We start from the raw sequence: 57,671 nt of genomic DNA, 5'->3' as shown, positions 1-57,671 counted from the left end.
TTAATTTAGAGGTCGTAAGTTTGTTACAAACATCATCAGGAAGAATTGTTTTTGCGAAATTTGTTGACTGAAATTTTATAGATTATCTCTGTTAGAATAAGGGTTTCATGTGAAACGTATCGTACGAATTTAGGTACTATATTTAAGTGGAATATTTCAAATTGATTTTATTTAACAAGGTTATGCATATTAAACATGTGACTTATCAAAGAGTCCTTTAAGTGCTACAATATTATTGAAATATTAGGTGGATTAGAATATTCAATATTTAATCAAGTTATTCATCAAGGTATACTTTAGGGTATCTTTATCGTTTGAATAACTTTTTTAAAATTAAACCACTTACAATAAACTACCGCATTTATTTGCATATTTTGATAGTGGTCATAGTTATCATTTTATTGATGTATAATTTGCAAAGTATTTTAATTAATATTTGGCTATTTATTATCCACACAATTAATAGTAGGAGTGAAAATAATGAGTGAACGTATCAGAGTAAGATATGCGCCAAGTCCAACAGGATATTTGCATATTGGTAATGCAAGAACAGCATTATTCAATTATTTATTTGCTAAACATTATAATGGTGATTTTGTTGTTCGCATCGAAGATACAGATAGTAAACGTAATTTAGAAGATGGTGAATCTTCACAATTCGATAATCTAAAATGGTTAGGTTTGGATTGGGATGAATCTGTCGATAAAGATAAAGGTTTTGGACCTTATCGTCAATCTGAACGTGCAGAAATCTATAATCCACTAATTCAACAGCTATTAGAGGAAGACAAAGCATATAAATGTTATATGACTGAAGAAGAGTTAGAAGCAGAGCGTGAAGCTCAAATTGCTCGTGGAGAGATGCCAAGATATGGTGGACAACATGCGCACTTAACAGAAGAACAGCGTCAACAGTACGAAGCGGAGGGGCGTAAACCATCAATTCGTTTCCGTGTGCCTAAAGATCAAACATATACTTTCAATGACATGGTTAAAGGAGAAATTTCCTTTGAATCTGACAATATCGGAGACTGGGTAATTGTAAAAAAAGATGGTGTTCCGACTTATAATTTTGCAGTTGCCGTAGATGATCATTATATGCAAATATCAGATGTTATACGTGGTGATGACCATGTTTCAAATACACCTAAGCAGTTAATGATATATGAAGCATTTGGATGGGAAGCACCTCGTTTTGGTCATATGTCACTCATTGTTAATGAAGAGCGTAAAAAATTAAGCAAGCGAGATGGTCAAATCCTACAATTTATCGAGCAATATCGTGACTTAGGATATCTTCCAGAAGCATTATTTAACTTTATTACATTGTTAGGTTGGTCACCTGAAGGTGAAGAGGAAATCTTTTCTAAAGAAGAATTTATAAAGATTTTTGATGAAAAACGCTTGTCTAAGTCTCCAGCTATGTTCGATAGACAAAAACTTGCTTGGGTTAACAATCAGTATATGAAAACAAAAGATACAGAAACAGTATTCGAACTTGCATTACCTCATTTAATCAAGGCTAATCTTATACCTGAAAACCCATCAGAAAAGGATAGAGAATGGGGACGTAAATTAATAGCGTTGTATCAAAAAGAAATGAGTTACGCTGGTGAAATTGTTCCATTATCAGAAATGTTCTTCCATGAAATGCCGGAACTTGGAAAAGATGAACAAGAGGTATTACAAGGAGAACAAGTGCCAGAACTAATGAACCATTTATATGGTAAATTAGAATCTTTAGAATCGTTTGAGGCAACTGAAATTAAGAAAATGATTAAAGAAGTTCAAAAAGAAACTGGTATTAAAGGTAAACAATTATTTATGCCTATTCGTGTTGCTGTTACTGGACAAATGCATGGTCCTGAATTACCTAACACAATTGAAGTATTAGGCAAAGATAAAGTATTGTCACGCTTAAAAAACCTTGTTTAAATAAATATTAAGTCATAAAGTGTTTACGACTTGAAATTTTACAAGTGACAACATATGATTATAAATATAAAGTGATTCAAAGGATTAGTAGTTAAATGTTTATGTGTCAGAGAGTGTGCGGTAGCTGTGAGCACATCATAAATATTAATGAATGCACCTTTGTTAATAAAAATAAATAATTGAGATGAGAATAGTAATAAATCAAATATGAGTATTGCTATTAAATGAAGAGTGGAACCGTGCGAGAGCGCCTCTAGCAACAAATGTTAGAGGTGCTCTTTTCATATTTTTAAACTTATGATACCGATGATATTCCGCATAGTGATTTAAACGTGTTGAAATTAATTTGATTAGACTGAGGGGGAGACGTTCGTGTTAAAAAGAATGAGAGACGATATAAAGATGGTGTTTGAACAGGATCCTGCAGCGCGCTCGACTTTAGAAGTAATAACTACTTACGCTGGATTACATGCAGTTTGGAGTCACTTAATTGCCCATAAATTATATAAAAATAGACGCTATGTAGCAGCCAGAATGATTTCTCAACTATCACGTTTTTTTACCGGAATTGAAATACATCCAGGTGCAAAAATCGGTAAGCGTTTATTTATCGACCATGGCATGGGTGTAGTTATTGGAGAAACATGTACAATTGGTGATAATGTTACTATTTATCAAGGAGTTACTTTAGGTGGTACAGGCAAAGAAAAAGGAAAACGCCATCCTGATATTGGTGATAATGTTTTGATAGCAGCTGGATCTAAGATATTAGGTAATATAAAAATTGAATCAAATGTGAATATTGGAGCTAATTCCGTAGTATTACAGTCTGTTCCTAGTTATACAACTGTAGTAGGTATACCAGGTCACATTGTTAAACAAGAAGGTAGACGTATTGGTAAAACATTTGATCACCGTAACTTACCTGATCCACTTTACGAACAAATTAAACACTTAGAAAGACAGCTTGAAAAAGCTAAGAATGGAGAGATTCAAGATGATTACATTATATAATACCTTAACACGTCGGAAAGAGACGTTTGAGCCCATTGAACCAGGTAAGGTCAAAATGTATGTATGTGGGCCAACAGTTTACAATTATATTCATATTGGAAATGCACGACCAGCTATTAATTATGATGTAGTCAGAAGATATTTCGAATATAAGGGATATGAAGTCATCTATGTTTCTAATTTCACAGACGTTGATGATAAACTCATTAATCGCTCTAAAGAACTTAATGAAAGTGTTCCTGAAATTGCTGAAAAGTATATTAAAGCTTTTTATGAGGACGTTGGTGCTTTGAATGTGAAAAAGGCTACATCTAATCCGCGTGTGATGCATCATATGGGTGAAATTATTGATTTTATTAAAGAATTAGTAGATGAAGGTTATGCATATGAAAGTGACGGTGATGTCTATTTTAGAACACGTCAATTTGATGGATATGGTAAATTAAGTCATCAATCATTAGATGATTTGAAAGTTGGCGCTCGTATTGAAGCTGGAGAACAAAAAGAAGATGCGCTAGATTTTACTTTATGGAAGAAAGCTAAACCAGGTGAAATTAGTTGGAATAGTCCATTTGGTAAAGGTAGACCAGGTTGGCACATTGAATGTTCAGTAATGGCTTATCATGAACTAGGGTCTACAATAGATATTCACGCAGGTGGTTCAGATTTACAATTTCCGCATCATGAAAATGAAATTGCTCAATCAGAGGCTCATAATCATGCACCTTTCGCAAATTATTGGATGCATAATGGTTTTATTAATATTGATAATGAGAAAATGAGTAAGTCTCTAGGAAATTTCATTTTAGTTCACGATATCATTAAAGAAGTCGATCCAGACGTATTACGATTCTTTATGATTAGTGTGCATTATCGTAGCCCAATAAACTACAATTTAGAATTAGTAGGTGCGGCGCGAAGTGGTCTTGAACGTATACGTAATAGCTACAAGTTAATTGAGGAAAGAGAACAAATTGCCTCAGATTTGGAAGAACAATCAGAATATATACAACAAATAGATAAAATACTAAATCAATTTGAAACGGTAATGGATGATGACTTTAATACTGCTAATGCAGTAACTGCATGGTATGACTTAGCTAAACTTGCAAATAAATATGTATTAGAAAATACAACTTCAACAAAAGTTTTAAATAGATTTAAAGAAGTGTACAGCATTTTTAGTGACGTCCTTGGTGTACCACTTAAGAGTAAAGAAACTGAAGAGTTACTAGATGAAGACATTGAACAATTGATTGAGGAGCGTAATGAAGCACGTAAAAATAAAGATTTCGCTCGAGCAGATGAAATTAGAGATATGTTAAAAGCACGTCATATCATTTTAGAAGATACCCCCCAAGGTGTAAGATTTAAACGTGGCTAAACATATGAACGTAAAACTTCTTAATCCTTTAACATTGGCATATATGGGTGATGCAGTACTTGATCAACATGTGCGTGAATATATCGTGCTAAAATTACAAAGTAAACCTCATCGTTTGCACCAAGTATCGAAAAGTTACGTTTCAGCGAAAAGTCAAGCTAAGACTTTAGAGTATTTGTTAGATATTGACTGGTTTACAGAGGAAGAGCTAAGTGTTTTAAAACGAGGACGTAACGCTAAAAGTTATACAAAAGCTAAAAATACTGACATTCAAACTTATCGTAAAAGTTCAGCGTTAGAAGCTGTTATCGGATTTTTATATTTAGACCATCAATCAGAACGATTAGAAAACTTATTAGAAACAATTGTTAGGATAGTGGATGAAAGGTAGTGTGAATGTGGAAGATATAGTGATAGTAGGTAGACACGCAGTTAAAGAAGCAATTATATCAGGTCACGCCATAAATAAGATTTTGATTCAAGACGGTATAAAAAAGCAACAAATTAACGACATTTTAAAAAATGCAAAATCACAAAAATTAATTGTACAAACGGTACCAAAATCTAAATTAGATTTTTTAGCAAATGCACCTCACCAGGGTGTGGCTGCTTTAGTAGCCCCATATGAATATGCAAACTTCGATGAATTTTTACAAAAACAAAAGAAAAAAGCCCGTTATTCAACTGTTATCATTTTAGATGGTTTAGAAGACCCGCATAATCTTGGCTCTATATTAAGAACAGCAGATGCTTCTGGTGTTGATGCGGTTATTATACCTAAAAGACGATCAGTTGCGCTAACACAGACCGTTGCAAAAGCTTCTACAGGAGCGATTCAGCATGTTCCGGTTATAAGGGTTACTAATCTTTCGAAAACTATCGACGAATTAAAAGACAACGGCTTTTGGATTGCGGGGACAGAAGCTAATAATGCAACGGATTATAGAGATTTACAAGCAGATATGTCACTAGGTATTGTAATAGGTAGTGAGGGGCAAGGTATGAGTCGTTTAGTGAGTGATAAGTGTGATTTTCATATTAAGATTCCAATGGTTGGACATGTCAATAGCTTGAACGCGTCTGTGGCTGCAAGTTTAATGATGTATGAAGTATATCGTAAACGTCATCAGTTAGAGGAAAAGTCATGAAGAAAAGATACTTAATTATAGATGGTTACAATATGATTGGCCAATCCTCAACACTTAGCACTGTTGCTAAAGAGAATTTAGAAGAAGCTAGAGAGCAATTATTAGACACAATTGCCAACTACAATGCATTAATAGCAGATGAAATTGTCTGTGTATTTGATGCCTATGAACAGTCAGGGATAGAAAGGGAATACTTCTATCATGGTGTCAAAACAATCTTTACTAAAGAAAAAGAAACTGCAGATAGTTTTATAGAACGCTACGTGTATGAATTATATAATAAACACACGACACACATTACCGTTGTAACAAGTGATATGAGTGAACAACATGCTATTTTTGGTTCAGGTGCATATCGTATTTCTTCAAGAGAAATGTGGCGTGAATTAAAAGAAAATGAGGTTGTTGTTAACAAGTCACTTGATGATTTTAGCGAAAAGAAACCAAGAATTAGAATTCCGTTATCTAATGAGATACTTGAAGAATTTGAAAAGATTAGACGTGGCAATCAGAAAAAAGACTAATTTTGCTCTGTTGTGATTTTAGATAGATTTCATATAAACTAATTTCAACTTACTCGAAAGGTTAGATATATGAATCTGAATAAACAGCAACATGAATATACAGCACTGTGTCTATCGCAAACAGAAAATAAATCTTCTGAAGAACTATTTGAGTCTTTAATAGAAGAGCTAAAGCCACTGATTTACAATAAAATAAGGTATATCTCCCATAATAAGTATGACATTGAAGACATGTATCAAGAGATTGTTATTAAATTCTACCGTGCCTTGCAAAAATTCGACTATCAACAAGGTGTACCAATAGAACACTATATTTACTTTTTAATTCGTTCGGTTAAATATGACTATCTTAGAAAAGTAAAAGCGAATTATAAACGTCAACCTCTACTTGTTAATGAATACATTGTTGAATATAACGCTACTTTGGCATTAAACGATATAGAAAGATCGATAATTAGAAAAGAATTAACATTAGCTTTTAAAAGAAGCGAAGTCAAACTCAGTCGAATGGAAAGACGTATCATTCGATTACTACTTAATGATTACAAGCCAAAGGAGATTGCTATGGTTTTAAATTTGGAATCCAAAGTTGTTTATAATGCGATTCAACGTAGTAAATGTAAACTTAAAAGAAGTTTTGAATAAGAAAATAATATGCAAATAGTATACTGTATGGTGAGGAAATTATAGCGTGGCGCATAAGTTTGACATTTAATACAATACTTATGTATAGTATATTGGTATTATAATGAGTAAAGGTGAATAATTGTGAAGAAAGTACCTTTGAATTGTGAGAATTGTGGCAATCGGAATTACAATGTTCCTAAAAAGGAAGGCTCAGCAACGAGACTTACTTTAAAAAAATACTGTCCAAGATGTAACGCGCATACAGTTCATAAAGAATCGAAATAAGATGATATCAATTAATTGAGTATGACTTTCATTAGAAAGTCATAGAGTGTGGAGGTCTTATGATGGCTAAAAAAGAAAGTTTCTTTAAAGGCGTTAAGTCAGAAATGGAAAAGACGAGTTGGCCAACTAAGGAAGAATTATTTAAATATACAATAATAGTTGTATCAACAGTGATATTCTTCTTAGTCTTTTTCTATGCCTTAGACATAGGAATTAATGCATTAAAACAATTATTTTTAGGTTAGGAGTGAAGACATGTCTGAAGAAGTAGGCGCTAAGCGTTGGTATGCTGTACATACCTATTCTGGATATGAAAATAAAGTTAAAAAGAATTTAGAAAAAAGAGTAGAATCTATGAATATGACTGAACAAATTTTCAGAGTTGTCATACCAGAAGAGGAAGAAACTCAAGTTAAGGATGGGAAAGCTAAAAAGCTTGTGAAGAAAACATTTCCTGGATATGTATTAGTTGAGTTAATCATGACAGATGAGTCGTGGTATGTAGTTAGAAATACTCCTGGAGTAACAGGATTTGTCGGATCTGCAGGTGCAGGATCAAAACCTAACCCTCTACTTCCTGAAGAAGTACGCTTCATTCTTAAGCAAATGGGTCTTAAAGAGAAAACAATAGATGTTGAACTCGATGTTGGAGAACAAGTTCGTATCCAATCAGGTCCTTTTGCTAATCAAATTGGAGAAGTACAAGAGATTGAAGCGGATAAATTCAAGCTTACTGTACTTGTTGATATGTTTGGTCGTGAAACACCTGTAGAAGTTGAATTTGACCAAATTGAAAAATTATAAAACTATTTTGTTTAAATTCGCTCAAAACACATTTGAATAGATTTAAGAAAGATATTCATTAAAAGAAAATAGAATTATAAGTTAGAAAAGTATATTCCTTTATTTATAAGTGATGGATGTACATAAACAAGCGTTATGAATGTATAAAATAAAACAAATAATAATAGCGTAGTTAGCAAAGATGAAATTTTACTATTGATTTTTTATCAATATGAGTGTTAAAATAATGTGGTCGCGCTTTTATAGCGCTCATTTCGTCACGAAATGTTTAAGAGTGGGAGGGCAAAACTAAGCCCTGTGACCACATCACGATATCAAGGAGGTGCACATCGTGGCTAAAAAAGTAGAAAAAGTAGTTAAATTGCAAATTCCTGCAGGTAAAGCGAATCCAGCACCACCAGTTGGTCCAGCATTAGGTCAAGCAGGTGTGAACATTATGGGATTCTGTAAAGAATTCAATGCTCGTACGCAAGAACAAGCAGGTTTAATCATTCCGGTAGAAATCAGTGTTTATGAAGACCGTTCATTTACATTCATTACAAAAACTCCGCCGGCTCCAGTACTACTTAAAAAAGCAGCTGGTGTTGAAAAAGGTTCTGGTGAACCTAATAAAACTAAAGTTGCAACAGTAACTAAAGATCAAGTACGCGAAATTGCTCAAACAAAAATGCAAGACTTAAATGCTGCAGACGAAGAAGCGGCAATGCGTATTATTGAAGGTACTGCACGTAGCATGGGTATCACTGTACAATAATAAAGAGAAACTTTTTAAATTAATTTGAAATAAACTTAATTTAGACGATGAAAAGCAGGTAACAGATAGGGTATACAATGAATATTGTCTATTGGTTTGTTAACATTGCAAAGCAGTGATGTTAACGTTCATCTGTTATCTGCTCTTAACTTGCAAGGCGCAAGTGAATGTGGGAGGAAATTCCGCTAAAACCACTAAAGGAGGAACTATAAATGGCTAAAAAAGGTAAAAAGTATCAAGAAGCAGCTAGTAAAGTTGACCGCACTCAATACTATAGTGTTGAAGAAGCAATCAAATTAGCTAAAGAAACTAGCGTTGCTAATTTCGACGCTTCTGTTGAAGTTGCATTCCGTTTAGGAATTGATACACGTAAAAATGACCAACAAATCCGTGGTGCAGTAGTATTACCACACGGTACTGGTAAATCACAACGTGTACTCGTTTTCGCTAAAGGCGATAAAATCACTGAAGCTGAAGAAGCAGGTGCAGATTATGTAGGTGAAGCAGATTACGTACAAAAAATCCAACAAGGTTGGTTTGATTTCGACGTAGTTGTAGCTACACCTGATATGATGGGTGAAGTTGGTAAACTTGGTCGAGTATTAGGACCTAAAGGTTTAATGCCTAACCCTAAAACTGGCACTGTAACAATGGATGTTAAAAAAGCAGTTGAAGAAATCAAAGCTGGTAAGGTAGAATACCGTGCTGAAAAAGCAGGTATTGTACATGCGTCAATTGGTAAAGTGTCATTCGATGAAGAAAAATTAGTTGATAACTTCAGAACTTTACAAGATGTATTAGCGAAAGCTAAACCAGCTTCTGCTAAGGGTACTTACTTCAAATCTGTTGCTGTTACAACAACAATGGGTCCTGGAGTAAAAGTTGATACTTCATCTTTCAAACTATAAATTTTAAATAGAAAACAAATTACAGACTAACTATTGATTTTAGTCTGTAATTTTTTGTTGACTTTTTATACTAAAGCAGTTATATTAATACTTGTGATTATTTTACCTAAGACAGTAGGAGTTATTAATAACTTAAAACAGTATCCTACCGAGGCTAAAATTGACTTGAACGTGATGATTAATGATCTTTCAAGCACTTTTTGCCGTGGGTAGAAAGTGCTTTTTTTATTGTGATTAAAAAAAGCACCCAATAAATTTAAATGGAGGTGTCTGAATGTCTGCTATCATTGAAGCAAAAAAACAACAAGTCGATACTATCGCTGAACAACTTAAAAATTCAGTTTCAACAGTTATCGTTGACTACCGTGGTTTAACTGTAGCAGAAGTTACTGAATTACGTTCACAATTACGTGAAGCAGGTGTTGAGTATAAAGTATACAAAAACACTATGGTTCGTCGTGCTGCTGAACAAGCAGGTATCGAAGGCTTGGATGAATTCTTAACAGGTCCTACAGCAATCGCAACTTCTACTGAAGATGTTGTTGCACCAGCAAAAGTTATTGCAGGATTTGCAAAAGAACATGAAGCTTTAGAAGTTAAAACAGGCGTTATGGAAGGTAACGTTATCTCTGCTGAAGAAGTTAAAACAGTTGGTTCATTACCTTCACACGATGGTCTTGTATCTATGCTTTTATCTGTATTACAAGCACCTGTACGCAACTTCGCTTATGCAGTTAAAGCTGTTGGAGAACAAAAAGAAGAAAGCGCTGAATAATTGCGCATAAAAATTAAATTAATGGAGGAAATATAAAATGGCTAATCAAGAACAAATCATTGAAGCAATTAAAGAAATGTCAGTATTAGAATTAAACGATTTAGTAAAAGCAATTGAAGAAGAATTTGGTGTAACTGCAGCAGCTCCAGTAGCAGCAGCAGGTGCAGCTGGTGGCGGAGATGCTGCAGCTGAAAAAACTGAATTTGATGTTGAATTAACTTCAGCTGGATCTTCAAAAATTAAAGTTGTTAAAGCAGTTAAAGAAGCAACTGGTTTAGGATTAAAAGATGCTAAAGAATTAGTAGATGGAGCTCCTAAAGTAATTAAAGAAGCTATGCCTAAAGAAGATGCTGAAAAACTTAAAGAACAATTAGAAGAAGTTGGAGCTAGCGTAGAATTAAAATAGTTTCTACTTTCTAATTAAATAGTTAGGTTGAAAATGTATGTTTAACCTATTTAATATAGATTTCAATGCAAATACAACCTGAATTCTTTGAGAAGTTAAAACCCCGTTATTCTGATAACGGGGTTTTTCAATTAATTAATACAAGCATACTAAATGCTTTTGGATTGAATGATAAAATTAGAGGTGAAGAAATGAGTCATTATTATGATGAACAACCTGATGTTAAAAGTAACCCAAAAAGAATTAGTTATCAAATTAAAAATGTGCAACTAGAACTTACTACTGATGCTGGAGTTTTTTCAAAAGATAATGTGGATTTTGGATCAGACTTACTAATTAAAACTTTTTTGAAAGAACATCCTCCAGGCCCAAGTAAAACCATCGCGGATGTAGGATGTGGATATGGTCCTATCGGTTTAGCAATAGGAAAAGCATCTCCACACCATCAAATTACAATGTTGGATATTAACAATAGAGCTTTGGCGTTGGCAGAAATGAATAAGACAAAAAATCAAGTGGATAATGTAACGATTATGGAAAGCGATTGTTTGTCTGCTGTCAATCATCAGTGCTTTGATTACATTTTAACTAATCCCCCTATTAGAGCTGGTAAGGACATTGTTCATCGAATCTTTGAACAAGCGTATGACAGACTCAAAACTACGGGTGAACTTTATGTCGTCATTCAAAAAAAGCAAGGTATGCCTTCAGCTAAAAAGAAAATAGAAGAACTATTTGGCAATGTAGAAATTATAGCTAAGAGTAAAGGATATTATATTTTGAAAAGTATAAAAGGTTGATTTCGAAATGGTATTCTGATATAGTTATAAAATGTAAAAATTTATGTTCAATAAGTGTGTACTTTTACGTAAAATGGATAAATTAATTAAGTGTAAATAGAAATCGAAAATGGTGTCATCATATGTGTTGCCGTTTTCTTTTTGTCTTTTATATTATTTATTATATTCAATTGAAAAGTAAGGGTGAACACACAATTTTTGAGGGGTGAATCTGTTTGGCAGGTCAAGTTGTCCAATATGGAAGACATCGTAAACGTAGAAATTACGCGAGAATTTCAGAAGTATTAGAATTACCAAACTTAATAGAAATTCAAACAAAATCTTATGATTGGTTCCTTAAAGAAGGTTTATTAGAAATGTTCAGAGATATTTCTCCAATTGAAGATTTCACTGGCAACCTATCTTTAGAATTTGTAGATTACAGATTAGGTGAACCTAAATATGATTTAGAAGAATCAAAAAACCGTGACGCTACTTATGCTGCACCTCTTCGTGTGAAAGTGCGTCTTATTATTAAAGAAACTGGTGAAGTTAAAGAACAAGAAGTCTTCATGGGTGATTTTCCACTGATGACAGATACAGGTACGTTCGTAATTAATGGTGCTGAACGTGTTATCGTATCTCAATTAGTTCGCTCACCATCCGTGTATTTTAACGAGAAAATCGATAAAAATGGACGTGAAAACTATGATGCAACAATCATTCCTAACCGTGGTGCTTGGTTAGAGTATGAGACAGATGCTAAAGATGTTGTATATGTTCGTATCGATAGAACACGTAAATTACCATTGACTGTATTACTACGTGCGCTAGGTTTCTCAACTGATCAAGAAATTGTTGACTTATTAGGAGACAGCGAATATTTACGTAATACATTAGAAAAAGATGGAACAGAAAATACAGAACAGGCTTTATTAGAGATTTATGAACGTTTACGTCCTGGCGAACCACCAACAGTAGAAAATGCTAAAAGTTTATTATATTCTCGTTTCTTCGACCCTAAACGCTATGATTTAGCCAGTGTAGGTCGTTATAAAGCGAACAAAAAATTACACCTAAAACATCGTTTGTTCAATCAAAAATTAGCAGAACCAATTGTTAACAGTGAAACTGGTGAAATTGTTGTTGACGAAGGAACAGTGTTAGATCGTCGTAAACTTGACGAAATCATGGACGTATTAGAAACAAACGCTAATAGCGAAGTATTTGAACTTGAAGGTAGTGTAATTGACGAACCTGTAGAAATCCAATCTATTAAAGTGTATGTGCCTAACGATGAAGAAGGTCGTACGACTACTGTCATTGGTAATGCATTACCTGATTCTGAAGTTAAATGTATTACTCCAGCAGATATTGTTGCCTCAATGAGTTATTTCTTCAACTTATTGAATGGTATTGGTTATACAGATGATATTGATCATCTAGGTAATCGTCGTTTACGTTCTGTCGGTGAGCTATTACAAAATCAATTCCGTATCGGTTTATCCAGAATGGAACGTGTTGTTCGTGAAAGAATGTCAATACAAGATACAGATTCTATTACGCCACAACAACTCATTAATATCAGACCAGTTATTGCATCAATCAAAGAATTCTTTGGTAGTTCACAATTATCTCAATTTATGGACCAAGCTAACCCGTTAGCAGAGTTAACGCACAAACGTCGTTTATCTGCTCTAGGGCCTGGTGGATTAACACGTGAACGTGCTCAAATGGAAGTGCGTGACGTTCACTACTCTCACTATGGGCGTATGTGTCCAATTGAAACACCTGAGGGTCCTAATATTGGTTTAATAAACTCATTGTCAAGTTATGCTAGAGTGAATGAATTTGGTTTTATTGAAACGCCATATCGTAAAGTGGATTTAGATACAAACTCAATCACTGATCAAATAGATTATTTGACAGCTGATGAAGAGGATAGCTACGTTGTTGCACAGGCTAATTCTAGACTTGATGAAAATGGTCGTTTCTTAGATGATGAAGTTGTTTGTCGTTTCCGTGGTAATAACACTGTTATGGCTAAAGAAAAAATGGATTACATGGACGTATCACCAAAACAAGTTGTTTCAGCAGCAACAGCATGTATTCCATTCTTAGAAAATGACGACTCTAACCGTGCGTTAATGGGAGCAAACATGCAACGTCAAGCGGTGCCTTTAATGAATCCTGAAGCTCCATTTGTGGGTACAGGTATGGAACACGTAGCCGCAAGAGACTCTGGTGCTGCAATTACTGCTAAGCATAGAGGACGCGTTGAGCATGTTGAATCTAATGAAATTTTAGTTCGTCGTTTAGTCGAAGAAAATGGAACTGAACATGAAGGTGAATTAGATCGTTATCCTTTAGCGAAGTTCAAGCGTTCAAACTCTGGTACTTGTTATAACCAACGTCCGATTGTATCAATTGGTGATGTTGTTGAATATAATGAGATTTTAGCGGACGGTCCTTCAATGGAATTAGGAGAAATGGCATTAGGACGAAATGTAGTTGTCGGTTTCATGACATGGGACGGTTACAACTATGAGGATGCTGTAATTATGAGTGAACGACTAGTTAAAGATGATGTATATACATCTATTCATATTGAAGAGTATGAGTCAGAAGCTCGTGATACGAAATTAGGACCTGAGGAAATCACACGTGATATTCCAAACGTATCTGAAAGTGCACTTAAGAACTTAGATGATCGTGGTATCGTTTATGTTGGTGCAGAAGTTAAAGATGGTGACATCTTAGTAGGTAAAGTAACGCCTAAAGGTGTAACTGAATTAACAGCTGAAGAGAGATTATTACACGCTATCTTTGGTGAAAAAGCACGTGAAGTTCGTGATACATCATTACGTGTACCTCATGGTGCTGGCGGTATCGTTTTAGATGTTAAAGTCTTTAATCGTGAAGAAGGAGACGACACTCTATCTCCTGGAGTTAACCAATTAGTACGTGTATATATTGTCCAAAAACGTAAAATACATGTTGGGGACAAAATGTGTGGTCGTCACGGTAACAAAGGTGTTATTTCTAAGATTGTTCCAGAAGAAGATATGCCTTATTTACCAGATGGTCGACCAATCGATATTATGTTAAACCCATTAGGTGTACCATCACGTATGAACATTGGACAAGTATTAGAATTACATTTAGGTATGGCAGCTAAAAACTTAGGAATTCACGTTGCTTCCCCAGTGTTTGATGGTGCCAACGATGATGACGTTTGGTCAACTATCGAAGAAGCTGGAATGGCGCGTGACGGTAAAACTGTCCTATACGATGGACGAACTGGTGAACCATTCGACAATCGTATTTCAGTTGGTGTTATGTACATGCTTAAACTTGCACACATGGTAGATGATAAGTTACATGCACGTTCTACTGGACCATACTCACTTGTTACACAACAACCATTAGGTGGTAAAGCACAATTCGGTGGTCAACGTTTCGGTGAGATGGAGGTATGGGCACTTGAAGCTTATGGTGCTGCTTATACTTTACAAGAAATCTTAACTTATAAATCTGATGATACTGTAGGTCGTGTTAAAACTTACGAGTCTATAGTTAAAGGTGAGAACATTTCTAGACCTAGTGTTCCAGAATCATTCCGAGTATTGATGAAAGAACTACAAAGTTTAGGTTTAGATGTTAAAGTGATGGATGAGCATGATAATGAAATCGAAATGGCTGATGTTGATGACGAAGATGCAGCAGAACGCAAAGTAGATTTACAACAAAAGAGTGCTCCAGAATCACAAAAAGAAACTACTGATTAATAAGCACTTAAGATAACTAAAACCTTAGAGGTATGGAATGCTAGTCATTTCAACCTCTTTAAGGTATTTAATTTCAATGAATGTAATCAATCAAATAGCACAGCTAATCTAAATTGAAGGAGGTAGGCTCCTTGATTGATGTAAATAATTTCCATTATATGAAAATAGGATTAGCTTCACCTGAAAAAATTCGCTCTTGGTCTTATGGTGAAGTTAAGAAACCTGAAACAATAAATTACCGTACACTTAAGCCTGAAAAAGATGGTCTATTCTGTGAAAGAATTTTCGGACCTACTAAAGATTGGGAATGTAGTTGTGGTAAGTACAAACGTGTACGCTACAAAGGTATGGTATGTGATAGATGTGGCGTTGAAGTAACGAAATCAAAAGTGCGTCGTGAAAGAATGGGTCATATTGAATTAGCAGCACCCGTATCTCACATTTGGTATTTCAAAGGAATTCCAAGTCGTATGGGGCTATTATTAGATATGTCTCCTAGAGCATTAGAAGAAGTAATATACTTCGCTTCATATGTTGTAGTTGATCCAGGACCAACTGGACTTGAAAAGAAAACATTATTATCTGAAGCTGAATTCAGAGAATATTATGACAAGTACCCAAATCAATTTGTTGCCAAAATGGGTGCAGAAGGTATTAAAGACCTATTAGAAGAAATTGATTTAGATGAAGAATTAAAAGAGTTACGTGATGAGCTTGAATCTGCAACAGGTCAAAGATTAACACGTGCGATTAAACGTTTAGAGGTAGTTGAGTCATTTAGAAATTCTGGGAATAATCCTTCTTGGATGATTTTAGATGTATTACCTATTATACCACCTGAAATTCGTCCGATGGTTCAATTAGACGGTGGACGTTTCGCTACAAGTGATTTAAATGACTTGTATCGTCGTGTTATCAACCGTAACAACCGTTTGAAACGTTTATTAGACCTTGGAGCACCAGGTATCATCGTTCAAAATGAAAAACGTATGTTACAAGAAGCAGTCGATGCTTTAATTGACAATGGTCGTCGTGGTCGCCCTGTAACAGGACCAGGTAACCGTCCATTGAAATCTCTTTCACATATGCTTAAAGGTAAGCAAGGACGTTTCCGTCAAAACTTACTAGGTAAACGTGTTGACTATTCAGGACGTTCAGTTATCGCAGTTGGACCAAGCTTGAAAATGTATCAATGTGGTTTACCAAAAGAAATGGCGCTTGAATTATTTAAACCATTCGTTATGAAAGAGTTAGTTCAACGTGAAATTGCTACAAACATTAAAAATGCTAAAAGTAAAATTGAACGTATGGACGATGAAGTTTGGGATGTGCTTGAAGATGTTATAACTGAGCATCCAGTACTATTAAACCGTGCTCCAACATTACACAGATTAGGTATTCAGGCATTTGAACCTACTCTAGTAGAAGGTCGTGCAATTCGCCTTCACCCTCTTGTTACAACTGCTTATAATGCAGACTTTGATGGTGACCAAATGGCTGTTCACGTTCCATTATCAAAAGAAGCTCAAGCTGAAGCACGTATGCTTATGCTTGCAGCACAAAACATCCTAAACCCTAAAGATGGTAAGCCGGTTGTAACACCATCACAAGATATGGTTTTAGGTAACTATTACCTAACATTAGAGCGAAAAGATGCCGTGAATACTGGTGCAATCTTTAACGATACTAATGAGGTTTTAAAAGCTTATGCAAATGGTTATGTACATCTACACACTCGTATTGGTGTTCATGCTAATTCATTCAATAATCCAACGTTTACTGATGAGCAAAATAGCAAAATTTTAGCTACATCAGTAGGTAAAATTATTTTCAATGAAATTATTCCTGATTCATTTGCATACATCAATGAACCAAGTCAAGCTAACCTAGAAAGAACGACACCTGATAAATACTTTGTTGATCCTACGCAATTAGGTGAAGGTGGACTAAAAGAATACTTTGATAATGCAGAACTTATTGAACCTTTCAACAAAAAGTTCTTAGGAAATATCATCGCAGAAGTATTCAATAGATTTAGCATTACTGATACTTCAATGATGCTTGATAGAATGAAAGATTTAGGATTCAAATTCTCATCTAAAGCTGGTATTACTGTTGGTGTTTCTGACATTGTTGTACTTCCAGATAAACAAGACATTTTAGATGAACATGAAAAATTAGTTGAACGTGTGACTAAACAATATAATCGTGGTTTAATCACTGAAGACGAGCGTTACAATGCGGTTGTAGAAATTTGGACTGACGCAAAAGACCAAATTCAAGGCGAATTAATGCAGTCTCTTGAGAAAACTAACCCAATATTCATGATGAGTGATTCTGGTGCCCGTGGTAATGCATCAAACTTCACTCAATTAGCTGGTATGCGTGGTTTAATGGCAGCACCATCTGGTAAGATTATAGAATTACCAATCACATCTTCATTCCGTGAAGGTTTAACGGTATTAGAATACTTTATTTCTACACACGGTGCGCGTAAAGGTCTTGCCGATACAGCACTTAAAACAGCTGACTCTGGTTACCTTACTCGTCGTCTTGTTGATGTAGCACAAGATGTTATCGTTCGTGAAGAAGATTGTGGTACAGACCGTGGTTTATTAGTTTCTGATATAAAAGAAGGAACTGAAATGATTGAACCATTTATCGAACGTATCGAAGGTCGTTATTCTAAAGAAACAATTCGCCATCCTGAAACAGACGAAGTAATTATTCGTCCAGACGAATTAATAACACCAGATATTGCAAAACAAATCACTGATGCAGGTATTGAGCAAATGTATATACGCTCAGCATTTACATGTAACACACGTCATGGTGTATGTGAAAAATGTTATGGTAAAAACCTTGCTACTGGTGAAAAAGTTGAAGTGGGTGAAGCAGTTGGTACAATTGCCGCTCAATCTATCGGTGAACCAGGTACCCAACTTACAATGCGTACATTCCACACTGGTGGGGTAGCAGGAAGTGACATCACTCAAGGTCTTCCTCGTATCCAAGAAATCTTTGAGGCACGTAATCCAAAAGGTCAAGCTGTGATTACTGAAATCGAAGGTGTAGTTGATGATATTAAATTAGCAAAAGATCGCCAACAAGAAATAATTGTTAAAGGTGCTAATGAAACTAGATCTTATCTAGCATCAGGTACTTCAAGACTTAAAGTTGAAATAGGTCAATCTGTTGAACGTGGTGAAGTTCTAACAGAAGGATCAATTGAACCTAAAAACTATTTATCTGTAGCAGGCCTAAATGCAACTGAAAGTTACCTATTAAAAGAAGTACAAAAAGTTTACCGTATGCAAGGTGTTGAAATTGACGACAAACACGTTGAAGTTATGGTAAGACAAATGTTACGTAAAGTTCGCATCATTGAGGCTGGTGACACTAAATTATTACCAGGTTCATTAGTTGATATTCATAACTTTACTGACGCTAACAGAGATGCATTCAAACATCGTAAACGTCCAGCTACAGCTAAACCAGTATTACTTGGTATTACTAAAGCTTCTCTGGAAACTGAAAGCTTCTTATCAGCAGCTTCATTCCAAGAAACAACACGTGTGCTTACTGATGCAGCTATTAAAGGTAAACGTGATGATTTACTTGGTCTTAAAGAGAATGTTATTATTGGTAAGTTAATTCCTGCTGGTACTGGTATGAGACGTTACAGTGATATTCAATACGATAAAGCTACTGCACCAGTAACAGAAACAAGTGAAGAAGTTGAAACGATAGAATAACGAGTCTAATTAGATTTCGATTTATGACATTGTCACAAATCAATTATTAGGCGAAAATTATGAGCCATAAAATTCTAGTACAGAAATTTTCAGACGAAAATATTTGTGCCAGAGTTATCATTCAAGAGTGGGACGATGCGTTTAGTTTAATTTATGTCCCACTCTTTTCTTTTTTGCTACAAATTATAGATATTGTAATAATTACTATGAAATTTTGAAGTGCTTTGTATTTTATTTATAAATGCAAATATAAGTTGTTGACTACTAGTAACAAATAATGTTAATATATTAAAGGTTGATGCAAGCAGAACTTTGGAGGATATTTAGATGTCTAATGAAAAAGTTGCACGCTTTAACAAACAACAATATGTAGTTGGTCTTAAAGAAACGCTTAAAGCGTTAAAGAAAGGTCAAGTTACATCATTGATTATTGCTCAAGACGTTGAAGTTCATTTGCTAACTCGCGTGTTAAGCTATATCAATCATAAAAATATACCAGTATCATTTTTTTCTAGCCAACGTGCGTTAGGAAAATATGTAGGTATTAATGTTAATGCGACAATAGTTGCATTAATAAGTGAGAATTAGTAAGTGTTTTACTTACTAAATTTTATTTAACCTTAAAATGAACCACCTGGATGTGTGGGATTAAAAAATGAAGAGAGGAGGACATATTCAATGCCAACTATTAACCAATTAGTACGTAAACCAAGAAAAAGCAAAACGAAACAATCAGATTCACCAGCTTTAAACAGAGGTTTCAATAGTAAAAAGAAACAATTTACTAACTTAAACTCACCTCAAAAACGTGGTGTATGTACTCGTGTAGGTACAATGACACCTAAAAAACCTAACTCTGCGTTACGTAAATATGCACGTGTGCGTTTATCAAATAACATTGAAGTTAACGCATACATTCCTGGTATCGGACACAACTTACAAGAACACAGTGTTGTACTTGTTCGTGGTGGACGAGTGAAAGACTTACCTGGTGTGCGTTACCATATCGTACGTGGTGCACTTGATACTTCAGGTGTTGATGGACGTAGACAAGGACGTTCATTATACGGAACTAAAAAACCAAAAAATTAAGTTTAAGATTACGTAAATTTTAAATATATTTTTAAATAATATACTATAATAGGAAGGGAGGATTTAGATTATGCCTCGTAAAGGATCAGTACCTAAAAGAGATGTATTACCAGATCCAATTCATAACTCTAAGTTAGTTACTAAATTAATTAACAAAATTATGTTAGACGGTAAACGTGGAACAGCTCAAAGAATTCTTTATTCTGCATTTGATCTTGTTGAACAACGTAGTGGTCGTGATGCATTAGAAGTGTTCGAAGAAGCAATTAATAATATCATGCCAGTATTAGAAGTTAAAGCTCGTCGTGTAGGTGGTTCTAACTACCAAGTACCAGTTGAGGTGCGCCCAGAACGTCGTACTACTCTTGGATTACGTTGGTTAGTTAACTATGCGCGTCTTCGTGGTGAAAAAACTATGGAAGACCGTTTAGCTAACGAAATCTTAGATGCTGCAAATAATACAGGTGGTGCAGTCAAAAAACGTGAAGACACTCACAAAATGGCTGAAGCGAACAAAGCATTTGCTCACTACCGTTGGTAAGATTAAAGCAATTACCCTGAGTGTGTTCCGTTATATGGTTTACCAATAAATGGCTCATGCTTAGGGCATCGCCATATCTATAGTACTTATTCAGTAAATACTGGAAGGAGAAAAAATACATGGCAAGAGACTTTTCTTTGAAAAATACTCGTAATATCGGTATCATGGCTCACATTGATGCTGGTAAGACAACTACGACTGAACGTATTCTTTACTACACAGGTCGTATCCATAAAATTGGTGAAACACATGAAGGTGCTTCACAAATGGACTGGATGGAACAAGAGCAAGACCGTGGTATTACTATCACATCTGCTGCTACAACTGCACAATGGCAAGGTCACCGTGTAAACATCATTGATACTCCTGGACACGTAGACTTCACAGTTGAAGTTGAACGTTCATTACGTGTACTTGATGGTGCCGTTACTGTACTTGATGCACAATCAGGTGTAGAACCTCAAACTGAAACAGTTTGGCGTCAAGCAACAACTTATGGTGTACCTCGTATTGTTTTTGTAAACAAAATGGACAAATTAGGTGCGAACTTTGAATATTCAGTAAGCACTTTACATGATCGTTTACAAGCAAATGCAGCACCTATTCAATTACCTATTGGTGCAGAAGATGAATTTGAAGCAATCATTGACTTAGTAGAAATGAAATGCTTTAAATATACAAACGACCTAGGTACAGAAATCGATGAAATCGAAATTCCAGAAGACCATAAAGAAAGAGCTGAAGAAGCTCGCGCTCAATTAATTGAAGCTGTTGCTGAAAACAACGACGATTTAATGGAGAAATATCTTGGGGATGAAGAGATTTCAGTTGATGAATTAAAAGATGCTATCCGCCAAGCTACTACTGACGTAGAATTCTACCCAGTACTTTGTGGTACAGCGTTCAAAAACAAAGGTGTTCAATTAATGCTTAATGCAGTAATTGATTATTTACCTTCACCATTAGATGTTAAACCAATTATTGGTCATCGTGCGAACAACCCTGATGAAGAAGTTGTTGCTAAACCAGATGATTCAGCAGAATTTGCTGCTTTGGCATTTAAAGTTATGACTGACCCTTATGTTGGTAAATTAACATTCTTCCGTGTATACTCTGGAACATTATCTTCAGGTTCATATGTGAAGAACTCTTCTAAAGATAAACGTGAACGTGTTGGACGTTTATTACAAATGCACGCGAACTCACGTCAAGAAATTGACACTGTTTATTCAGGTGAAATTGCAGCTGCAGTAGGCCTTAAAGAAACAGGTACTGGTGATACTTTATGTGGAGAGAAAAATGACATTATCTTGGAATCAATGGAATTCCCAGAACCAGTTATCCACTTATCAGTTGAACCAAAATCTAAAGCTGACCAAGATAAAATGACTCAAGCTTTAGTTAAATTACAAGAAGAAGACCCAACATTCCATGCACACACAGATGAAGAAACTGGACAAGTTATCATCGGTGGTATGGGTGAATTACACTTAGATATTTTAGTTGACCGTATGAAGAAAGAATTCAACGTTGAATGTAACGTAGGTGCTCCAATGGTTTCTTATCGTGAAACATTTAAACAACCTGCACAAGTTCAAGGTAAATTCTCACGTCAATCTGGTGGTCGTGGTCAATATGGTGATGTTCATATTGAATTCACTCCTAACGAAACAGGTGGCGGTTTCGAATTCGAAAACGCTATTGTTGGTGGTGTAGTTCCTCGTGAATACATTCCATCAGTTGAACAAGGTCTTAAAGATGCTATGGAAAATGGTGTCTTAGCTGGTTATCCATTAATTGATGTTAAAGCTAAATTATTTGATGGTTCTTATCATGATGTCGATTCATCTGAAATGGCCTTCAAAATTGCTGCATCATTAGCGCTTAAAGAAGCTGCTAAAAAATGTGATCCAGTTATCTTAGAACCAATGATGAAAGTTACTATCGAAATGCCTGAAGAATATATGGGTGATATCATGGGTGACGTGACTGCTCGTCGTGGACGTGTAGACGGTATGGAACCACGTGGTAATGCTCAAGTTGTTAACGCATATGTACCACTTTCAGAAATGTTTGGTTATGCAACTTCATTACGTTCTAACACGCAAGGTCGCGGTACTTACACAATGTACTTTGACCACTATGCAGAAGTTCCTAAATCAATTGCTGAAGAAATCATCAAGAAAAATAAAGGTGAATAATATAACTTGTTAAGACTAGCTATGCTAGGTTAAAATACAGGTTGAGCTTATTTATAAGCTGACATTTTTATGATTTGATTTTTAGGGGTAAATGCATTATAAAAGAATTATAAATTCTTTTATGCTACACTCAATCAATTTTCTTCTCATGATGGTGAGAAACTATCATGAGAGATAAATTTGAAATAACTTTTATTAAGAATAGGAGAGATTTAATAATGGCAAAAGAAAAATTTGATCGCTCAAAAGAACATGCCAATATTGGTACTATCGGTCACGTTGACCATGGTAAAACAACTTTAACAGCTGCTATCGCAACTGTATTAGCTAAAAATGGTGACACTGTTGCACAATCATACGATATGATTGACAACGCTCCAGAAGAAAAAGAACGTGGTATTACAATCAATACTGCACATATCGAATACCAAACTGACAAACGTCACTATGCTCACGTTGACTGCCCAGGACACGCTGACTATGTTAAAAACATGATCACTGGTGCAGCTCAAATGGACGGCGGTATCTTAGTTGTATCTGCTGCTGACGGTCCAATGCCACAAACTCGTGAACACATCTTATTATCACGTAACGTTGGTGTACCAGCATTAGTTGTATTCTTAAACAAAGTTGACATGGTAGACGACGAAGAATTATTAGAATTAGTTGAAATGGAAGTTCGTGACTTATTAAGCGAATATGACTTCCCAGGTGACGATGTACCTGTAATCGCTGGTTCTGCATTAAAAGCATTAGAAGGCGATGCTGAATACGAACAAAAAATCTTAGACTTAATGCAAGCAGTTGATGATTACATTCCAACTCCAGAACGTGATTCTGACAAACCATTCATGATGCCAGTTGAGGACGTATTCTCAATCACTGGTCGTGGTACTGTTGCTACAGGCCGTGTTGAACGTGGTCAAATCAAAGTTGGTGAAGAAGTTGAAATCATCGGTATGCACGAAACTTCTAAAACAACTGTTACTGGTGTAGAAATGTTCCGTAAATTATTAGACTACGCTGAAGCTGGTGACAACATCGGTGCTTTATTACGTGGTGTTGCACGTGAAGACGTACAACGTGGTCAAGTATTAGCTGCTCCTGGTTCTATTACACCACACACAAAATTCAAAGCTGAAGTATACGTATTATCTAAAGATGAAGGTGGACGTCACACTCCATTCTTCACTAACTATCGCCCACAATTCTATTTCCGTACTACTGACGTAACTGGTGTTGTAAACTTACCAGAAGGTACAGAAATGGTTATGCCTGGCGACAACGTTGAAATGACAGTTGAATTAATCGCTCCAATCGCTATCGAAGACGGAACTCGTTTCTCAATTCGTGAAGGTGGACGTACTGTTGGATCAGGCGTTGTAACTGAAATCTTTGAATAATATATTATTCATCAAAAAAGACTCCCATTTGGGAGTCTTTTTTTGTTATATCTCTGAATATAACTCATTCAATGTTCATTATGCTATTTTATTTAAATGATTTAATACACTTAGTTATCCTCTTGTTAAAAAACATTTTCAATTTCTAATATTTTTAAAAATTCACTAGCTGCATATTTTAATGAAGATTCATCAATGTCAAAATGAGGATTATGATGAGGTGCAGTAATGCCTTTGTCTTTATTACCACAACCAGTTAAGAAGAATGCACCAGGTCGTACTTTAAGGTAATGTGAAAAGTCCTCACCAATCATCATTAAGTCTGACTCATTAAATCTTAAATGTAAATCATTAGCTGCTTGTTTGACTACATCATATGATTGTTGATGATTGTGTACTGGTAAATAACCTTTAATATATTCCAATTCATATGTAATATCGTTTGATAAAGATAAACCTTGTAAGAGCTTATCCATTTTATTTTGAACATGACTTTGTAATTTTGTGTCAAAAGTACGTACAGTACCTTTACAAAAAGCTGTATCTGGAATAACACTATCTGTTGATCCTGCTTGAATCATTCCGAAAGTAAGAACAGCTTCCTTTACTGGATCAATTGTTCGAGAAATTATTTTTTGGGCACTTAAAATAAACTCAGCCATAATGACAATAGGGTCTATTGTTTCGTGTGGTTTTGCACCGTGACCACCTTTTCCATATATAGTCACACTAAATTCATCTGGTGAAGCCATTATTGCTCCAGGTCTAGAATAGATTGTCCCAGATGGATAACCACTCCATAAGTGTGTGCCATATATTTTATCGACATTCTGTAGACAGCCATCATCAATCATCTCTTGAGAACCACCTGGCATAATTTCCTCACCATATTGGAATATAAAAACAACATTACCTTTCAATAAATGACGATGCTCATGAACAATTTCAGCTACTCCAAGCAAAATAGCTGTATGTCCGTCATGTCCACAAGCATGCATGCACCCTTTATTTTTTGAACGATAGGGTACATCATTTAATTCTTGAACAGGTAGTGCATCGAAATCTGCTCGTAATGCAATCGTTGGTCCATTTGAATCAGATCCTTTAAAAGTTGCTTTTATACCATTACGTCCAACTGGTGTTTCTATGGTGCATGCTAATTGGCTCAATTGATTTACAATAAAATCATGCGTACGTTTTTCCTCAAAAGAAAGTTCTGGGTATTGATGCAAATATCGTCGTAATTGCACCATTCTCTTTTCTTTATTACTTGCTAATTGAAACCAATCAAACACATGTATCACTTCTTCCATCTTAATTATTGATATTAGTATATCATTATTGTTTTAGCTTAAATAGACTTTGTTTTGTTATTAAGATATCACACGTTTTTTACACTATCTATTAAGATTTGGAAACATTAAAATGATTAAATATAAATGAATAGCCCCATAAAAATACAACACAAATCATAATACCTCACTTAAAATTAATAAGAAAAAATCGTCCATAAAATTTTTGTTATTAACTGTTATTATAGAAGATAAAGTTTATGTAAAAGTATTCAAAAATATGTAGAATACTAAAATACTAGGTAGTGATGTGAATTAGGCGTATTTCTAAGAATTTAATTGGTATACGACATTTTAATATTATATGAAGTTCTGGCTAAAGGAATATTAGAATTAGTAATTATAGTTTATTAGAAGTGGAAAAAATTAAAAAGTAAGAAAATTATTATAAAATAATACCTTAACTTATATGTAGAAATATAAAATTATTATGATATAGTTTGTTATAATTTTTGATGTTCACAGTTAATCACATTAAAATAGAGTTATCAATAATATAAGTTATGGGGTATTTAAGTGGAGGAAATAAGACCAATAACCTATCAAGATAAAGAGGCATACTATTATTATATTCAAGAGTGGTATGAAAATGAGGAAAAAGTGGTACCAGGGAATACAGATATTGCCAATTATAGTTCATTTAACAATATGGTTGATCGGCTTAATTGTAGTGAAGTTGATGAGGGTTTTGTACCGACTACAACACTATTTTATTTTAAAGATTCAATTATTATAGGTGCTGTTGATATCAGACATCAATTAAATGATAAACTATCTAATATTGGTGGTCATGTGGGATACGGTGTAGCTAAATCTTATAGAGGGAAAGGTTACGCTACTATCCTTCTAGAAAAGGCTTTAGATGAACTTAAGACATTAAATGTAGAGGTCGTACTTATGACTTGTAATCCACTTAATTTTGCTTCTCAAACAGTGATGAAGAAATGTGGTGGATATCAAATTGAATCCTATATTAAAAAAAATGGTAAACCTGTTCATCGATATCATATACCTAATACAAAATAATCATGATTATTAAGAATATATTGTGATAAAGCAAATATATGATTTTTATTTTTAAAATGATTAGAAGAAAAGAGCTTTTTAAAGTCAATATTATTTGAGATAGGAGCTTAGACTTTTAAGTTTATTTAAGCAAAAGAATTTTAATGGAGACTTACGATTTAACACATCTTGTTATATTAAACTTTGTGAAAAACTTAACCATCTAAATAATCCTATATAATACATTAAACGCGTGGGGGGGATTCATAATAATGAAATATATAGATGAGCAAACACAAGCTCAATTATTAGACATGAATGAAGTCATTTTAGAAGTAGAAAAAGCTTTGCAAGCTTTTTCAGAGAATAAGACGATAACGCCATTAAGATATGTTTTGCCATTTAATGAGCAAAATCGTTATTTAGTGATGCCAGCATTATCAGATGAATTAAATATCGTTGGACTTAAAACAGTCTCATTTGCACCTGAAAATTCAAAAAAAGGGAAAGCGACTATTACTGGATCAGTTATTTTAAGTGACTATGAAACAGGAGAAACATTGTCTATATTAGATGGTGGTTTTCTTACTAAAGTAAGAACTGGTGCAATTTCAGGTGTAGCTACTAAATATCTAGCAAAAGAAAACGCTAAAACACTTAGTGTAATAGGGGCAGGTGTACAAGCTGAAGGTTTAATTGAAGCGATACTTGCTGTTAGAGATATTGAAAAAATTCACATCGCAAGTAGAACGTTCGAAAAAGCAGAAAAATTTGCTCAAAATATACGAAATCGATTTAATATTAAAGTGAGTGTATTTAGATCGGCAGATGAAGCGATAGACAGTGCAGATATTGTAGTTACAGCAACAAATGCAAATCAGCCCGTTTATACTCATTCTTTACATCCAGGCGTGCATTTAAATGCAGTCGGATCCTTTAAACCAGATATGCAAGAAATACCTTCAGAAACAATGCTTGTTGCTAATAAAATTGTTGTTGAATCTATGGAAGCAGCTTTAGAAGAAACAGGTGATTTAAAAATTCCTCAAGCAGAAGGAATATTAACTAAAAATATGCTACATAGTGAATTAGGCGACATTATTTCTGGTGAAAAAGTTGGCCGCGAAACTGAAGAAGAAGTGACAGTCTTTAAATCGGTCGGTCTAGCAATTGTAGATATCATTGTGGCACAATATTTTTATAAAAAATTAATACAATCTTAGGTTAAATCAATGTTAGGAAAAATAGAGCAGGTAGACCCGTAACTGCTCTATTTATTTTTTATCTGACGATAGGGAAATTACTTTTAACTAAGATTGATGTTTATAATTAGTTATACATTTGAACAATGCAACTACAAATAGCATGATAAAAATAATTAAACTGATACTTGATAATAGCACAGGCACAACTTGATGTTTATTAATAAGTACATTGATATCTACAATTAAAAAAATAACGAAAATAATCATAGATATAATTAAATTTGATTGACGACGTAGGTATGAACTTCGTTTCATCTACAATACAAATCCCCTTTAAAATTCAATACTTTTAGTATATATTTTATCGTATTTTACTAACAAAGAGCAAACCTACCTTTTTAGTCGTCAGTCACTGTGCCTTCAGACAAACGTTAGACTAACGTACGCGTGACTTTACAAATAAAGAACATATTTTATAAAGAAATTACCATCATATTATTATATTTTTTAAGTAAGAGGATTGTTCATTCTACAAAAGTTGCGTTTTATATTTAAATATAAGGAGATTAGTTTATGAAAAAAATAATAATCACTGGAGCACTTGGTCAAATTGGTACTGAATTAGTTATTAAGTGTAGAGAAAGATATGGAACTGAAAATGTATTAGCTACTGATATAAGAAAGCCAGAACCACACTCTCCAGTTAAAAACGGTCCTTTTGAAATCTTAGATGTTACAGATAGAAATCGTTTATTTGAAACAGTGAGATATTTCAATGCTGATACACTTATGCATATGGCTGCACTGCTTTCTGCTACAGCGGAAAAGAAACCACTAGTTGCCTGGGATTTGAATATGGGGGGACTTATAAATACACTCGAAGCAGCAAGAAGGTATCAATTAAAATATTTTACGCCAAGTTCAATAGGAGCTTTTGGTATTTCGACACCTAAAGTAAATACACCTCAATTAACAATACAACAACCAACGACTATGTATGGTATAAACAAAGTAACTGGGGAATTATTATGTCAGTATTATTATGTCAAATTTGGAGTAGATACACGTAGCGTTAGATTTCCTGGTTTAATTTCACATGTTAAAGAACCTGGCGGTGGCATAACAGATTATGCAGTTGATATGTATTTTAAGGCAGTTAGAAAAGGACATTATACAAGTTATATTAATCGTTACACTTATATGGATATGATGTACATGGAAGATGCTATTGATGCGATTATCAAATTAATGGAAGAAGACAGTGTTAAATTAAAAACAAGAAATGGCTATAACTTAAGTGCGATGAGTATTGAACCTGAAATGCTAAAACAAGCTATACAAGTATACTATCCAGATTTCACCTTAGATTATGACATTGATTTAGAGCGTCAAGATATTGCATTAAGTTGGCCAGATAGTATAGATACGAGCTGTGCTCAGGAAGAGTGGGGATTTGATCCTAAATATGATTTACCAACTATGACTAAAGTGATGTTAGAGGCAATTGAGAAAAAACAAAAAGAATGCTGAGCCCATACCGATTTTTTAAAGTATATAGCTATCTTTTAAAACTTTAATAAAAGATACTGCATCAAAAAATTGGATGACAAGTGAAGTTAGAAGCAGTTTTTCGCGTAACTACATTACACAAATTGTCTGATTTATATATCATCTCATACAGATGTTTTTTGGCTCATATGGTCAAATTGAATGATAATATATAGGGTAAAGAAAAGTCTATTTTAGTTCCAAGTCTACTTTTAAAGAAGCTAATTTTCGATGAGAACACAAATTTAATTACGGAAAAAATAGGTGATGATAATAACATAACTTGTAACTTAATAAAGGTAGTGTTTTACTTATACTGTATACATAATAAAATTAATATCTATTTTGAATATTTAGAAAATTCATTGAATAGTAGAATCACGATTGATATAATTTAGTGTATCTATTTAATTGGAATTATATTAGGAGGCAACAGTCATGTCAGAAAAAGTAAAATTCGAAAAAAGAGAGTCTTTAAAAGAAAAACCTGATACAGCAAACTTAGGATTTGGACAATATTTCACAGACTATATGTTAAGTGTTGATTATGACGCTGATCAAGGATGGCATGATATGAAGATTGTGCCGTACGCACCATTTGAAATTTCACCAGCAGCGCAAGGGTTACATTATGGTCAGGCAGTTTTTGAAGGCCTTAAAGCCTATAAACATAATGGAGAAGTTGTATTATTCCGCCCAGATCAAAACTTCAAACGTATTAATAATTCTTTAGCACGTTTAGAAATGCCAGAAGTTGATGAAGAAGCATTATTAGAAGGGTTGAAGCAGCTTATCGACGTTGAACGAGATTGGGTACCTGAAGGCGAAGGTCAATCGTTATATATTCGTCCTTTTGTATTTGCTACTGAAGGTGTTTTGGGTGTACGTTCTTCACATCAATATAAATTACTAATTATTTTATCTCCGTCAGGCGCTTATTATGGTGGTGACACATTAAAGTCAACTAAAATTTATGTCGAAGATGAATATGTACGTGCAGTACGTGGAGGTGTAGGTTTCGCTAAAGTTGCAGGTAACTATGCTGCCAGCTTACTCGCACAAACAAACGCTAATAAATTAGGTTATGACCAAGTATTGTGGCTTGATGGTGTTGAACAAAAATATGTTGAAGAAGTTGGTAGTATGAATATTTTCTTCGTAGAAAATGGAAAAGTAGTTACGCCAGCATTAAACGGTAGTATCTTGCCTGGTATCACTAGAAAGTCAATTATTCAATTAGCTGAAGATTTAGGTTATGAAGTTGAAGAGAGAAGAGTTTCTATAGAAGAGCTGTTTAACGCATATGATAAAGGTGAACTTACAGAAGTATTTGGTTCAGGTACAGCAGCTGTTATCTCTCCTGTAGGTACACTTCGCTATGAAGATAGAGAAATTGTTATTAATAACAATGAACCTGGTAAAATCACTCAAAAATTATATGACACATATACTGGTATTCAAAGTGGCAAATTAGAAGATAAATACGGATGGAGAGTAGAAGTTCCTAAGTATTAAAAATAGAGTTTTCAATTATTTGTTAACTATCATCTATAGTATATTTATTATTTGGCAGATTGATTTTTAAATTTCAATCTGCTTTTTAAAATCCTTTTATATAAAAATATTTTTTAATTAATTATTCATTTCATATTTTTGTTGTGTGTGGTAAAATACAATTGATATAAAATGAATATAAATTAATTAGATTTAGACAGAGAAACTTTTTTAACGTATGTTTTTTCTGTCTTTTTTTATTTACACAACTAAGAATAAGGAGAGATAAAATGATTTATGCGGGTATATTAGCAGGTGGTATTGGTTCTAGAATGGGAAATGTTCCATTACCCAAACAATTTTTATCATTACAAGGAAAACCTATTATTATTCATACAGTAGAAAAATTTTTAATGTATAAGGACTTTGATGAAATCATCATTGCCACGCCTCAAAAGTGGATCAATTATATGCTCGATTTGCTAAACAATTATCAATTAGACGATAAGAAAATAAAAGTAATACAAGGCGGAGACGACCGAAATCACTCTATAATGAATATTATAGAAAGCATTGAGCAACATAAAAAATTAAATGATGAAGATATAATCGTTACCCATGATGCAGTTAGGCCATTTCTAACAAATCGAATTATTAGAGAGAATGTGGAATATGCCAGTCAATATGGTGCAGTAGATACGGTTGTTAATGCTGTTGATACTATCATTTCTTCAAATGATGCACAATTTATTTCTGGGATTCCAATAAGAAGTGAGATGTATCAAGGACAGACGCCTCAAACTTTTAAAATAAAAGAGTTAAAGGATAGCTATTTATCGTTAACTCAATCTCAAAAGGAAATATTAACTGACGCGTGTAAAATACTCGTAGAATTGGGTAAGCCAGTAAAATTAGTCAAAGGAGAGTTATTTAACATAAAAATAACAACACCATATGATTTAAAAGTTGCGAATTCAATTATTACTGGAGCTGTTGATAATGATTAATCAAGTATATCAATTAGTAAGTCCACGACAATTTGAAGCAACATTTAAAACTATTGATTTACATAATCATAATAGCAAAGTTATTGTTCGACCCTTATATTTGTCAATTTGTGCAGCCGACTTGAGATATTATTGTGGAAATAGAGATAGCAAAATTTTATCTAAGAAATTACCTATGTCATTGATTCATGAAAGTGTAGGTGAAATTGTATACGACTCTGAACATCGACTGAAAAATGGAACTAAGGTTGTTATGATTCCCAATACACCGTCTAAATCGCATAATATTATTGCAGAAAATTATTTAACTTCTAGTCATTTTAAGTCAAGTGGTTATGATGGTTTTATGCAAGATTATATAGTAATGAAACCTGATAGAGTAGTCACTTTACCACAAGAAATTGATTTGAGTGTAGCGTCGTATACTGAATTAGTTACAGTTAGTGTTCATGCAATAGATCGTTTTCAATCAAAAGCAATACCACAATTTGAATCATTGGGGATATGGGGAGACGGTAATTTAGGGTATATCACTGCAGTTTTACTAAAAAAACTATATCCTACTACAAAAATAATAGTTTTTGGAAAAACATTATATAAATTAAGCCGTTTTTCATTTGTAGATGAAATTATTCAAATTGACAATATTCCTCAACATATCAAAATTGATCATGCATTTGAATGCGTGGGTGGTAAAGGAAGTCAGCAGGCTATTGAACAAATTATTAATATTATTAATCCTGAAGGGAGTATCGCTTTATTAGGAGTGAGCGAACTGCCTATACAAGTGAATACAAGAATGGTTTTAGAAAAAGGTTTAACTATAATTGGTAGTAGCAGAAGTGGTTTAAAGGATTTTGAAAAAACTATTGAATTGTATCGTAAATATCCTGAAGTTCTTAATCAATTAGCATTACTTAAAGGTAAAGAATTTGAAATAAATACCATAGAAGATCTCATTACAGCGTTCGAATATGATATTTCTAACGCATGGGGAAAAACAGTTTTAAAATGGAATATTTAAAGAAAAGGAAACAACTATGACAAAGCAAAATATATTTATAGATGACATTTATTGGGAACGTGTCCAACTCTTCGTCAAAGGACATTTTGAAGGAGTAAAACCTACAAGAAATTTCCTTCTTAGAAATCTAACAGAAACAAAACTATTAAATGCCAATCATGTTAATATTCAAGGGTCAACTTTTGAGGCAAGATTTAATATTGCTATTTTAGAAAAAGGTAATTTTTTAGGTACAGGCAATTATATATTAATCAACCGACAAGAAGATGAATATGTCTGCCAAATTAACCCCAAATTTTTGAATGATAAAAAAAATCAGATGACTTTAGAGGAGTTAAGAGATTACAACTCACTTGAGACCCAATCGTTACAAAAAAGTTATTTATTAAAAAAGTATGGTAAAAGTTTCCAAAGATATAATAACAAAGAGATTAAATCTTACGTCATTGTTCCGGCAATATCCCAAGAAATTAATGAGTTTATTTTTAAAGTTCAATATAAATCTGAAATAAAGAAAATAAGTAAACTTAAGCAATTATCATACATATTACATAAAGCTTTGAGGAAAATTAGCTTCAATGTGAGAGATAAAATATATTTGTCGGTATTTAACATTTCCAAAACAGTATATAAGAATAATAAAAATCATGTTTTGTTTACATCAGATTCTAGAGCAAATATGTCAGGAAATTTTAAATTTATATACGAAGAAATGCTTAAACAACAATTGGACAAAAAACTTGTCATTCATTCTATTTTTAAACCTAATATAGCAAATAGGAGATCGTTTATTGATAAATTAAAATTTCCATATTTTTTAGGAAAATCTAAATATATCTTGGTTGATGATTATCATCCGATGATATATAAACTTCAATTTAGAGAAAACCAAGAAATAGTTCAAGTATGGCATGCTGTGGGTGCTTTTAAGACTGTAGGATTTAGTAGAACTGGGAAAAAAGGAGGACCTTTCATAGACTCTATTGGACATAGGAATTATAGTAAAGCTTATGTTTCGTCAAATAATGATATTCTTTACTATGCTGAAGCTTTTGGAATTGAAGAACATAGGGTTATTCCAACAGGTGTTCCACGTACGGATGTTTTGTTCGATGAATCTTATAAAACACGCATTAAACAAAGTTTAGAAACAAAATTACCAATTATAAAAAATAAAAAAGTCATTCTTTTTGCACCTACATTTAGAGGAAATGGACATCGCACAGCACACTATCCTTTCTTTAAAATTAATTTTGCAAGATTAGCTAGTTATTGTGAAGAACATCAAGCTACTGTTCTGTTTAAAATGCATCCTTTTGTTAGAAATAAATTAAATATCCCAGCAATTTATAGTAAATATTTTTTAGATATTTCAAATTACCGCGAAGTAAATGATGTATTGTTCATTACGGATATTTTAATCTCTGATTATTCTTCTTTAATCTATGAATTTTCAGTTTTTAAAAAACCAATGCTTTTTTATGCTTTTGATTTGGAAGATTATATTTACACGAGAGATTTTTATGAACCTTATGAAACCTTTGTTCCTGGTAAAATAGTGAAAACTTTTGATGAGCTTATTTTAGCTTTAGAAAATAATGATTTTGAATTAGAAAAGGTGAAGCCGTTTTTAAATAAAAATTTTAAATATAAAGATGGTAAATCAAGTGAACGATTAGTTAAAGATTTATTTAACAAATTTTTTCAGTAAAAGAATTTAAATTTTCTAATTTATGATAATTGTAACAATGGGTAAATAATAAGTTAAAAAATTTATATCATAGTGAAACAACTCTAAATCTAGTCATGTCTAGTAAATTTTCAAAGTATAGTTAAGTCATTTTGTTTTTAGCAAGTTCTAGATTAGTGATGTACAAAACGTATTATGAATAGAGTCTTTTAAAGTATGTATTAATTAATAAAAGTACCTAAAGAAAATAGCCATTTTTAATTTTGAACCCAATTTTAGTTTTTATACTTAAATAAAGTTCAGTTTCCTATAATTGTCATGTAATCTATAATACAATAGTTTATGTAACTATAATTAATATAAAAATCATTTTCAGGAGAGAATTAAAATTGGAATGGATATTATTTGATAAAGATGGTACATTGATTGAGTTTGACAGTAGTTGGGAAAAAATTGGCGTACGTCTCGTTGATCAACTTTTAGAAACCTTTCCAGTACATGATAAGGAAGCGGCACATCGCCAATTAGGCATTATCGATAAAAAAATTAAGCCAGATTCTGTTATGGGATCGGGTTCATTAGGTGAAATTATAGAGTCTTTTAATGGTGTAACAGGTAAAGAAACATCAGATTGGACAAAGGATACGAGTCAGGAACTCATTGATTCAAGAGTGCCTGAAAACAATTGGATTGATGGTGTACAAGAAACTATTCAAGCTCTTAGAAATGAAGGATATCACATAGGTATAGTAACAAGTGATACTAAAAAAGGAGTCGATCAATTTCTGGAGGAAACGCAAACTAGAAATCTCTTTGATTTAGTAATTTCTACAGAAACACACGCAGAAGAAAAGCCACATCCTAAAGTTTTAGATCCACTATTTAATGCTTTTGATGTTAAACCAGAAAAGGTAGCAATAGTAGGAGATACGGCCAACGATATGAAAACCGCGATTAATGCTCATTTAGGATTAGCTATCGGTGTGCTAACAGGCGTGGCTAAAAAAGAGGAACTCTACGACGCAGATGTCATCATTAATAGTGCAAAAGATGTTAAACAAGTTATAGAGCAATACGGAAAATAAAGTTTTTAAATTGAGTAAGACGTAGATGTGTGAGTCGATTCGCACGTCTACGTCCTTTTTCTTTTAATAATACATAAAAAACATCGGTTTTATGAGTCGAGATTTAATAATGTACGTAGTGTAGATTGATTATAAGAATTTTTAAATAAAGCACGACGTTGTAGTTCTGGTATAATGTATTTTAAAAAATCTTCAAGGCTATGGGGTAATGAAGGTGGCATCAGATTAAAGCCGTCTGCAACGCCTTCATTAAACCACTGCTCCATCTCATCCACTATCTCCTCAGGTGTACCTATAAGAGTAAGATGACCACCACCGGCACTTAAGTAACCTAATAATTCTCTTACAGTCGGTTGTTTATCTTTTATAATGGCTAAAACTGTTTCATATCGACCAATCGGACCTTTGAAATTTTTAGCAGGAGGTAAGGGAGGAACTGGTTCATCTAATTCCCAATCTGAACAATCTTGTTGAACAAAAAAACTGAGTTGCTTTAAAGCATCTTCAATGGGTAATTTTTGATCAAGTTCTGCTTTTTTTGATAATGCTTTTTCATGGGTTTCACCTACATAAGTTACTAAACCAGGGAAAATTTTAATTTTTCTATCTGGATGTTGAGTTTTAGAAATAGCATCAGACAATTTCTTTTTATAACTACGTGCTTGCTTGATATCCCATGAAACAGAGTAAACAGCATCAGCATATTTTGCTGCTAATGCAATACCTTCTTTTGACGCACCGGCTTGCATAGATACTGGTTTACCTTGAGGACTTTGTGGTGTTGTATGTGGTCCTCGTACTTGAAAATAGTCTCCCTCATGATAAAAAGGTTTAATATCTTTAGACTCAATAATTTTGTTGTTGTTTTTATCTGGTACATAAGATGCAGTTGACCAAGAAGTGAATAGCTGATTCATTACCGATGCAAATTCATCTGCTTTTTTGTAGCGCTCATGTCTTTCTGGTAAGTATTGAAGACTGTGATTTTGGGCTTCAATATCTGTCATGGATGTGACTAAATTCCAACCCACACGGCCATGAGATAAGTAGTCTAGACTTAATAATTGACGAGAAGCGGTGAATGGATTTGAAAATGTACTCGATATTGTTGGCACTAATCCTATATGTGATGTAACTTGTGCAATAGCTGATAAGTTAATTATAGGATCAAACCAAAAAGCGGGCATAGTAGTATTATCACTTGCATTAAAGGCTTGATTATCTGCAAAAAAGACGATATCCAAAAGACCTTTTTCAGCTATTTGAGCTAAATGCTGATAATAAGATATGTTGCCGATATCCTCAATATTAGAATCTTTCATACGCCATGCCGCTTGATGATGACCACATCCATACAGTAACACACCTATGTTAAGAAAGTGATTATTTGTCATATGAACACCTCATTAATTATTATCTTTTTGTAAAAAATACACAAACAATTAGTTCATTGTTAAACCACCGTCAACGGTAATATTTTGACCTGTTACGCCACGTGCTTCATCTGAAGCGAGATATACGACCATATTGGCTACATCTTGAGGTGATGTTACTTTTCTAAGAGGTGTAGTTTGAGCAATTAAATCAAATACTTCAGGTGTAGTGACTGCACTTGCATCAGTCGTTTTGAGTAATCCTCCAGAAACAACATTTGCTGTAATACCATATTGTCCAAGTTCTGCAGCAATATTACGAGTAAAGCCAATGAGACCTGCCTTTGCTGTTGTATACTCATGATAAGGTACGACTGGATTTTGATACAAATTGGTTCCAATACTAACAATGCATCCACTTTGTTGTTCTATAAATTGTGGTATGACGCTTTGAGTCACATTAAATGCTCCTTTTAAAGTACCATTAAGTTGTTGTTGATAATCTTCCCAAGTTAAATCTTTAAACGATTTTTGCTGATTTGGATCAAATTTAAAACCAACAAGTGCATTATTAATGACTATATCTATTTTTCCAAAATGTTGTGTGGCAGTTTGAATCATTCGATTCACATCGTTTCTGTCTGTCACATCAGCTTGAATAGCTATAGCCCTACTTTGATTATAATTTCTAATTAATTTTTCAGCTTTATCCTTATTTTGTTTGTAATTAACAACAACATTGTAGCCTTTTTCTAGTAAAGTTATTGCAATTTTAGCGCCTAATCCACGACTACTTCCCGTGATAATTGCAGTTTTTTTCATCTTTATGCCCCCAATAATTTTTATTTGTATAAGAAAAAATGCACAACCTTCATGAGAAAAGTTGTGCATCCAAATCAATATATAAAGACAGAATGATAATTAGATGAGATTCAACACTTTCCTCCGCTAGTATAAGCTAGTTCAGGTTCAAAGGGTTTGGATGATATCCATCTCAGTTAAAAAACACCCCTAGTGCATATAATTCAGTTATAGTATAAACATAGAATTTTTATAAAATATTGTCAACATTCTTAATAATAGCTATATCTGTTATTTTAATATTTGAGTAAAAGGTATATGAAATAACTTGTGAAAGTATATAAATATAAGCTCTAATTTTCTACAATTAGATATATTATCTTGTATCCACTTGTCGGTATGCTTTAATAACTTGAGCAATTTTATCAATGACTGAATCAAGGGAGTCTACGTCTTCGTGTATGTCATATTCATTAATATTAAGTCGAACAACAGGACATGCATTAAAATTGTTAATCCAATTTTCATACCGTTTAAATAGTTTTTTCCAATATTCTGGATCTGTATTGATTTCCATGTCACGTCCCCGCTGTTGAATACGATCAATTACTTCATCATAATCACATTCTAGATAAATCAGAACATCAGGCTTTGGAAAATAAGGTGTCATAACCATTGCATTAAATAATTCGTAATACGTGTGGTAGTCGTCAGCACTCATTGTTCCTTGTTCTTCGTGCATTTTTGCAAAAATATCCACATCTTCATAAATTGAACGATCTTGAACGAATCCGCCACCATACTCAAACATGCGTTTTTGTTCCTTAAAACGTTCAGCAAGAAAGTAAATTTGAAGATGAAAGCTCCAACGTTCAAAATTATGATAAAATTTATCTAAATAAGGATTATGGTCTACATTCTCAAAGGAAGTTTTAAAATTTAACTTGTCAGCAAGTGCTTGTGTTAACGTAGATTTACCAACCCCTACAGTGCCAGCAATGGTTATTACTGCATTTTGAGGAATACCATAATTATTCATCTTTATTTTCTCCAATCATAGGTTTTACTAAATTTAAAATATTTTGGTAATCGTAATCATTTTTAACGAAATCTTGTTGAGATGTATCAATTCGAATGACATTTGCACCGTCATTCTTTAATGATTCATAATAAGCAAGATAATCTTTTTTTAAAGTAAGTAAATAGTCATCTTCTATTTGAGATTCAAAGCTACGATTACGTTGTGCAATTCTAGATTTTAATACATCTAAATCAGCATCTAAAAAGATAATTGTATTTGGCATTTCGATATCTTCAGTTAAAATATCAAAAATACGACTGAATTTATCAAATTCTTTAGCATCTAAAGTATTTTTAGCAAAAATTTTATTTTTATGAATATGATAATCGCTAACTATACCTTGATTTAGCGACTCAATATCTCTAATCTGTTTATATCTGTTACATAAAAAGAACATTTCAGTTTGAAAACTCCACTTTTCTATATCATCATAAAAATCAGATAGAAATGGATTTTCATCAACAATTTCTTTCTCTTCATAAAAACCAAACGTCTTGCTTAATCGGTGAGCAAGAGAGGATTTACCAACACCTATAGGTCCTTCGATTGCAATAAATGGTTTATTCATAATCACTTCTCCAAATGTTAAGATAGACAATGAGTATTGTACCATAAGTGAGGTATTCCAACACATATGAAAAAAAATCATGATTACATGCGCTTAGCAATTAATGAAGCACACAAAGCCAAAGCATTAGGAGAAGTTCCAATCGGAGCAGTTATTGTTAAAGAGGATCAAGTCATTGCACGTGCACATAATTTAAGGGAAACATTGCAGCAACCTACTGCCCATGCAGAGCACATAGCGATAGAACGGGCGTCAGAAGTTGTCGGCAGTTGGAGATTAGAAGAATGTACGTTGTATGTTACATTAGAGCCCTGTGTCATGTGTGCGGGCACTATTATTATGAGCCGTATTCCAAAGGTTGTGTATGGTGCTACTGATCCCAAAGGAGGATGTTCAGGAAGTCTTATGAATTTATTAGAACAACCGCAGTTTAATCATAGGGCAATCGTAGAAAAAGGAATTTTAGAAGAAGAGTGTGCAGAACTATTGAGAAGTTTTTTTAAGGAAATACGTGAAAAGAAAAAAGCAGAAAAACAGGGGAAGATACAAAAGGATATAAATTTGTTAAAATGATGTCGTACATAAATAAACGTATTTTTGAAGTCCAGTAAATCGTTAAAGATTGTGTGATAACATATAACAATGATGAAGTTAAGACACATGCTACACACATTAATTTTAAATCAATTAAAAAAATTCATATAGCATCACTTTAAAATAAGTGGAAACGAGGTCAACTAATGATAAAGCTAATAGCAACTGATATGGATGGAACATTACTTAACGCTGGTCATGAAATCACCACTATGAATCAAGAAGCGATAAAATTTGCGCAAGCGAACGGCATTACAGTAGTTATTGCAACTGGTAGAGCATTTTATGAGGCACAAACACCTGTTGCTGAAACAGACTTAAAAGTACCTTACATATGTTTGAATGGTGCAGAAGTTCGTGATGAATCATTTAATATAATGAGTACATCGCATCTTAATCATGATTTAGTACACAAAATTACTACAGCACTTAAAAATAATCATATTTATTATCAAATTTACACAAACCGTGGCATATATACAGAAGATCCTAAACGTGATTTAGCAATCTATATAGATATTGCAGAACGTGCGGGTCAAAAAGCAGATGTAGACAAGATACGAAATAATATACAAAAACGCATAGATAACGGTACTTTAAAAGTTGTAGATAATTATGATTCAATTGAAGATATTCCTGGAGAACTTATTATGAAGGTGTTAGCTTTTGATGCAGATTTAAGTAAAATCGACCAAGTAGGTCAAGCGTTAGCATCATCACCAAATTTAGCAGTATCTTCATCATCAAGAGGTAATCTAGAAATCACTCATTCAAACGCTCAAAAAGGCATTGCCTTATCAGCTATTGCTCATCAATTGGGTATAGATTTAACAGATGTGATAGCAATAGGAGATAATTTAAATGATATTTCAATGCTAGAACGTGTAGGTTATCCAGTAGCAATGAATAATGCTACAGACGAAGTTAAACATATTGCTAAATATGTCACAGACACCAATGAAAATAGTGGAGTTGGAAAAGCAATCATGAAAATATTAAAAGAAGAAAATAATTTAGAGGTGTAAAATAATGAAAGGTTTAATTATTATAGGGAGTGCTCAAGTAGGGTCTCATACGAACGCTTTATCAAAATATTTAAAAGGTCAACTCGGCGAACATGATGTTGAGGTGGAAATCTTTGACCTAGCTGAGAAACCCATTCATCAATTGGATTTTGCTGGTACAACACAAGCAGTTGATGAAATTAAAAACAATGTCAAATCTTTACAGAGTAAAGCAATGGAAGCAGATTTCTTAATTTTAGGAACGCCAAATTATCATGGATCGTTTTCAGGTATTCTTAAAAATGCACTTGACCACCTTAATATGGACCATTTCAAAATGAAACCCGTGGGACTCATTTGCAATAGTGGAGGAATAGTAAGTTCTGAGCCATTATCACACTTAAGAGTCATCGTACGTAGTTTACTTGGTATTGCTGTACCAACGCAAATTGCTACACATGACTCTGATTATGCTAAATTAGAAGATGGTACCTTATACTTAGAAGATAATGAATTTCAACTACGTGCAAAATTGTTTGTTGATCAAATTGTATCCTTCGTAACAAATAGTCCATATGAACACTTAAAATAATCATATTTTATGATTTGTTTTTATCAAGCAATATCATTAAATTAGCTCCCTTTGATGTTTTTAGTAAACATTAAAGGGAGTCTTTATATTTATTGCCTTAATAAAACATATACATGATTTTTGAGATTTAACTTTAAAATATTCCATAAAACACTGTGACAGAGATGTGCATAATACTAATATGAAACACCGCGGTTATTTATATTTTTATCATTCGAAATAGTTTGGTGACAATTTTTTTGATGAATATAGTAATAATTTCAACTATTTATGTTATTAGAATTTTAAGAAATGTAGAGCGAATTAATTAACTGTTTATTAAATGTTTGTTAACATATTTAAAAAATATTGCAAAAAAGACTTATATACTATATTGTATTTTACTCTAGAAACGATTTTTACTTGAAAATTACATTGAAATAGTCAAAGATAAGGAGTTTTTATGATTAAAAAAAAATAATTTACTAACTAAAAAGAAACCTATAGCAAATAAATCCAATAAATATGCAATTAGAAAATTCACAGTAGGTACAGCGTCTATTGTAATAGGTGCAACATTATTGTTTGGTTTAGGTCATAATGAGGCCAAAGCTGAGGAGAATACAGTACAAGACGTTAAAGATTCGAATATGGATGATGAATTATCAGATAGCAATGATCAGTCCAGTAATGAAGAAAAGAATGATGTAATCAATAATAGTCAGTCAATAAACACCGATGATGATAACCAAATAAAAAAAGAAGAAACGAATAGCAACGATGCCATAGAAAATCGCTCTAAAGATATAACACAGTCAACAACAAATGTAGATGAAAACGAAGCAACATTTTTACAAAAGACCCCTCAAGATAATACTCAGCTTAAAGAAGAAGTGGTAAAAGAACCCTCATCAGTCGAATCCTCAAATTCATCAATGGATACTGCCCAACAACCATCTCATACAACAATAAATAGTGAAGCATCTATTCAAACAAGTGATAATGAAGAAAATTCCCGCGTATCAGATTTTGCTAACTCTAAAATAATAGAGAGTAACACTGAATCCAATAAAGAAGAGAATACTATAGAGCAACCTAACAAAGTAAGAGAAGATTCAATAACAAGTCAACCGTCTAGCTATAAAAATATAGATGAAAAAATTTCAAATCAAGATGAGTTATTAAATTTACCAATAAATGAATATGAAAATAAGGTTAGACCGTTATCTACAACATCTGCCCAACCATCGAGTAAGCGTGTAACCGTAAATCAATTAGCGGCAGAACAAGGTTCGAATGTTAATCATTTAATTAAAGTTACTGATCAAAGTATTACTGAAGGATATGATGATAGTGATGGTATTATTAAAGCACATGATGCTGAAAACTTAATCTATGATGTAACTTTTGAAGTAGATGATAAGGTGAAATCTGGTGATACGATGACAGTGAATATAGATAAGAATACAGTTCCATCAGATTTAACCGATAGTTTTGCAATACCAAAAATAAAAGATAATTCTGGAGAAATCATCGCTACAGGTACTTATGACAACACAAATAAACAAATTACCTACACTTTTACAGATTATGTAGATAAATATGAAAATATTAAAGCGCACCTTAAATTAACATCATACATTGATAAATCAAAGGTTCCAAATAATAACACTAAGTTAGATGTAGAATATAAGACGGCCCTTTCATCAGTAAATAAAACAATTACGGTTGAATATCAAAAACCTAACGAAAATCGGACTGCTAACCTTCAAAGTATGTTCACAAACATAGATACGAAAAACCATACAGTTGAGCAAACGATTTATATTAACCCTCTTCGTTATTCAGCCAAGGAAACAAATGTAAATATTTCAGGGAATGGTGATGAAGGTTCAACAATTATAGACGATAGCACAATAATTAAAGTTTATAAGGTTGGAGATAATCAAAATTTACCAGATAGTAACAGAATTTATGATTACAGTGAATATGAAGATGTCACAAATGATGATTATGCCCAATTAGGAAATAATAATGATGTGAATATTAATTTTGGTAATATAGATTCACCATATATTATTAAAGTTATTAGTAAATATGACCCTAATAAGGATGATTACACGACTATACAGCAAACTGTGACAATGCAGACGACTATAAATGAGTATACTGGTGAGTTTAGAACAGCATCCTATGATAATACAATTGCTTTCTCTACAAGTTCAGGTCAAGGACAAGGTGACTTGCCTCCTGAAAAAACTTATAAAATCGGAGATTACGTATGGGAAGATGTAGATAAAGATGGTATTCAAAATACAAATGATAATGAAAAACCGCTTAGTAATGTATTGGTAACTTTGACGTATCCTGATGGAACTTCAAAATCAGTCAGAACAGATGAAGATGGGAAATATCAATTTGATGGATTGAAAAACGGATTGACTTATAAAATTACATTCGAAACACCTGAAGGATATACGCCGACGCTTAAACATTCAGGAACAAATCCTGCACTAGACTCAGAAGGTAATTCTGTATGGGTAACTATTAATGGACAAGACGATATGACGATTGATAGTGGATTTTATCAAACACCTAAATACAGCTTAGGGAACTATGTATGGTATGACACTAATAAAGATGGTATTCAAGGTGATGATGAAAAAGGAATCTCTGGAGTTAAAGTGACGTTAAAAGATGAAAACGGAAATATCATTAGTACAACTACAACCGATGAAAATGGAAAGTATCAATTTGATAATTTAAATAGTGGTAATTATATTGTTCATTTTGATAAACCTTCAGGTATGACTCAAACAACAACAGATTCTGGTGATGATGACGAACAGGATGCTGATGGGGAAGAAGTTCATGTAACAATTACTGATCATGATGACTTTAGTATAGATAACGGATACTATGATGACGAATCGGATTCCGATAGTGACTCAGACAGCGACTCAGATTCCGATAGTGATTCAGACTCCGATAGCGACTCGGATTCAGACAGCGACTCAGATTCAGACAGCGACTCGGATTCTGATAGCGACTCGGATTCAGACAGCGACTCAGACTCAGACAGTGATTCAGATTCAGACAGCGACTCAGATTCCGATAGTGATTCAGACTCAGACAGCGACTCAGATTCTGATAGTGATTCAGACTCAGACAGTGATTCAGATTCCGATAGTGATTCAGACTCCGATAGCGACTCAGACTCGGATAGTGACTCAGATTCTGATAGTGATTCAGACTCAGACAGTGATTCGGATTCCGATAGTGATTCAGACTCAGACAGTGATTCAGACTCAGACAACGACTCAGATTTAGGCAATAGCTCAGATAAGAGTACAAAAGATAAATTACCTGATACAGGAGCTAATGAAGATTATGGCTCTAAAGGCACGTTACTTGGAACTCTGTTTGCAGGTTTAGGAGCGTTATTATTAGGGAAACGTCGCAAAAATAGAAAAAATAAAAATTAAAATGTTCAAATGAAATTTGTAGAAAGAAGCAGATATGAGATTTGAATAGAAAGTAGATTTAGTCCAACAAATGTAAGATGTTGATTAAAACTATAATATAACTTTCACGTTTATCATATCTTGTGAAAAAGATGATGCAAACAAGGTCATTTCTATTAAAAATGACTTAAATGTATGATTTTTAGAGAAACATATACAACTCACAATCTGACAATGATTTAATAGAGGAACCGTGAATTTTAAATGAATTCATGGTTCCTTTTTATTGAATTAATAAAAATTCTTTTATTTAATACAAAAAAATACTATGAAACCATTTAATGATAAATGACTTCATAGCAAAATTTGACGACTTATATTTTTATGCTTTAGTTAAAATGTTGAAGTAAATTTTTCCACAGTAACATGATTTGTGTTCGAGAATACTTTTGTGCAGTTTCAATACAATGGTGAGAAAAAGACTGTTGAAGTTGAGGGTTGTTGAGCAATAATTTTACTTTTTCAAATAGCATGTGTTGATTATTCTTTTCTACTAAATATCCATTCTTACCATCCTGTATCAATTCACCTGGACCATATTGAATATCATAACTGATAGAAGGTACACCATGTGACTCACATTCTAATAATGCTAAGGAAAAGCCTTCCATATTACTTGTTATTAAATTTAGATATGCATCTTGATATTCATCAGTTAAATCTTTTAAAAAACCTCTTAATATTACGTGCTTTTCTAATCCTAATTCTTGAATTCGTTCTTTTAAATGTTGTTCTTCTTTACCAAAACCATACATATGTAGTTCGATATTTGGAAATGAATCTTTAAGCTTATTAATAAGTTCGATTTGTTGTATCAATTGCTTTTCAGGTGAGTATCTTGCGACAGAAATAATTTTCTTAGGTGAAACATATTTATTTTCATTAGAGTAATCTTTCATATCGATAGATGAATAGCCAACTGGAATAGCATATACTGGAATAACTCCACTGATTCTCTCAATTACGTCAGCTTTTTGTTGTTGGGTTGAAACAATGATGGCTTTATACCTTTGTAAATGTTCAAAAACCCCTTTATAAACATTTTTGATTGGTGAATGCGCTAAATCAGTAACGTCTTTAACATGAGTGCTATGTAACACTGCAATAACAGGGATGTAAGATGCAACTATGTTAAATATATGTGATGTAACAAGGTTACGATCGCTAAAGAATAAGTCACTATTTTGATATATTGTTTCAATAAAAAAAGCACCTAGCTCAGTTTCATTGTTTAAAAAGTGCGTGTTACCTAAATGATTTAATATAATCTTTTTTGCCTCATAGGGATGATTTGAATTAATATCATAATACTTTTCAATTTTCACGTTTCCTTGAGGAGAAAGATAGTACTCCGCTTGTATTTTTTGGTCCGTTGATAAGACTCTAACACAACTTAAAAATCCGCGTGTATCGTATAACTCTCTTTTTATTTTTCTTCTAGATGTGTCAAAGTAATTAATGTAATCAATTTTTTGATAAGCTTCATCAGCAAAATGCGCATACATTATAAATTGTTGTTGATCATATATCCGAACGTCATTTGTCTCAGAAACCGGTTTTATAGTATAACCACATTCATCTCTCCAGTAATGAAGCCAATTTTTACTGAACACTGATGTTACGTTACTTGCTTCTTGAAAATAATCATACATGTTTACATAATCTTCGCTATTAATATATTGCGATGCTGTTTGAGTTAAATAGCGATTCCATGCTAGTAATAAAATTTTAGCTTGATAATGATATGCTTTAAATAGGTTTAACCGATTAATCATTGCTTTTTCTATACCAGCAGTTTTATGACCGATGTTATTACCTACAAAATAGTACATAATTTACCTCATATAATTAAGTTTATTTTACAAACATTGTAACATAATAAAAACTTATAATATTAATAGAACTAATAAACATTTAAAAATAATTCACACGAAAATACATACTACTAACAATATTTACCTTTTTATAATCAAAAAATTTAAAATAACGAGTCACTTACAAACGAGCTTATAATAAACTTTATTGTTTATGAATACAACTATTGTGATAGTACCCACGATAAACGGTTTTTAAATTGTTTGTCATGGTTACTCCACTTAGTATATTTCTGTTCTTGTAGTTTCACTCATCAGTATTATAGCCAAGTATGTTGTTAAATTTGTTGAAAAGTATAATAATAACGAATTTTAAGTTTTGAGTTAAATTACTCTCTATGAGCAAATGTTTCTATCGTTGTTTTAATCTCATCTCTTACACGTTGAAATTCTGACCAATCTTTACCAGCAGGATCATCAAATCCCCAATGTTCTTTAGTGACGTTTTTAGGTAAAACTGGACAGTTTGCATCTGCATCACTACACAATGTGACAACTATATCAGACTCTATTAAAATGTCATTGTTTATTAGGGGATGAACTCACTCACTAAGTAACCTATAAGTAATAAAGCTAAAATAATCCATGAAATTTTAAATAATCGTGTGTCTCGTATAGCATTTTTAGGTTCAAAAATACTTGATATATCAAATGTTTTAGGGATGGATTTTCTAAAGTAAAACCATAATATTAAGATACTAGCTAATAGAGAAAATAAATTAGGTATAAACATACGCTTTAAATATTCAACAAATTTAATACCAAAGTAATCTGCTGATACAATGTTAACCAAATTACTTACAACAAGTGGTAATGATGTGGAATATACGATAAACCCACAAGCTATAATAAAAGGAAACACTAGCTTTTTATTGAAACCTAAATTTCTTATCATCGCTAAAGCGATAGGCGTCAAAATTAAGGTTGCTCCATCATTAGCAAAAAATGCTGCAATAATTGCACCTAATATCATGATAAACACAAACATTTTTAATCCATGTCCTTGTGATGCTTTAACCATATGTATGGCAGACCACTCAAAAAATCCTATTTCATCAAGGATTAATGAAATAAGGATAACTGCGACAAAGGTAAGTGTGGCATTTTAAACTATACTTGTCACTTCTAATATATCTGAGACACTCACTACTCCAGTAACGATAGCTAAAAGCGCGCCGATGACTGCAGAAATCCCTATATCTAATCCTTTTGGTTGCCAAATTATTAAAGTTACTGTAATAAAAAATATAGTAATGACTAATACAGTAATCATGAATTTCACCTTTCTTCATAGCATGACACATTCTTGGTTCACTAGTCGAATGTATTAAATGTAAATAGTTTGTCAATAGCTCAGGTAACCTATAATTGAATTGATGCATTTGTTTGAAGTTCATTTGTTAGTAAACACGTATGTGTGATTAATAAATACTTTAATCTGATGACTTAAAGTTGGTTGTAAACGTTATAATATGTATGTAAATTACAAGTGCATAAATACACTACAATAAATTAAATCTAGAATTTCTGATTTATTTAGATTCGTAACGACCTTTAATAAATTCAACATTGAATGTTTAGCATGGGGTGAGTTTCTTTTGTGTTACATTATGTATCATCGATATTGATGATGCTAAAAAATTGCCAGTTGCATCTTATAAACTAAAAATACAACTGGCATTGTAGTTGAAATTCAATGTTTTATTTGCGATATTTCAGACGTGCGAAAGCATCATGCTGGTGGATAGACTCTTCATTACGACATTCAATATCGAACCCTTCAATCCAGTCAAATTCAACTAAGTCAGCTGCAATTAGTCGAATTAAATCTTCAACAAATCGTGGATTTTCATAAGCGCGTTCTGTTACTCGTTTTTCATCAGGACGTTTTAAGATTGGATATAAGATAGAACTAGCGTTGGCTTCCATAGCGTCTAAAATTTTATCTTTATAATCATCGATGACATCATTATTTTTATCTAAATATGCTTTAACTGTAACGATACCACGTTGATTATGTGCGGAATATTCACTAATTTCTTTTGAGCAAGGACATAGTGTTGTTACTTTGGCTTGAATAGTTAATTCTTTGCGTGTAACGGTATGATTTTCAATAGCCAAACCATAAGTAACATCTGCGTGGCCTACAGCTTTAATATTAGTCACAGGACTATAACGATCAAAGAACCATTTACCTGACACATCAACACCTGCAGCATTTTGATTCATTTTATCTTGTAGAGTACGCAACAATTGATGTAGTGTGTTAAATTCAAGTTCAATGCCATTATCATAATGTTTTTCAACGCTTTCTAATATGCGACTCATATTAATGCCTTTTTCATTTTTATTTAAACTCGTTGAAAAACTAAATAAACCAGCTGTTTGGTACTGATCAATTAAAACTGGATAAGTTAAATTTTTAATGCCTACTTCCTCTATTTCAAATAAGAAATTTTTATGAGTACTTTGTAAATCGGTCATTTCATTTTTAGTAGTTGGTTTCGTACCTTTGACAGGGTCAACAGAACCGAAATGTTTCCAACGACCCTCTCTAGTGGATAAGTCAAATTCTGTCATGTTTTACCTCCATTTAAGATTCAAAGTGATATGTCCAAAATGGCTCTATTTTTAAGAAACTTTGTGCTTGACCATCTATTTCGGGACTAGCAAGTTGTTTTAAAAATGGTCCTGTTTGTGAAGCATGTGCTTCAAAAGCTTTAAGTTTTATATCACTATATTGAGATATGTCATTTTGAATATCAGGTTCTCCAAGAATTTCTGATGCATCATTGCTAAACGCTACAAGTGTAAGACGGGGTCGATCTGATTCATGCATGCGTCCAACTGTACGTACTACAGCTTCTGCAGTTGCCTCGTGATCAGGGTGAACTGCAAATTTAGGATAGAACGAAATAATTAATGATGGATTTGTTTCGTCAATAAGTGATTGAATCATTTGATCCATTTGATCGTAAGGTTCAAATTCAACAGTTTTATCTCTTAACCCCATTTTCCTTAAATCTGTAATCCCAATTGCTTTGCATGCTTCTTCTAACTCACGTTCACGTATAAATGGTAAAGATTCTCTTGTTGCAAAAGGAGGGTTACCTAGATTACGTCCCATTTGTCCTAGGGTAAGACATGCATATGTGACGGGAATACCTTTTTCAATATAACTTGCGATAGTTCCAGCAGACGAAAAAGTTTCATCATCAGGATGGGGGAAAATCACAAGTACGTGTCTTTCATCAGTCATGATTGGCAACCTCCTTTATATAGTAAATGGCTGTTTACTTATTTCTATTGTAGCAGCCAATTGTCCTTCATAATTAAAACCTGCAATTAAAAATTCGTTATTCTCATTAACTTCATAGTGCGTAAGTCCTTGCACGTAAACCCAGCCACCATCTTTTAATTTAAGACCTACACGATATGGATCTTTGTCGCCGCCTTTAAGTTGTGCATGTTCAAAAGTCACGACAATATTTCTTAAAAATGTTCCAGCGTTAAATACGCGTTGATCGAAATGATTTGCATAAGCACCATTTGTTGTTTCAACGTGTAGGTAAACAGGCTGATTTGAGTAAGAAGTTAATAAATCTAGCACTTCTTGTTCTTTAATTGGTTCCAACACGTTCACTCCCTTAAACTAAACAATATGTCAGTGACGGACTACCGATAAACATATTATTTACCAGCAAACTCGTTTATCTATCTATTTTACTAGAAAGCTATGTATATTTGTACACGAATGCTCGATTTAATTAGGAAAAATTCAAGAAATAACGTTGAATATTACATATAGAGCGTTAATATGTTTAAAATCTTAATCATTTGTTACAGTATAATTTAAGAGATATAAAAGAGTAAGGCGTTAGTCATCAATCATTGTGATATTGAAATTAGAGGTGTTTGATATTGAAAATTATTAATTTAGATTCAAAAAATCTTGCGTCATTTTATGTAGCATGCGAGTTGTTTAAACAAATACAGCAGCACCCTCATGCCAAACTCGGTTTAGCAACTGGTGGAACTATGACTGACGTATATCATTACTTAGTAAATTTATTAATCAAAAATAAAGTTGATGTGTCGCAGGTTGAAACATTTAATTTAGATGAATATGTAGGTTTAAAAGCAAGTCATCAACAAAGTTACCATACCTACATGAATAAAGTGCTATTTGAGCAATATCCTCATTTTGTTAAAAATCACATTCATATTCCTGATGGCTTATCAGAAAATCTAGAAGCAGAAGCGGAACGATATAACAATTTATTAGATGAAAGAGGGCCAATCGATATTCAAATTTTAGGAATTGGAGAAAATGGTCACATTGGTTTTAATGAACCAGGGACTGACTTCAATAGTGAAACACATGTGGTGAACTTAACAGAAAGCACCATAAAAGCAAATAGTCGATTTTTTGACAATGAAAAGGATGTTCCTAGACAAGCAGTTTCAATGGGGGTAAAAAGTATTTTAAAAGCAAAAAGGATTATCCTACTCGCATTTGGTCCAAAGAAAAAAGAGGCTATAAGTAAACTGTTAAATGAACAGGTTACCGAAGATGTACCTGCGACCATTTTACACACACACCCTAATGTTGAAGTTTATGTAGACGATGAAGCAGCGCCAGATTGTTTATAATTATATAGTTGTTTTATATACAAAATATTTTATATGTTTAATAAGTTTAGCGAAGGGTATACAACTATAAGCAAAAGAGAATTTCCCAAAACGAAAGGATGAATTTCATTGGAACTACAATTAGCCATTGATTTATTAAATAAAGAAGAAGCAGCAAAATTAGCTCAAAAAGTTGAAGAATATGTAGATATTGTTGAAATTGGTACGCCAATTGTAATTAATGAAGGGTTACCTGCAGTTCAACATTTAAATGAAAATATTAATAATGCTAAAGTATTAGCTGACTTGAAAATTATGGATGCAGCAGATTACGAAGTGAGCCAAGCAGTAAAATATGGTGCAGATATTGTTACAATTTTAGGTGTTGCTGAAGATGCTTCAATTAAAGCAGCAGTTGAAGAAGCGCATAAACATGGAAAAGCATTGCTTGTTGATATGATAGCAGTGCAAAACTTAGAACAACGTGCTAAAGAACTAGATGAGATGGGTGCAGACTATATCGCAGTTCATACAGGTTACGACTTACAAGCTGAAGGAAAATCTCCATTAGACAGCTTGCGTACAGTTAAATCTGTTATCAAAAACTCTAAGGTTGCAGTAGCAGGTGGTATTAAACCAGATACTATCAAAGATATTGTTGCTGAAGATCCAGATTTAGTTATTGTTGGTGGCGGTATTGCGAATGCTGACGATCCTGTAGAAGCAGCAAAACAATGTAGAGCAGCTATTGAAGGTAAATAAGATGAGTGAATTTAATAATTATCGTCTTATTCTTGAAGAGTTAGATTCTACTTTATCTCAAGTAGATAATACAGAGTATGAACGTTTTGCTAATGATGTTATAGGTGCAGATCGCATATTTACAGCTGGTAAAGGTCGTTCAGGTTTTGTTGCTAATAGTTTTGCAATGCGCTTAAATCAATTAGGTAAAAATGCCTACGTTGTAGGTGAGTCAACAACACCTTCAATTAAAGAACATGATTTGTTTATTATTATTTCAGGTTCAGGTTCTACAGAACATTTAAGATTATTAGCTGAAAAAGCACAATCTGAGGGTGCAAAAATTGTCTTATTAACTACAAATGCGGAATCGCCAATCGGTAATCTTGCAGAGACGGTTGTTGAATTGCCTGCAGGTACTAAACATGATGTTGAGGGTTCGAAACAACCACTTGGTAGTTTATTTGAACAGGCTTCACTTATATTCTTAGATAGTGTTGTATTACCTTTAATGGATGCATTTCACATTAGTGAAAAAACAATGCAAGAGAATCATGCTAATTTAGAATAACTAGAATGAGAGATGAGCACTTTTGTCTATGATTAGACAAAGGTGCTTTTTTAATAAATGGTGCAACATTACTCCTTTAAGTGTATATTTATAATATAACTTTAACTATGAGGTGAACATCATGAATTTTGATAGTTATATTTTTGATTTTGATGGAACGCTAATTGATACAACAACATGTCACGTCAAAGCTACGCAAAGCGCTTTTAAAAGATTAAATTTAGATGAACCTACAGAACAAGCTATTTTACATACATATCATTTAAATTTATATAACAATTTTAAAGCGCTAGCTTCACATGAACTGTCTTTTTATCAAATAGAAAAATTAATAGATGAATACAATCATTGTTTTAGCAACGATGAAATACATCAATCAAAAGAATATACCGGAATAAGTGAAGCATTAAAATTTTTACATAACCAAAAGAAAAAAATATTTGTAGTGTCTAATAAAGAAATACTAACAACTCAAAAGTATTTAGATTATCTCGGATTAAGCCGTTTTATAACTGATTCATTAGGTGTCTGTATTAAAAATGAAGACAAACTTCTTTGTGAAACGATTCAAAATTTGATACAGAAACATCATTTAATGATAGGTAAAACCGTGTATATAGGGGACACAGCACAGAATATCAAGAGTGCGAATCAAGCTCATGTGCAAACATGCGCTGTCACATGGGGAGCACAATCTGCACACGAATTGTTGCATGAAAATCCTCATTATATTGTTAATGATCCAGAAGAATTTTTAACAATTTTATAATATTTTCAATGGTAGGATGATAATTCATGAGGAATTTTATCCTACTCTTTTTTTAAAACTATGAAGCAAGTATAATGTAAACATAATTATATAAAGTGTTTACAAATGGTGATGAAGATGAAAAAAATAATGGAATATTTACAGCATTATATTAATCAATACCCGCATCGATTAGCTTTAGTGTTTGAAGATCGACATCTAACGTATGGAGAATTAAGTAAAGAAATTTATCAGGCTAGTATGCGCTATAAAGAAGTAAAATTAAACAAAAAAGTAGGTCTAATGGATGAACATCCTGTAAATAATATTATTAACTATTTTGCGGTACATCAAAGAGGTGGAATTCCTTGCATTTTTAATCATCAATGGAGTAATGAAAGGATACATCAACTTGTAAAAAGTTATGACATACAATGGTTAATTAAAGATAATCATCTTACCTCAAATCATGATAACTCAATTTATAATGATGAGGTTATCCCACGTAATGTTATACATATAGGTTTCACGTCAGGAACTACAGGTTTACCCAAAGCGTTTTATAGAAATGAACATTCTTGGATAGTTTCTTTTAAGGAAAATGAGAAATTACTCCAGCATTGTGAAGAAACCATTGTAGCACCGGGTCCTTTATCACATTCACTTTCATTGTACGCATGTATTTATGCATTAAGTACTGGAAAAACATTTATAGGTCAAAAAAATTTTAATCCACTATCTCTTATGCGTCTTATTAATCAATTGAACAAAACGACAGCAATATTTGTAGTGCCAACGATGGTACAACAACTTATTTCAACTCAACGACATTGTTCATCGATTAAAAGTATTTTGAGTAGTGGTGCTAAACTTACATTGCAACAGTTTCAACAAATCAGAAATTTATATCCACAAGCAAATTTAATAGAATTTTTTGGGACATCTGAAGCAAGTTTTATAAGCTACAATTTTAACCAATCATCTCCTGCTAATTCTGTTGGTAAACTTTTCCCTCATGTCGAGACACGATTATTAAATCAAGATGATGATGCAGTAGGATTATTAGCCGTTAGAAGTGAAATGGTGTTTAGTGGTTATGTTGGACAAAGCAATCAAGAGGGGGCATGGATTAAAACAGGCGACTTCGCTTATATTAAAAATCAACATTTGTTTTTAGTAGGTAGAGAGAGTGATCGTATTATAGTTGGGGGGATTAATGTATATCCAACAGCTATTGAAAGCTTAATTATGGATATTGAAGGCATTGATGAGGCCCTTGTCATTGGTATACCACATGCTAAATTTGGAGAAATAGCGATATTGCTTTATTCAGGTAAAGTACAATTGAATTACCGACAAATTAAATCTTTTTTAATGAAACATCTTTCAAGACAAGAAGTTCCATCAAAATTAAAGAAAATTGACCATATGATTTATACAGAATCAGGAAAGATTGCTAGAAAAGAGATGAAAAATAAATTTATTAATGGAGAGTTATAAAAATGAAACAACCTGTTATTATTGCAGCAAAACGTATAGCTTTCGGTAAGTATGGTGGCCGATTGAGGCATTTAGAACCTGAATCATTACTAGAACCTTTATTTAATCATTTTACAGATCAGTATCCAAAAGTAATGTCTCTTTTGGATGACGCCATTTTAGGTAATACGGTAGGTAATGGGGGGAATTTAGCTAGAAAATCATTACTTGAAGCGGGATTAGATTTTAAAATACCTGGTATAACAATTGATCGTCAATGTGGCTCAGGTCTTGAAGCCGTTATACAAGCCTGTAGGATGGTACAAAGTGGTGCTGGAACAATATATATTGCAGGTGGTGTTGAGAGTACCAGTAGAGCACCTTGGAAAATCAAACGTCCGCAGTCAGTTTATGAATCTGAGTTTCCACAATTTTTTGAACGGGCGCCTTTTGCAAGAGAAGGAGAAGACCCTTCAATGATTGAAGCAGCCGAAAATGTAGCGAAGAAATATCATATCAGTAGAAATGAACAAGATGACTTTGCGTATCGCAGTCATCAGTTGGCATCAAAAAATATGAATAACGGTAATATTTCCCAAGAAATTTTACCGTTCAAAGTGAAAGGTGAATATTTTAATCAAGATGAAAGTATTAAACCTCAACTTACTCTCAGAACACTTGGCAGACTTAAACCACTTTTAAATGAAGGAACAGTCACAGTAGGAAATAGTTGTAAGAAAAATGATGGTGCAGTATTACTGATTGTTATGGAAGAAAATCGGGCACGTCAATTAGGATTCACAGAAGGGATTAAGTTTGTGAATAGTGCAACTGTAGGTGTTCAACCACAGTATTTAGGAGTAGGTCCAGTGCCAGCAGTAAATCAATTATTAGCTCAAGAACGATTAACTATAAATGATATAAATGCAGTAGAATTAAATGAAGCATTTAGCTCTCAAGTTATTGCGAGCCAACAACAGCTTAACATTCCTTTGAATAAGTTGAATTGTTGGGGAGGAGCAATTGCTACAGGGCATCCATATGGTGCAAGTGGAGCAGCGTTAGTCACACGTTTATTTTATATGAAACATCAATTTAGAACTATAGCAACTATGGGAATAGGTGGAGGGATAGGAAATGCAGCTTTATTTGAAAGATGGTATGGAAATTAGAGAAGTTCAATTTACAAATGAAGAAGTTCAAAATTATTGCGAATTGCTTAATATAAAGTATGACCATTATGTTCCTACTCTTATGTGTGCCAAGTTATGGCCACAATTTGAGTTATTTCAATCTTTTTCAAAGAAGCCTATCATATTAAAAGAGACACACATTAAGACACAACATCAACTTCAAGTCGATTGTACGTATGAAGCGACATTGCATAAGGTTTCACAAAAATTAATTAAAAATATCATTAAATATACATATGGACTCGAAATCAATAAAGATAAAAAACATTGTATGTATATAAAACAAATATTTATCGAGGTAAGATAAATTATGAAATTTACAATAGAAATGGTGAATGAATATTTAACTATAGTTAATGATGAGAATCCAATCCATCGTTCCATTGTACCAGGACAACTCATATGTGAAAAAGTATTTTCTGAACTTAATGTGAATTGGATGAATTACAAAATTAAGTACTTAAAACCTATAAATATAGATGAAGAAGTACAATTTTTAATAAAAGAAAATGATGAAATTGTAGTTTTTAAAACATATGATGATACCAAACTAACAATTACTAGAAGTTGAGAATGATAAAAATAATAATCTTTTTTTAAATTAAATAATTAAAAACGCCAATGTTAGCAATGCTCAAAGGTTCTCTCCGAGCTACAAAAGGGGACAAGTTTTGGCTAACATTAGCGTTTCTCACTTGTTAAGGTGAGTGTTAATTTAGGGATGATAGAATGTCTTTAAACCTAAACGTATTAAGGGACTAAATGCTTTAAAACTCATTTTATTTGGGACTGGAAAGACAAAAGTGCTAAATCTCAATTAGGTTTGATGCAATGTCTAGTTGTCTAGAATAACGTTAACGATATGAGTAACTTGTCGGCATGTTGTCAACGTCATTCTCTAGTAGAGAGAGCAATTGATAGATTTCATACTTATTAAAAGTTTCATCACACTTTATAGTAATTGTCTTGAAAGTTTTAGTTATGATTTCATAAATGGGTGTTCCATTTTCTATATTTCTTCTGTAGATAATCATGTTGTTTATACCTCCCTTGCCTCTCTACACTTTAAATAATAAAAGATAAATCATAAGAAATCATGGGTCTGTAGTATCAAATTTACATACGACGATAAACTGATTACTTTCTAAGACTTTATATGTATACAATATTTATTATGGATTGAAAGGAAAGAGAAGAGACGCTGAGACATAATTCCTAGCAAAATAGCCAGTAAATGGATTTTCATAAATTCATTTATTGGCATCTTTATTTAAAATAATTCGTATTGTTGGCTCGCTTTCTTAGGTGACAGCTTCAGCCTGTAGTCTTCAGCTTGTCCTGTTCCCTCAAGAGTCTCGCCAAAATACTTTGTGTTTATATGTAA

54 protein-coding genes, 2 pseudogenes, 1 riboswitch and 1 other annotated feature (1 of these 58 running past the window's edge) are annotated in these 57,671 nt (G+C 33.1%); of the genes and pseudogenes, 43 read left to right on the top strand and 13 right to left on the bottom strand.

Features of this window, described 5'->3' with window-relative positions; genetic code table 11:
* The 23 genes from AC1Q7N_RS09525 to tuf form a co-directional block, all read left to right on the top strand.
* Positions 1 to 71, top strand: the end of a protein-coding gene (locus AC1Q7N_RS09525) for a PIN/TRAM domain-containing protein (protein ID WP_002489368.1). The gene continues 988 nt to the left of window position 1, outside the view; the window shows 71 of its 1,059 coding nt (coding positions 989-1,059); its start codon lies off the left edge, out of view; its stop codon occupies positions 69 to 71.
* Positions 72 to 480: 409 nt separating this feature from the next.
* Complete coding sequence (gene gltX / locus AC1Q7N_RS09520) at positions 481 to 1,935, top strand: glutamate--tRNA ligase (protein WP_002438667.1); 1,455 nt, start codon at positions 481 to 483, stop codon at positions 1,933 to 1,935.
* A gap of 384 nt (positions 1,936 to 2,319) precedes the next feature.
* Complete coding sequence (cysE, locus tag AC1Q7N_RS09515; protein WP_002438669.1) at positions 2,320 to 2,949, top strand: serine O-acetyltransferase; 630 nt, start codon at positions 2,320 to 2,322, stop codon at positions 2,947 to 2,949.
* Positions 2,933 to 4,333, top strand: coding sequence for a cysteine--tRNA ligase (gene cysS / locus AC1Q7N_RS09510; RefSeq protein ID WP_002445731.1), 1,401 nt, complete (start codon positions 2,933 to 2,935; stop codon positions 4,331 to 4,333). Before cysE ends, cysS begins: the two co-directional genes overlap by 17 nt.
* 4 nt (positions 4,334 to 4,337) lie before the next feature.
* A complete protein-coding gene (locus AC1Q7N_RS09505) occupies positions 4,338 to 4,724 on the top strand; it encodes a Mini-ribonuclease 3 (protein WP_002469321.1) in 387 nt (128 codons plus the stop codon).
* 7 nt (positions 4,725 to 4,731) lie between these two features.
* Complete coding sequence (gene rlmB, locus AC1Q7N_RS09500; protein ID WP_002494715.1) at positions 4,732 to 5,481, top strand: 23S rRNA (guanosine(2251)-2'-O)-methyltransferase RlmB; 750 nt, start codon at positions 4,732 to 4,734, stop codon at positions 5,479 to 5,481.
* Entirely contained in the window at positions 5,478 to 6,005 is a 528-nt protein-coding gene (locus AC1Q7N_RS09495) for an NYN domain-containing protein (protein ID WP_001832317.1), read from the top strand. Before rlmB ends, AC1Q7N_RS09495 begins: the two co-directional genes overlap by 4 nt.
* Positions 6,006 to 6,074: 69 nt before the next feature.
* Positions 6,075 to 6,650: a sigma-70 family RNA polymerase sigma factor gene (locus AC1Q7N_RS09490; RefSeq protein ID WP_002445734.1), complete on the top strand. Its 576-nt coding sequence runs from the start codon at positions 6,075 to 6,077 to the stop codon at positions 6,648 to 6,650.
* Between the two features lie 123 nt (positions 6,651 to 6,773).
* Positions 6,774 to 6,917, top strand: coding sequence for a 50S ribosomal protein L33 (rpmG, locus tag AC1Q7N_RS09485; RefSeq protein WP_001832285.1), 144 nt, complete (start codon positions 6,774 to 6,776; stop codon positions 6,915 to 6,917).
* A 62-nt stretch (positions 6,918 to 6,979) separates the two neighbouring features.
* A complete protein-coding gene (gene secE, locus AC1Q7N_RS09480; protein ID WP_002438679.1) occupies positions 6,980 to 7,162 on the top strand; it encodes a preprotein translocase subunit SecE in 183 nt (60 codons plus the stop codon).
* A 10-nt stretch (positions 7,163 to 7,172) separates the two neighbouring features.
* Positions 7,173 to 7,721 (top strand): transcription termination/antitermination protein NusG, encoded by a 549-nt coding sequence (gene nusG / locus AC1Q7N_RS09475; protein ID WP_001832303.1) that lies wholly within the window; start codon positions 7,173 to 7,175, stop codon positions 7,719 to 7,721.
* 331 nt (positions 7,722 to 8,052) lie between these two features.
* Complete coding sequence (rplK, locus tag AC1Q7N_RS09470) at positions 8,053 to 8,475, top strand: 50S ribosomal protein L11 (RefSeq protein ID WP_001832298.1); 423 nt, start codon at positions 8,053 to 8,055, stop codon at positions 8,473 to 8,475.
* Between the two features lie 212 nt (positions 8,476 to 8,687).
* Complete coding sequence (gene rplA / locus AC1Q7N_RS09465) at positions 8,688 to 9,383, top strand: 50S ribosomal protein L1 (RefSeq protein ID WP_001832314.1); 696 nt, start codon at positions 8,688 to 8,690, stop codon at positions 9,381 to 9,383.
* A gap of 87 nt (positions 9,384 to 9,470) precedes the next feature.
* Positions 9,471 to 9,618: a sequence feature (ribosomal protein L10 leader region), on the top strand.
* A gap of 39 nt (positions 9,619 to 9,657) precedes the next feature.
* Positions 9,658 to 10,158, top strand: coding sequence for a 50S ribosomal protein L10 (gene rplJ, locus AC1Q7N_RS09460; protein WP_001832306.1), 501 nt, complete (start codon positions 9,658 to 9,660; stop codon positions 10,156 to 10,158).
* Between the two features lie 37 nt (positions 10,159 to 10,195).
* Positions 10,196 to 10,564 (top strand): 50S ribosomal protein L7/L12, encoded by a 369-nt coding sequence (gene rplL, locus AC1Q7N_RS09455; protein WP_001832283.1) that lies wholly within the window; start codon positions 10,196 to 10,198, stop codon positions 10,562 to 10,564.
* A 191-nt stretch (positions 10,565 to 10,755) separates the two neighbouring features.
* Positions 10,756 to 11,364, top strand: a complete 609-nt coding sequence (locus AC1Q7N_RS09450; protein ID WP_145376434.1) for a class I SAM-dependent methyltransferase — start codon at positions 10,756 to 10,758, stop codon at positions 11,362 to 11,364.
* A 215-nt stretch (positions 11,365 to 11,579) separates the two neighbouring features.
* Positions 11,580 to 15,131, top strand: a complete 3,552-nt coding sequence (gene rpoB / locus AC1Q7N_RS09445; protein ID WP_001833083.1) for a DNA-directed RNA polymerase subunit beta — start codon at positions 11,580 to 11,582, stop codon at positions 15,129 to 15,131.
* 158 nt (positions 15,132 to 15,289) lie between these two features.
* Positions 15,290 to 18,886, top strand: coding sequence for a DNA-directed RNA polymerase subunit beta' (gene rpoC, locus AC1Q7N_RS09440; protein WP_002438689.1), 3,597 nt, complete (start codon positions 15,290 to 15,292; stop codon positions 18,884 to 18,886).
* 327 nt (positions 18,887 to 19,213) lie between these two features.
* A complete protein-coding gene (locus AC1Q7N_RS09435) occupies positions 19,214 to 19,474 on the top strand; it encodes a ribosomal L7Ae/L30e/S12e/Gadd45 family protein (protein WP_001832275.1) in 261 nt (86 codons plus the stop codon).
* 90 nt (positions 19,475 to 19,564) lie between these two features.
* Entirely contained in the window at positions 19,565 to 19,978 is a 414-nt protein-coding gene (gene rpsL, locus AC1Q7N_RS09430) for a 30S ribosomal protein S12 (protein ID WP_001833079.1), read from the top strand.
* Positions 19,979 to 20,048: 70 nt separating this feature from the next.
* On the top strand, positions 20,049 to 20,519 hold the full coding sequence (gene rpsG, locus AC1Q7N_RS09425; RefSeq protein ID WP_001137495.1) for a 30S ribosomal protein S7: 471 nt from the start codon (positions 20,049 to 20,051) through the stop codon (positions 20,517 to 20,519).
* A 119-nt stretch (positions 20,520 to 20,638) separates the two neighbouring features.
* The gene (gene fusA, locus AC1Q7N_RS09420; protein ID WP_001832287.1) at positions 20,639 to 22,720 is read left to right on the top strand and encodes an elongation factor G; all 2,082 of its coding nucleotides are present in this window, start codon (positions 20,639 to 20,641) and stop codon (positions 22,718 to 22,720) included.
* A gap of 218 nt (positions 22,721 to 22,938) precedes the next feature.
* On the top strand, positions 22,939 to 24,123 hold the full coding sequence (gene tuf / locus AC1Q7N_RS09415; RefSeq protein WP_001832289.1) for an elongation factor Tu: 1,185 nt from the start codon (positions 22,939 to 22,941) through the stop codon (positions 24,121 to 24,123).
* A 125-nt stretch (positions 24,124 to 24,248) separates the two neighbouring features.
* Here tuf and AC1Q7N_RS09410 read toward each other — a convergent pair whose 3' ends face one another.
* Positions 24,249 to 25,418, bottom strand: coding sequence for a M20 family metallopeptidase (locus AC1Q7N_RS09410; protein WP_002494717.1), 1,170 nt, complete (start codon positions 25,416 to 25,418; stop codon positions 24,249 to 24,251).
* A gap of 573 nt (positions 25,419 to 25,991) precedes the next feature.
* Between AC1Q7N_RS09410 and AC1Q7N_RS09405 the strand changes: the two genes are divergently transcribed.
* Together AC1Q7N_RS09405 and AC1Q7N_RS09400 are read left to right on the top strand one after the other, a co-directional pair.
* Positions 25,992 to 26,501, top strand: a complete 510-nt coding sequence (locus AC1Q7N_RS09405; protein WP_001832276.1) for a GNAT family N-acetyltransferase — start codon at positions 25,992 to 25,994, stop codon at positions 26,499 to 26,501.
* Positions 26,502 to 26,752: 251 nt separating this feature from the next.
* Positions 26,753 to 27,703: an ornithine cyclodeaminase family protein gene (locus tag AC1Q7N_RS09400; protein WP_002438698.1), complete on the top strand. Its 951-nt coding sequence runs from the start codon at positions 26,753 to 26,755 to the stop codon at positions 27,701 to 27,703.
* An 87-nt stretch (positions 27,704 to 27,790) separates the two neighbouring features.
* On the opposite strand, the gene AC1Q7N_RS09395 is transcribed toward AC1Q7N_RS09400, so the two are convergent.
* Complete coding sequence (locus AC1Q7N_RS09395) at positions 27,791 to 28,000, bottom strand: hypothetical protein (protein WP_002469109.1); 210 nt, start codon at positions 27,998 to 28,000, stop codon at positions 27,791 to 27,793.
* Positions 28,001 to 28,258: 258 nt separating this feature from the next.
* Here AC1Q7N_RS09395 and AC1Q7N_RS09390 point away from each other — a divergent pair, with 258 nt between their 5' ends.
* The 6 genes from AC1Q7N_RS09390 to AC1Q7N_RS09365 all read left to right on the top strand — a co-directional run bounded on the left by AC1Q7N_RS09390 (position 28,259) and on the right by AC1Q7N_RS09365 (position 35,533).
* Positions 28,259 to 29,215, top strand: coding sequence for an NAD-dependent epimerase/dehydratase family protein (locus AC1Q7N_RS09390; protein ID WP_001832307.1), 957 nt, complete (start codon positions 28,259 to 28,261; stop codon positions 29,213 to 29,215).
* Between the two features lie 456 nt (positions 29,216 to 29,671).
* Positions 29,672 to 30,748, top strand: coding sequence for a branched-chain amino acid aminotransferase (locus tag AC1Q7N_RS09385; protein WP_001832304.1), 1,077 nt, complete (start codon positions 29,672 to 29,674; stop codon positions 30,746 to 30,748).
* Between the two features lie 269 nt (positions 30,749 to 31,017).
* Positions 31,018 to 31,734 (top strand): IspD/TarI family cytidylyltransferase, encoded by a 717-nt coding sequence (locus tag AC1Q7N_RS09380; RefSeq protein WP_001832311.1) that lies wholly within the window; start codon positions 31,018 to 31,020, stop codon positions 31,732 to 31,734.
* Positions 31,727 to 32,758: an alcohol dehydrogenase catalytic domain-containing protein gene (locus AC1Q7N_RS09375; RefSeq protein WP_001832309.1), complete on the top strand. Its 1,032-nt coding sequence runs from the start codon at positions 31,727 to 31,729 to the stop codon at positions 32,756 to 32,758. The genes AC1Q7N_RS09380 and AC1Q7N_RS09375 overlap by 8 nt, the downstream gene beginning before the upstream one ends.
* 16 nt (positions 32,759 to 32,774) lie before the next feature.
* Positions 32,775 to 34,469, top strand: a complete 1,695-nt coding sequence (locus AC1Q7N_RS09370; protein WP_001832305.1) for a CDP-glycerol--poly(glycerophosphate) glycerophosphotransferase — start codon at positions 32,775 to 32,777, stop codon at positions 34,467 to 34,469.
* 368 nt (positions 34,470 to 34,837) lie between these two features.
* Positions 34,838 to 35,533: an HAD family hydrolase gene (locus tag AC1Q7N_RS09365; RefSeq protein WP_002438704.1), complete on the top strand. Its 696-nt coding sequence runs from the start codon at positions 34,838 to 34,840 to the stop codon at positions 35,531 to 35,533.
* Between the two features lie 89 nt (positions 35,534 to 35,622).
* On the opposite strand, the gene AC1Q7N_RS09360 is transcribed toward AC1Q7N_RS09365, so the two are convergent.
* The 4 genes from AC1Q7N_RS09360 to AC1Q7N_RS09345 form a co-directional block, all read right to left on the bottom strand.
* Entirely contained in the window at positions 35,623 to 36,927 is a 1,305-nt protein-coding gene (locus AC1Q7N_RS09360; RefSeq protein WP_002438706.1) for an NtaA/DmoA family FMN-dependent monooxygenase, read from the bottom strand.
* A gap of 48 nt (positions 36,928 to 36,975) precedes the next feature.
* Positions 36,976 to 37,728, bottom strand: coding sequence for a 3-oxoacyl-ACP reductase (locus tag AC1Q7N_RS09355; RefSeq protein ID WP_002456017.1), 753 nt, complete (start codon positions 37,726 to 37,728; stop codon positions 36,976 to 36,978).
* Between the two features lie 101 nt (positions 37,729 to 37,829).
* Positions 37,830 to 37,929: riboswitch (TPP riboswitch) on the bottom strand.
* Between the two features lie 154 nt (positions 37,930 to 38,083).
* Positions 38,084 to 38,746, bottom strand: coding sequence for a deoxynucleoside kinase (locus tag AC1Q7N_RS09350; RefSeq protein WP_002438709.1), 663 nt, complete (start codon positions 38,744 to 38,746; stop codon positions 38,084 to 38,086).
* Positions 38,739 to 39,356, bottom strand: coding sequence for a deoxynucleoside kinase (locus tag AC1Q7N_RS09345; RefSeq protein ID WP_002456016.1), 618 nt, complete (start codon positions 39,354 to 39,356; stop codon positions 38,739 to 38,741). Before AC1Q7N_RS09345 ends, AC1Q7N_RS09350 begins: the two co-directional genes overlap by 8 nt.
* A 66-nt stretch (positions 39,357 to 39,422) precedes the next feature.
* Between AC1Q7N_RS09345 and tadA the strand changes: the two genes are divergently transcribed.
* The 4 genes from tadA to sdrG all read left to right on the top strand — a co-directional run bounded on the left by tadA (position 39,423) and on the right by sdrG (position 45,010).
* Complete coding sequence (tadA, locus tag AC1Q7N_RS09340; RefSeq protein WP_002438711.1) at positions 39,423 to 39,929, top strand: tRNA adenosine(34) deaminase TadA; 507 nt, start codon at positions 39,423 to 39,425, stop codon at positions 39,927 to 39,929.
* 167 nt (positions 39,930 to 40,096) lie between these two features.
* The gene (locus AC1Q7N_RS09335; protein WP_002438712.1) at positions 40,097 to 40,975 is read left to right on the top strand and encodes a Cof-type HAD-IIB family hydrolase; all 879 of its coding nucleotides are present in this window, start codon (positions 40,097 to 40,099) and stop codon (positions 40,973 to 40,975) included.
* Positions 40,976 to 40,979: 4 nt separating this feature from the next.
* Positions 40,980 to 41,546 carry an NADPH-dependent FMN reductase gene (locus AC1Q7N_RS09330; protein ID WP_002438713.1) on the top strand — a complete coding sequence of 189 codons (567 nt, stop codon included), beginning with the start codon at positions 40,980 to 40,982 and terminating at the stop codon, positions 41,544 to 41,546.
* A gap of 482 nt (positions 41,547 to 42,028) precedes the next feature.
* The gene (gene sdrG / locus AC1Q7N_RS09325; protein ID WP_233655063.1) at positions 42,029 to 45,010 is read left to right on the top strand and encodes an MSCRAMM family adhesin SdrG; all 2,982 of its coding nucleotides are present in this window, start codon (positions 42,029 to 42,031) and stop codon (positions 45,008 to 45,010) included.
* A gap of 368 nt (positions 45,011 to 45,378) precedes the next feature.
* Here the strand turns inward: sdrG and AC1Q7N_RS09320 are convergent, their stop codons facing one another.
* The 6 genes and pseudogenes from AC1Q7N_RS09320 to AC1Q7N_RS09295 all read right to left on the bottom strand — a co-directional run bounded on the left by AC1Q7N_RS09320 (position 45,379) and on the right by AC1Q7N_RS09295 (position 50,560).
* On the bottom strand, positions 45,379 to 46,881 hold the full coding sequence (locus tag AC1Q7N_RS09320) for a glycosyltransferase (RefSeq protein ID WP_002468925.1): 1,503 nt from the start codon (positions 46,879 to 46,881) through the stop codon (positions 45,379 to 45,381).
* A 371-nt stretch (positions 46,882 to 47,252) separates the two neighbouring features.
* Positions 47,253 to 47,456, bottom strand: a pseudogene (locus tag AC1Q7N_RS09315) (arsenate reductase/protein-tyrosine-phosphatase family protein); the annotation flags it as partial.
* 2 nt (positions 47,457 to 47,458) lie between these two features.
* Positions 47,459 to 48,193: pseudogene (locus tag AC1Q7N_RS09310) on the bottom strand (ArsB/NhaD family transporter); the annotation flags it as partial.
* A 431-nt stretch (positions 48,194 to 48,624) separates the two neighbouring features.
* Positions 48,625 to 49,503: a GTP cyclohydrolase FolE2 gene (gene folE2, locus AC1Q7N_RS09305; protein ID WP_001832035.1), complete on the bottom strand. Its 879-nt coding sequence runs from the start codon at positions 49,501 to 49,503 to the stop codon at positions 48,625 to 48,627.
* Positions 49,504 to 49,516: 13 nt separating this feature from the next.
* Positions 49,517 to 50,182, bottom strand: a complete 666-nt coding sequence (gene bshB2 / locus AC1Q7N_RS09300) for a bacillithiol biosynthesis deacetylase BshB2 (protein ID WP_002456851.1) — start codon at positions 50,180 to 50,182, stop codon at positions 49,517 to 49,519.
* A 15-nt stretch (positions 50,183 to 50,197) separates the two neighbouring features.
* Positions 50,198 to 50,560 carry a YojF family protein gene (locus tag AC1Q7N_RS09295; RefSeq protein WP_002438722.1) on the bottom strand — a complete coding sequence of 121 codons (363 nt, stop codon included), beginning with the start codon at positions 50,558 to 50,560 and terminating at the stop codon, positions 50,198 to 50,200.
* A gap of 284 nt (positions 50,561 to 50,844) precedes the next feature.
* On the opposite strand from AC1Q7N_RS09295, the gene nagB reads away from it, so the two are divergent.
* From nagB to AC1Q7N_RS09255, 8 genes are all read left to right on the top strand, one after another.
* Positions 50,845 to 51,576: a glucosamine-6-phosphate deaminase gene (gene nagB, locus AC1Q7N_RS09290; protein ID WP_001832077.1), complete on the top strand. Its 732-nt coding sequence runs from the start codon at positions 50,845 to 50,847 to the stop codon at positions 51,574 to 51,576.
* 108 nt (positions 51,577 to 51,684) lie between these two features.
* The gene (hxlA, locus tag AC1Q7N_RS09285) at positions 51,685 to 52,317 is read left to right on the top strand and encodes a 3-hexulose-6-phosphate synthase (protein WP_001832167.1); all 633 of its coding nucleotides are present in this window, start codon (positions 51,685 to 51,687) and stop codon (positions 52,315 to 52,317) included.
* Between the two features lies 1 nt (position 52,318).
* Positions 52,319 to 52,867: a 6-phospho-3-hexuloisomerase gene (hxlB, locus tag AC1Q7N_RS09280; protein WP_002456012.1), complete on the top strand. Its 549-nt coding sequence runs from the start codon at positions 52,319 to 52,321 to the stop codon at positions 52,865 to 52,867.
* Between the two features lie 121 nt (positions 52,868 to 52,988).
* On the top strand, positions 52,989 to 53,636 hold the full coding sequence (locus AC1Q7N_RS09275; RefSeq protein ID WP_002438724.1) for an HAD family hydrolase: 648 nt from the start codon (positions 52,989 to 52,991) through the stop codon (positions 53,634 to 53,636).
* A 105-nt stretch (positions 53,637 to 53,741) separates the two neighbouring features.
* Positions 53,742 to 55,115 carry a long-chain fatty acid--CoA ligase gene (locus AC1Q7N_RS09270; protein ID WP_002438725.1) on the top strand — a complete coding sequence of 458 codons (1,374 nt, stop codon included), beginning with the start codon at positions 53,742 to 53,744 and terminating at the stop codon, positions 55,113 to 55,115.
* 2 nt (positions 55,116 to 55,117) lie between these two features.
* Positions 55,118 to 56,266: an acetyl-CoA C-acyltransferase gene (locus tag AC1Q7N_RS09265; RefSeq protein WP_049387423.1), complete on the top strand. Its 1,149-nt coding sequence runs from the start codon at positions 55,118 to 55,120 to the stop codon at positions 56,264 to 56,266.
* Complete coding sequence (locus AC1Q7N_RS09260) at positions 56,232 to 56,594, top strand: protein VraC (protein WP_001832023.1); 363 nt, start codon at positions 56,232 to 56,234, stop codon at positions 56,592 to 56,594. Before AC1Q7N_RS09265 ends, AC1Q7N_RS09260 begins: the two co-directional genes overlap by 35 nt.
* A 3-nt stretch (positions 56,595 to 56,597) precedes the next feature.
* Positions 56,598 to 56,858, top strand: coding sequence for a hypothetical protein (locus AC1Q7N_RS09255; RefSeq protein ID WP_001832117.1), 261 nt, complete (start codon positions 56,598 to 56,600; stop codon positions 56,856 to 56,858).
* Positions 56,859 to 57,141: 283 nt separating this feature from the next.
* On the opposite strand, the gene vraX is transcribed toward AC1Q7N_RS09255, so the two are convergent.
* On the bottom strand, positions 57,142 to 57,321 hold the full coding sequence (gene vraX / locus AC1Q7N_RS09250) for a C1q-binding complement inhibitor VraX (protein WP_002438726.1): 180 nt from the start codon (positions 57,319 to 57,321) through the stop codon (positions 57,142 to 57,144).
* Between the last annotated feature and the right edge of the window lie 350 nt (positions 57,322 to 57,671).

This window comes from Staphylococcus sp. GW823-FHT05F06 (assembly GCF_058795495.1).
Note: the sequence above shows the minus strand (reverse complement) of the source record. Positions and strands in the feature narration are given on the sequence as shown.

Excerpts from the sequence above, each read along its gene's own strand:
- bshB2 (WP_002456851.1), bottom strand. The coding sequence starts at position 50,182 with ATGACTGATGAAAGACACGTACTTGTGATTTTCCCCCATCCTGATGAT.
- folE2 (WP_001832035.1), bottom strand. The coding sequence starts at position 49,503 with ATGACAGAATTTGACTTATCCACTAGAGAGGGTCGTTGGAAACATTTC.
- AC1Q7N_RS09320 (WP_002468925.1), bottom strand. The coding sequence starts at position 46,881 with ATGTACTATTTTGTAGGTAATAACATCGGTCATAAAACTGCTGGTATA.
- AC1Q7N_RS09505 (WP_002469321.1), top strand. The coding sequence starts at position 4,338 with ATGAACGTAAAACTTCTTAATCCTTTAACATTGGCATATATGGGTGAT.
- cysS (WP_002445731.1), top strand. The coding sequence starts at position 2,933 with ATGATTACATTATATAATACCTTAACACGTCGGAAAGAGACGTTTGAG.
- AC1Q7N_RS09380 (WP_001832311.1), top strand. The coding sequence starts at position 31,018 with ATGATTTATGCGGGTATATTAGCAGGTGGTATTGGTTCTAGAATGGGA.
- AC1Q7N_RS09375 (WP_001832309.1), top strand. The coding sequence starts at position 31,727 with ATGATTAATCAAGTATATCAATTAGTAAGTCCACGACAATTTGAAGCA.
- AC1Q7N_RS09490 (WP_002445734.1), top strand. The coding sequence starts at position 6,075 with ATGAATCTGAATAAACAGCAACATGAATATACAGCACTGTGTCTATCG.
- rpoC (WP_002438689.1), top strand. The coding sequence starts at position 15,290 with ATGAAAATAGGATTAGCTTCACCTGAAAAAATTCGCTCTTGGTCTTAT.
- AC1Q7N_RS09370 (WP_001832305.1), top strand. The coding sequence starts at position 32,775 with ATGACAAAGCAAAATATATTTATAGATGACATTTATTGGGAACGTGTC.
- AC1Q7N_RS09260 (WP_001832023.1), top strand. The coding sequence starts at position 56,232 with ATGCAGCTTTATTTGAAAGATGGTATGGAAATTAGAGAAGTTCAATTT.
- AC1Q7N_RS09395 (WP_002469109.1), bottom strand. The coding sequence starts at position 28,000 with ATGAAACGAAGTTCATACCTACGTCGTCAATCAAATTTAATTATATCT.
- AC1Q7N_RS09330 (WP_002438713.1), top strand. The coding sequence starts at position 40,980 with ATGAAAGGTTTAATTATTATAGGGAGTGCTCAAGTAGGGTCTCATACG.
- rplJ (WP_001832306.1), top strand. The coding sequence starts at position 9,658 with ATGTCTGCTATCATTGAAGCAAAAAAACAACAAGTCGATACTATCGCT.
- rpsL (WP_001833079.1), top strand. The coding sequence starts at position 19,565 with ATGCCAACTATTAACCAATTAGTACGTAAACCAAGAAAAAGCAAAACG.
- AC1Q7N_RS09350 (WP_002438709.1), bottom strand. The coding sequence starts at position 38,746 with ATGAATAATTATGGTATTCCTCAAAATGCAGTAATAACCATTGCTGGC.
- AC1Q7N_RS09450 (WP_145376434.1), top strand. The coding sequence starts at position 10,756 with ATGAGTCATTATTATGATGAACAACCTGATGTTAAAAGTAACCCAAAA.
- AC1Q7N_RS09355 (WP_002456017.1), bottom strand. The coding sequence starts at position 37,728 with ATGAAAAAAACTGCAATTATCACGGGAAGTAGTCGTGGATTAGGCGCT.
- AC1Q7N_RS09255 (WP_001832117.1), top strand. The coding sequence starts at position 56,598 with ATGAAATTTACAATAGAAATGGTGAATGAATATTTAACTATAGTTAAT.
- secE (WP_002438679.1), top strand. The coding sequence starts at position 6,980 with ATGGCTAAAAAAGAAAGTTTCTTTAAAGGCGTTAAGTCAGAAATGGAA.
- rplA (WP_001832314.1), top strand. The coding sequence starts at position 8,688 with ATGGCTAAAAAAGGTAAAAAGTATCAAGAAGCAGCTAGTAAAGTTGAC.
- AC1Q7N_RS09345 (WP_002456016.1), bottom strand. The coding sequence starts at position 39,356 with ATGAATAAACCATTTATTGCAATCGAAGGACCTATAGGTGTTGGTAAA.
- AC1Q7N_RS09275 (WP_002438724.1), top strand. The coding sequence starts at position 52,989 with ATGAATTTTGATAGTTATATTTTTGATTTTGATGGAACGCTAATTGAT.
- AC1Q7N_RS09435 (WP_001832275.1), top strand. The coding sequence starts at position 19,214 with ATGTCTAATGAAAAAGTTGCACGCTTTAACAAACAACAATATGTAGTT.
- rpsG (WP_001137495.1), top strand. The coding sequence starts at position 20,049 with ATGCCTCGTAAAGGATCAGTACCTAAAAGAGATGTATTACCAGATCCA.
- AC1Q7N_RS09390 (WP_001832307.1), top strand. The coding sequence starts at position 28,259 with ATGAAAAAAATAATAATCACTGGAGCACTTGGTCAAATTGGTACTGAA.
- rplL (WP_001832283.1), top strand. The coding sequence starts at position 10,196 with ATGGCTAATCAAGAACAAATCATTGAAGCAATTAAAGAAATGTCAGTA.
- nusG (WP_001832303.1), top strand. The coding sequence starts at position 7,173 with ATGTCTGAAGAAGTAGGCGCTAAGCGTTGGTATGCTGTACATACCTAT.
- fusA (WP_001832287.1), top strand. The coding sequence starts at position 20,639 with ATGGCAAGAGACTTTTCTTTGAAAAATACTCGTAATATCGGTATCATG.
- AC1Q7N_RS09270 (WP_002438725.1), top strand. The coding sequence starts at position 53,742 with ATGGTGATGAAGATGAAAAAAATAATGGAATATTTACAGCATTATATT.
- AC1Q7N_RS09360 (WP_002438706.1), bottom strand. The coding sequence starts at position 36,927 with ATGACAAATAATCACTTTCTTAACATAGGTGTGTTACTGTATGGATGT.
- hxlB (WP_002456012.1), top strand. The coding sequence starts at position 52,319 with ATGAGTGAATTTAATAATTATCGTCTTATTCTTGAAGAGTTAGATTCT.
- tuf (WP_001832289.1), top strand. The coding sequence starts at position 22,939 with ATGGCAAAAGAAAAATTTGATCGCTCAAAAGAACATGCCAATATTGGT.
- tadA (WP_002438711.1), top strand. The coding sequence starts at position 39,423 with ATGAAAAAAAATCATGATTACATGCGCTTAGCAATTAATGAAGCACAC.
- AC1Q7N_RS09400 (WP_002438698.1), top strand. The coding sequence starts at position 26,753 with ATGAAATATATAGATGAGCAAACACAAGCTCAATTATTAGACATGAAT.
- AC1Q7N_RS09265 (WP_049387423.1), top strand. The coding sequence starts at position 55,118 with ATGAAACAACCTGTTATTATTGCAGCAAAACGTATAGCTTTCGGTAAG.
- cysE (WP_002438669.1), top strand. The coding sequence starts at position 2,320 with ATGAGAGACGATATAAAGATGGTGTTTGAACAGGATCCTGCAGCGCGC.
- AC1Q7N_RS09335 (WP_002438712.1), top strand. The coding sequence starts at position 40,097 with ATGATAAAGCTAATAGCAACTGATATGGATGGAACATTACTTAACGCT.
- AC1Q7N_RS09385 (WP_001832304.1), top strand. The coding sequence starts at position 29,672 with ATGTCAGAAAAAGTAAAATTCGAAAAAAGAGAGTCTTTAAAAGAAAAA.
- vraX (WP_002438726.1), bottom strand. The coding sequence starts at position 57,321 with ATGATTATCTACAGAAGAAATATAGAAAATGGAACACCCATTTATGAA.
- gltX (WP_002438667.1), top strand. The coding sequence starts at position 481 with ATGAGTGAACGTATCAGAGTAAGATATGCGCCAAGTCCAACAGGATAT.
- AC1Q7N_RS09495 (WP_001832317.1), top strand. The coding sequence starts at position 5,478 with ATGAAGAAAAGATACTTAATTATAGATGGTTACAATATGATTGGCCAA.